Source organism: Cupriavidus sp. IDO, from assembly GCF_000812465.1.
In the GTDB taxonomy this organism is placed as follows: domain Bacteria; phylum Pseudomonadota; class Gammaproteobacteria; order Burkholderiales; family Burkholderiaceae; genus Cupriavidus.
Genome location: NZ_JWMA01000079.1, coordinates 1 through 56469, shown reverse-complemented (window position 1 = coordinate 56469; position 56469 = coordinate 1). Strand labels below are relative to the sequence as shown.

The following is a 56469-nucleotide window of genomic DNA, read 5'->3' as shown; positions in this document are numbered from 1 at the left end:
CGGCAATCAGGTCTTCCGAGGCGGCGATGAAATGGCCGGGACGCAGCGCCAGCAGGCCGTAGCCGCGGGTGGCGAAATCGGCGGGCACGGGATCGGGGCCGAAGACGATCTCCATCACCTGTTCGCTACGGGCGATCGACATCGGCACGGCCAGCGTCCAGGCCACCAGCCGGCGCACCCAGGGGCGCGCGATGGTCAGCGCCTTGAACACCGATGGAATTCCGCCGGGCGGATGCGTCAGCGGTGCCACCAGCGCCAGTCCGCCGACGCGGCCGGGGTGGCCGATCGCCAGCGCCAGCGCGATCGCGCCGCCCAGCGAGTGGCCCACCACCAGCGGCCGGTCCAGCCCGAGCTTGTCGATCAGCGCCGCCAGAACGTCGGCTTGCGCCGGCAGGTCCGCGCCGGCGCCGGGCGAGCGCGTGGAATAGCCCGCGCCCGGTCGGTCCACCGCCACCACATGGAAGTCCCGCGCCAGCGGCTCGATCATGCCGTAGCTGAAGTTGCCGAGCTGCCCGGACAGGCCATGCAGCAACAGCAGCGTCGGGCCCTGGCCGCGCTCGACTACGTGCAGGCGTGCGCCGGGCACGTCGACGAAGCGGCCCGCGGGCGGCAACGCGGCTTCGACACGCCGTGCCGTGCGCCGGGTGAAGAGGAAGAGGAGGGCGGCGAGCGCGAGCAGCAGGGCTGCAATTGCAAGCACCAGTGCGAGCAGGACGTTCATGGTCGCACCTCGCCGCCGACCAGGTCTGGTTGCCCCGCGTGCCGCATCTGTGCGGCGCGAGGCGCGTCGAATTGCAGCACGCCGTCGGCGATGCGGCCATGGCGGATGGTCAGCATATCCATGATGTAGTTCTGGTACACGCGCCACGGCCTGCGGTCACCCTGCCTGGGCAGCACGCCGGCCGCGCGCTGCACATAGCCCGAGGTGAAGCTCAGGAAGGGCACGGCCCGCAGTGCCGGGTCGCTCCGCGGTACCGCGATGCGGTGCCGGTGGCGATCCATGTATCGCAACAGCCGGCACACATACTCGGCGGTGAGGTCCGCCTTCAGGGTCCACGAGGCATTGGTGTAGCCGAAGGCCAGCACCATATTGGGCACGTCGTTGAGCATCATGCCCTTGTATGCCATCGATTCGGCCGGAAGGCGCCGCTGGCCGTCCACGGTGAGGGCGATGTCGCCAAGCATGTTCAGCTTCAGCCCGGTGGCCATCACCACGATGTCGGCCGGCAGAGCCTTGCCGGAGGCCAGCAGGATACCGTCCTCGGTGAAGCGTTCGATCGTATCGGTGACGACCGTGGCGCGGCCGTCGCGAATCTCGCGGAACAGGTCACCGTCAGGCACCAGGCAGACGCGCTGGTCCCAGGGTTTGTAGCGCGGCGTAAAGTGCGTGTCGACGTCGAAACCGGGGCCGAGCTGGCCGGCCGCCATGGCGACCAGGCGTTGCCTGGTCTGCTCGGGCTTGCGGCGCGCCAGTTGGTAGAAGAACATGCCCAGCAGCACATTTTTCCAGCGCGTCAGTCCATAGGCCAGGCCATCAGGCAGCAGGCGGCGCAGCTTGCGCGCGATGGCATCCTCGCCGGGGCGGGCGACGATGTAGGTCGGCGAACGCTGCAGCATGGTCACGTGAGCGGCACTGCGCGCCATGGCGGGCACCAGCGTGACCGCGGTGGCGCCGCTGCCGATCACCACTACGCGCTTGCCGGCGTAGTCCAGCGATTCGTCCCAGAACTGCGGATGCACGATGCGGCCGCGAAAGGCCTCCTCGCCGGCGAAGGCCGGGCGATGGCCCTCGGCATAGCTGTAGTAGCCGGCGCATACGTAGAGGAAGCGTGCGCGCAGGCGCAACCGGCAGCCGTCCGCGCTCCGCTCGGCTTCGACCGTCCAGCAGGCCTCGCTGCTATCCCACGCCGCGCTGACGACCTTGTGGCCAAAGCGGATATGCGGGGTGATGCCGGCTTCCTCGGCCGTTTCGCGGATATAGGCCAGGATGGACGGACCGTCGGCAATGGCCTTTGCGCCCTTCCATGGCTTGAAGCGGTAGCCCAGCGTGTACATGTCCGAATCCGAGCGGATGCCTGGATAGCGAAACAGGTCCCAGGTGCCGCCCATGGCCTCCCGGGCCTCAAGGATGGCGTACCGTTTGCCGGGACAGCGCTGCTGCAGTTGCCGGGCGGCGCCGATCCCGGACAGGCCGGCGCCTACGATCAGGACATCGAGCAGTGCGTCGTCGGGGGGAGTGGCAGTCATGGTGGCAACCCGGATGAGATACGCTTCTGACACCATAGGTTGTCAGATGCCATCTGACAATAGGGAATGTCATAATGGCGCCATGACGACCGAGCCTTCCCCCGCGCGTCGCTATCGCGGCGCAGCAGCCGACGAGCGGCGCACCCAGCGCCGTTGCCAGCTTGTCACCGCGGCCATCCAGGTCTACGGCGAGCGCGGCTACCAGAACTCCACCGTGAAGGCGGTGTGCGAGGCGGCCGGCCTGACCGAGCGCTACTTCTACGAATCCTTCCCCAACAGCGAAGCCTTGCTGGCGGCCTCCTTCGAGGCCGCCACCGACGCGCTGTTGCAGACCATCGCGCGTGCGGCCGAGGATGCCGGCGGCGGCGGTCGGCGGCGCGCGCTGGCCATGTTGCAGGCCTATTTCGGCGCGCTCCAGTGCGAGCCGCGCTCGGCCCGGGTCTTCCTGGTGGAGATCCAGGGCGTCAGCAAGCTGGTCGATGAGGCGCTGGATGCCTCGCTGCACGCACTGGGCGGCTTGCTGGCGAAGGTGCTGCTGCCGTCCGGGCAGGAACCGGATCCGTTGCTGCTGGCTGGCGTCGCGGGCGGAATCATGCATGTCGCGCTGCGCTGGATACGCGAAGGCTATACGCCCCCGATCGACGCCGTTTCCGGCACCGCGCTGCAGCTTGCGCTGGTGCTGACCCGCAAGCCAGTGGCTTGACCGGCGGGCTGCCGCCGCACGTGCGTGGGCAGCCTGGTGCCGGATGATGCACAGGATCGGCGCTATCTCAGCTCGGTCTTCAACGCCGTCGACCGGATCCAGCCCGCGAAGGCGTCAATGGACGCCTGCCTCGGATGACCAGCGGTTGCCACCAGGTAGAAGCCATAGCCCGGCAACGAAAGCGGATGCGCCTTGATCAGTGTTCCCGCGCTCAGTTCGTTGCCGACCACGACATCGCTGCATATCGCGATCCCCTGTCCGGCAACCACGGCGTCGATCGCATGCAGTTCCTCGCGGAATCTCAGGCAGCACGGGTTGGAGAGGCCCATCAGGGTGGGATCGATCATTCCCGCCGTAGCCATCCAGTTGCGCCATGTGGGGGCGTCCGGATCCCGGTTCATCCAGTCGAAATGGATCAGGGGAAAGCGCAGAAGATCCGCGGCGCGCTGGACGGGCCGGCCATCCATGGCGAGCAGTTCCGGCCGGCAAACGGGGAAGAAGGCGTCCCGGCAGATTTCCTGCACGACAAGGTCGGCCGGCGAGGTTCGCGCATAGCGGATTGCAATATCGGAGTCGCCGGCGCGCAGGTCCAGGACCGCATCGGTACCAATGATCTCTAGCGGGATTCCAGGGTGCAATGCACGCCACTCGGGTAGCCGGGGGACCAGCCACCGGCTTGCAAACGCGTTCGGGCTCGACACGCGCAGCGGAAGTTCATGGCCGCTCGCCGCAATCGACGCCACCGCGCTCGCCAGTGCATCGAAGCCATTGCGCAGTGCCGGAAACAGCTGCGCGCCTGCGCTCGTCAGGGCCAGCGGGCGGGGGCGCCGCTGGAACAGCGTCTGGCCGCAGGTTTCCTCCAGCAGCCGGATCTGATGGCTGATGGCTGTCGGCGTCACACCGAGCTCCGCCGCAGCAGCCTTGAAGCTCCTGTGCCGGGCCGCGGCCTCGAAAGCGCGCAGCGAGCGTAGCGGTGGCAGTTTGCGCATGCTCCGAGTGTAGGTGAGCAAAGCTCATCTGCCAGCTGAGTTCTTCGAGCTTGCTTCGTTTCCGGCTTGCGTCAAGCTTGTAAGCGGAGACCGCGCGCACGGGGGCGCCAGGCCGGACATGGAAAGGGACAGCATGGATACGCATCTCATCTCGGGGAGTGCCGGAAGCGGGCCGGAGCATGCCGGCCCTGGCGTGGACCGATTCCGCCAAAGCCTGAACGGCGAAGCGATCCTGCGCGGTGAAGACGGCTATGACACGGCACGCAAGGTCTGGAACGGCGCCGTCGACAAGCGACCGGCATTGATCGTCTATTGCGCCGATGCCGCCGATGTCAGCCGTGCCGTGGCGTTTGCGCGGTCGGGCGGCTATCTGATGGCGGTACGCAGCGGCGGCCACAATGTCGCCGGCTTGTCCGTCTGTGACGACGGCATCGTGATCGATTTGTCGCGCATGAAGCGGATCGAAGTCGATCCGGTGCGCCGCATTGCGCGTGCGGATGCCGGCCTGAGCCTCGGCGAATTCGACAGCGCGACCCAGGCGCACGGGCTGGCGACGACGATGGGGGTCAACAGCGATACCGGCATCGCGGGGCTCACGCTCGGCGGCGGCTTCGGCAGGCTGGGCCGCAAGCATGGCCTGGCATGCGATAACCTCATCGCGGCCGAGATCGTGCTGGCCGACGGTCGCATGCTGCGAGCCAGCGCCACCGAGAACGCGGAACTGTTATGGGGCCTTCGGGGTGGCGGCGGGAACTTCGGCATCGTGACGGCGTTCGAGTACCGGCTTCATCCCGTCGGGCCGACGCTCCTGGCCGGATCCGCGCTGCATCGGTACGAGCAGGCGCGGGACGCCTTGCGCTTCTACCATGCATTTGCCAGCCGGGCGCCGGACGAACTCAGCGTCGACGCTGCCCTGGTGACCACGCCGTCCGGCGAGCGTTTCCTGAGCCTCTCGGCATGCTATGCCGGGCCGGTCGCGGAAGGCGAGCGGGCGCTCGCGCCGCTGCGCGACTATGGAACCCCGGCAGAGTGCCGGTTTGCGGAAACCCCTTACCTGCAGATCCAGCGCGCCGGCGACGCGATCTTTCCGCGCGGGCGCCGCTACTACTGGAAGGCGCAGTTCGTGCGCGAGCTTACCGATGCAGCCATCGATACGCTGCTCGATGCCTACGCGAACGCGCCCGGCGCCATGCCGCTGCTGGTTCTGCAACAGGTTGGCGGCGCGATTGCCCGGGTTCCCAGGACGGAAACGCCCTACGTGAACCGCGATGCGCGCTACGACTGCTTCCCCATCTCGATCTGGGACGATCCGGCAGACGATGAAGCGAATATACGGTGGGCGCGTGATGCGTGGAACGCCATGCGGCCGTTCTCGACGGGCGGGGTGTATGTGAACAACCTGGGCGAGGAGGGGGACGACAGGGTGCGGGCCGCATATGGCGAGAACTATCAAAGGCTTGTCGAGATCAAGAACAAGTACGACCCGGCCAACTTCTTTCGCCTGAACCAGAATATCCACCCTGGCTCCGGGCCGGCAGCTTCAGAGAATCGCTGATCCTCACGGCGGCGGTGGCCACCTGGCGCGTCCCCGGTCCCGGTGGCCACGGGAGCGCAATCGAGCTGGTTCGGGACACGTGCGAGCGCCGCGCTACGGCATAATCCGGGATGGTCAGGCAAGATTCTGACTTGCAACGCCTCGGAGGTTTCACCGGGCGTTGCCGGCATCCATCCAGCAAGGAGCTTTTCGCATGGCACGCAAGCCAGTCGCGTCCGGCCAGGCGGCCGCCCATGTCCCCGACGCGCAGGCCGCGACGACGGCGACGAGTTTGTCGCGGGCCGCAGGGACCAATATCGTGTCATCGTCCCATCTGGTATCGGTCCGCAGCCCCGAGTTGTCCGAGTTTGAGTTCGGCCTGAACACGGCCTACAACGCCTACAGCCGATGGGTGGTCCGCTGCATGGGCGCGGCTGGCGTGCGCGACCTGACCTTCCTCGATGTCCTGGTGCTTCACCACGTGAACCACCGTGGCCGCGCCAAGCGGCTGGCCGACATCTGCTTCGTGCTCAATGTGGAAGACACCCACCTGGTGACCTATGCACTGAAGAAGCTGCAGGCCCTGGGGCTTGTGGTAGGAGAGCGGGTGGGCAAGGAGGCGACTTACACCACCACGCCGGAAGGCACCGAGGCCTGCGCCCGCTACCGCGAGATCCGCGAAAAGTGCCTGACCAGCAATTTCACGGAAGGCAGCAGCGAGAATGAGGAGATTGGCGAACTGGCGCGCCTGATGCGCGTATTGACAGGCCTGTACGAGCAGGCAGCGCGATCAGCCACGTCGCTATAGCCGGCAGTTCATCGAATGTGATGCATAAGCATTATCACGGCGGCGCGTCACACGGCATCGCCATGATGGCGCAGTGCAAAATCCGGGGCCCGGCAAGGTACAATAGCGGTTTCCCGCCGGCCGGCACCCCACGCAGCGGTGCCGGCAAGCTGCAGCCCCTACCTCCCTACGCCTCCCGACCGCAACGATCATGGCGCATTTCTCGTGCTTCCCCGGCGCTTTGGCGCTTTCCGCCTTCCGCCAGCAACGCCTGCTCACCGCTCTCAGGCAAATCGACACCGATATTGAATCGGTGCACGGCCAGTTCCTGCATTTTGTCGATTCCGACACGCCGCTGTCGTCCGAAGAGCAGGCGCGCATTGCCGCGCTGCTGACCTACGGCGCGCCGTTTGCCGCCCAGCCCGAGGGCGACCGCTTCGTCGTGATCCCGCGGTTTGGCACGATTTCGCCGTGGGCAAGCAAGGCCACCGACATCGCCCACAACTGCGGCCTGACCCATATCCACCGCATCGAGCGCGGCATGGAAATCACCGTGGTCTGCAAGAAGGGCCTGTTGCGCGGGCGCAAGACGCTGGATGCGGACACCCGCGCCGCCGTCGCCGCGTTGCTGTTCGACCGCATGACCGAGACCGTGATCGCCACGCGCGAAGACGCCGCCGGCCTGTTCCAGGAACTGCCGGCCAAGCCGCTGCGCTTCATCGACATCTCGGCCGGCCGCAGCGCGCTGGCCGAAGCCAACGTGGCGATGGGGCTGGCGCTCTCGGAAGATGAGATCGACTACCTGGTCGACGCCTACGCGAAGCTGGAGCGCAATCCGACCGACGTCGAGCTGATGATGTTCGCGCAGGCCAACAGCGAGCACTGCCGCCACAAGATCTTCAACGCAACCTGGACCATCGACGGCGTCGAGCAGGACAAGTCCCTGTTCGCCATGATCCGCAATACGCACCAGCTCAACCCGCAGGGTTCGATCGTGGCGTATTCGGACAACTCGGCGGTGATGGAAGGCGGCATGGCAGAGCGCTGGTTCCCGCGCGGCGATGCCCACAAGTACGGCCGTCACGAGGCGCTGACCCACACGCTGATGAAGGTGGAGACGCACAACCACCCGACCGCGATCTCGCCGTTCCCGGGCGCCTCCACGGGCGCCGGCGGTGAAATCCGCGACGAAGGTGCCACTGGCCGCGGCGCCAAGCCCAAGGCGGGCCTGACCGGCTTCACGGTGTCGAACCTGATGCTGCCGGAGGCCGTCGAGCCGTGGGAAAACGACCGCGACGCCGGCCAGCCGCTGGCGCATCGCAATCCGGCCGACAAGCCCGGCGTGACCGGCAAGCCGGACCGCATCGCCTCGCCGCTGCAGATCATGATCGACGGCCCGCTCGGTGGCGCCGCCTTCAACAACGAATTCGGCCGTGCCAACCTCGGCGGCTACTTCCGCGTCTACGAACAGAACGTCGGCGGCACCGTGCGCGGCTACCACAAGCCGATCATGATCGCGGGCGGCATCGGCAATATCGATGCCTCGCACACGCACAAGGACCCGCTGCCGGCCGGCACGCTGCTGATCCAGCTGGGCGGCCCGGGCATGCGCATCGGCATGGGCGGCGGCGCCGCCAGCTCGATGGCGACCGGTACCAACACCGCCGACCTGGACTTCGATTCGGTCCAGCGCGGCAACCCCGAGATGGAACGCCGCGCGCAGGAAGTGATCAACGCCTGCTGGCAACTCGGCGACGAGAACCCGATCCTGTCGATCCACGATGTGGGCGCCGGCGGTATCTCCAATGCCTTCCCCGAGCTGGTGGACGGCGCCGGCCGCGGCGCGCGCTTCGACCTGCGGCAGGTGCACCTGGAAGAGTCCGGCCTGTCGCCGGCCGAGATCTGGTGCAACGAGTCGCAGGAGCGCTATGTGCTGGCCATTGCGCCGGACAGCTTCCCGCAATTCCAGGCCATGTGCCAGCGCGAGCGCGCACCGTTCGCCGTGGTGGGCGTGGCAACGGAAGAGAAGCAGCTGGAGCTGGTCGATGCGCATGTCGATGCATCGCTCAAGGAACACCATGCGGTGAACATGCCGATGGACGTGCTGCTCGGCAAGCCGCCGCGCATGCACCGCGACGTGAAGCGCGTGGAGCAGCCGCTGCCCGCCGTGGACGTGACCGGCCTCAACCTGGAGCAGGCCGTGCGCGACGTGCTGCGCCATCCGACCGTGGCCAGCAAGTCGTTCCTGATTACCATCGGCGACCGCACCGTGGGCGGCATGAACGCGCGCGACCAGATGGTCGGCCCGTGGCAGGTGCCGGTGGCCGACGTGGCCGTGACCACGCTGGACTACAAGGGCAACGCCGGCGAAGCCATGACGATGGGCGAGCGCACCCCGCTGGCCGTGATCGACGCGCCGGCATCCGGCCGCATGGCGATCGGCGAGGCGCTGACCAACCTGGCCGCCGCGCCGGTGATGGATCTCGGCAAGGTCAAGCTGTCGGCCAACTGGATGGCCGCCTGCGGCGTGGAAGGCGAGGACGCCAAGTTGTATGACACCGTCCATGCCGTCGGCATGGAGCTGTGCCCGGCACTGGGCATCAGCATCCCGGTGGGCAAGGATTCGCTGTCGATGCGCACCAAGTGGCAGGACGGCGAGGCGAACAAGGAAGTGGTGGCGCCGGTGTCGCTGATCATCTCGGCGTTTGCCGCGGTGGACGACGTCAAGCGCACGCTCACCCCGCAACTGCGCACCGACGCAGGCGACACGGTCCTGATCGGCATCGACCTTGGCCGCGGCAAGAACCGCCTGGGCGGCAGTATCCTGGCCCAGGTGACGCAGCAGGTCGGCGACAGCGCACCCGACGTGGACAGCGCCGAAGACCTGAAGAACTTCTTCAATGTGATCCAGCGCCTGAATCGCGAGGGCAAGCTGCTGGCCTATCACGACCGCTCGGACGGCGGCTTCATGGCCGCGCTGGCAGAAATGGCGTTTGCCGGCCATTGCGGCATCTCGCTCAACGTCGACATGCTCGCGCTCGATCCGCAGCAGGAGCAGGACTACGGCGATGCCAAGAACTGGGCGCAGCAGATCGCCGAGCGGCGCAGTGACCAGACCCTGCGCGCGCTGTTCTCCGAAGAGTTGGGCGCGGTGGTGCAGGTCCGCCTGCAGGATCGCGACGCGGTTTTCGCCGTGCTGCGCGAAGCCGGCCTGTCGGCCTGTAGCCATGTGGTCGGCAAGCCCAACGCCAGCGACGAGATCGAGATCTACCGCGATGCGAAGAAGGTGTTCGGCGCCTCGCGTGCCGACCTGCAGCGCAACTGGAGCGAAGTCAGCTGGCGCATTGCCCGCCTGCGCGACAACCCCGCCTGCGCCGACAGCGAATACGACCGCCTGCTCGACGCCGCCGACCCCGGCATCAGCCCGGTCCTGACCTTCGATCCGGCCGAGGACATCGCCGCCCCGTTCATCGCGACCGGTGCCCGTCCGCGCGTGGCGATCCTGCGCGAGCAGGGCGTCAACTCGCAGATCGAAATGGCGTACAGCATGGACCGCGCCGGCTTCGATACGCACGACGTGCACATGAGCGACCTGATTGCCGGCCGCGCCAACCTGGCGGACTTCTCCGGCTTCGTGGCGTGCGGCGGCTTCAGCTACGGCGACGTGCTGGGTGCCGGCGAAGGCTGGGCCAAGACCATCCTGTTCAATGCGCAGATGGCCGAGCAGTTCGCGGCCTTCTTCAACCGCCAGGACACCTTTGCGCTGGGCGTGTGCAACGGCTGCCAGATGATGAGCAACCTCGCCCCGATCATCCCGGGTGCCGGCGCCTGGCCGCAGTTCACCCGCAACCAGTCGGAGCAGTACGAGGCACGCTACGTCACGGTGGAAGTGCAGTCGTCGCCGTCGATCTTCTTCGCCGGCATGGAAGGCAGCCGCATCCCCATCGTCGTGGCCCACGGCGAAGGCTTTGCCGACTTCTCGCAGCAAGGCGATATCGGCCAGGCCAGGGTGGCGCTGCGCTTTGTCGATAACCACGGCGCGCCGACGCAGACCTATCCGCTCAATCCGAACGGCTCGCCGGAAGGCATCACTTCGGTGACCACGGTCGACGGCCGCTTCACCGTGCTGATGCCGCATCCGGAGCGCGTGTTCCGCACGGCCACCATGAGCTGGGCGCCCGACGCCTGGAAGCAGGTGGCCGATGGCGGCAGCCCGTGGATGCGGATGTTCCGCAACGCGCGCAAGTGGGTGGGTTGAGGATGTTGTGAGGCTGGGCGCCAGCCGGCGCCTTTGCCGCCGCCTGCCTTCGTCGCGAAGGCAGCAGGAAGGCAGTGTTCCGTGGTCCGGGAAACGGACGGCGGGCGCTGCCTTTTCTTTTGGTTCTTCGCCGATTTGTGGGGCTGGGGTCTTGGGGGGCGCTACTGGTGCGCCTGAGGTTAGTGGCTGCGGTTGGGAGCTGTCGAAGGTCGACGGTCCCGTTTCGCCCTGCCGGGCGACTTCCTTTTTGACGGCGCCAAAAAGGAGGTCGCCGGCTACGCCGGCGAAACAGCCACGCCCCCAAGAACCAAAGCCCGCGATCCGGCGAAGAATCCTTCTTCTGGGCGCGGCGTGCTGCCTGCGTGCTCAGGAATAGATCGGAGCCATCATCCGCGAACTCCACGACGCATACGCGAAATGAAGCAGCCGCCTGGGGTCGCAGCCGGGTGTCGGCACGATCTCACCGCGAGCCTCCTTGAACGCCACGACGGCGCGCAGGATCTTCTCGGGAGCGTAGCGGTCACGCAGGGGGAGGTGGGGGTGCAACTGGCGCCACCCGGGGGCGGCGCCGTCAAGCGAGGCCGAGGCAAGCGCGCAGTAGCACATGCCGCGGGAAGTGAGATACCAGAGTTGCCAGTAACCTTCGGTGGGCTCCACGCTGCCGCATCCTTCTCGATTTGCAGGCCGGCGGGGGCAACCGGTCGCTGCTTACTTGATGTTGGCCTTGTCCTTGAGGGACTTCATCATGGCCTGGAACTGTTCGCGCTGCCAGTTCTGGTCGCCCATCATCATCTGCATCAGCTGCGGCTTGACCTCTTCGAACGACGGGATCTTGGCGTCGCGCGTATCGACCAGTTCAATGATGTGCCAGCCAAACTGCGTCTTGACCGGGGTATCGGTCATCTGGCCCTTCTTCAGGCCGGTCATGGCTGCCGAGAACTCAGGCACGTAGCTGCTGCTGTTGGCCCAGTCCAGGTCGCCGCCGTTGGCTGCCGAGCCCGGATCCTTGGACGAGGCCTTGGCCATGTCTTCGAACTTGGCGCCGGCCTTGATCTTGGCGATGATGGCCTTGGCGTCGGCTTCCTTCTCCACCAGGATATGGCGGGCGTGGTATTCCTTGCCATTGCCGAACTGCGACTTGATCTTGTCGTACTGCTTGCGCAGCTCTGCGTCGCTGGCGCCGTGCGTCTTCACGTAGTCTTCGAACACCGCGCCGGCCAGCACGTTCAGCTTGGCCTGCTCCAGTTGTTCCTGCACGTCGTCGCGCTGGGTCAGGCCGCGCTTGTTGGCTTCCTGCAGCAGCAGTTCGCGGTCGATCAGCATATTGCGCGCCCGGTCCCGCAGCTCGGGATTGTCGGGCTGGCCGGTGCCGGCGATCAACTTGTCCAGCTTTGCCGAGGGAATGGACTTGCCATTCACGACGGCGGCATTCTGGGCGACGGCCGGCAGGCTGCCGGCTGCAAGCACAGCCGCCAGGCTGAACGAGAGGACGGTGGTCTTCATGGAGTCAGGTCTGAGAGTTGCGGGAAGAATCGCGTGAAAGTTCGCGGGATTGATATTCTTGATCGGTGAACGCGGTCACGGCCAGTGCGTGGATCTGCGCGGGGAACAGACCGCGCAGCGCATCATACACCATGCGGTGTCGCGCAACGCGGGTGTGACCTGCGAATCGCTCGCTGACAATCGTGACATCGTAATGTCCCCCGCCGGATGCCGCGCCGGCATGTCCGGCGTGCAGGGCGCTGTCGTCGCGCACGCTCAGGTGGGTCGGGGCGAGCGCGTCACGCAGCATCGCCTCGATGGTGGCGGGATCGGCTGCCATTTGCGTTTTCCTTCAGTGTGGTTCGGTTCAGAGCGGGCGCGCAGGCTCAGTCCTGCGTATTTTCCTGCATGTGGCGGGACAGCCAGATGCTCTGGGCGACGATGAAGACCAGCATCAGCCCCATGCTGCCGAACAGCTTGAAGTTGACCCAGGCGTCGGTGGAGAACTGAAACGCCACGTACAGGTTCAGCACGCCCATGGCGCCGAAGAACGCGGCCCAGGCCGCGTTGAGCCGGCCCCAGACCGGGTCGGGCAGGGTGACCTGCTTTTCCATCATGGCCCGGATCAGGTTCTTGCGCCATCCGACCACGGAGCCGATCAGCGCGGCGGCAAAGAGCCAGTACAGCACGGTCGGCTTCCACTTGATGAAGGTCTCGTTGTGCAACACCAGCGTGGCGCCGCCGAACACCCCGATGATCAGCAGGCTGACCCATTGCATCGGCTCCACCTTGCGGTGGCGCAGCCATACCCAACCGATCTGCAGCACCGTGGCGCCGATGGCCACGGCGGTGGCGGTGTAGATGTCCGCCACCTTGAAGGCGGCGAAGAACAGGATGACCGGGAACAGGTCGAACAGGAATTTCATGCGGGCTTGTCTTGGTTGGCAACTGTGGCGCAGGGGGCGCTCAGCGTTGCGGATCGGGATCGCGGGGCGCGTGGGACGCATCCGCCGCACGCTCTGCCGGGTCGCGATCATCGAATTTTAGCGCAGCCGAGTTAATGCAATAGCGCAACCCGGTCGGCGCGGGTCCGTCCTCGAAGACGTGGCCCAGATGGCTGCCGCATTCCTTGCAGCGGACTTCCACCCGCACCATGCCGTGGCTGCGGTCGGTGTGCTCGGCAATCACCTCGCCGTTGATCGGCCGGAAATAGCTCGGCCAGCCGCAGCCGGCATCGAACTTGGTGGCCGATTCGAACAGCGGCGTGCCGCAGCCGACGCAGTGGTAGATGCCGTTATCCCAGTGATCCCAGTAGCGGCCGGTGAACGGGCGCTCGGTGGCGGCTTCACGGGTCACGCGATATTCGATGTCGGAGAGTTGTTCGCGCCACTCGGCATCGGTCTTCTTCGTGGTCATGCTCAGTCCTGTCGGGTTGGGGGCTCGTATTGGTCGTGGCGGCAGCTTGAACCTTACACCAGCTGGCGCCCGCTCGCCGTCGGCCGGATCACGACGAGCAGCTCACCTCGAGCCCCGACGCCCAGTCGGGCGGCAGCGCCGCATAGCTTTCCGCCTCGGGCTGCTCGTCGAACGGTCGGGAGAGCACGGCGAGCAGGCGCTGCACCTCGCTGAAATCCTTCTCGCGGGCGGCCCGGATGGCGGTCTCGGCAAGGTGGTTGCGCAGCACATACTTCGGGTTGACCGCCAGCATTGCCGCCCGGCGGCTCGCATCGTCCGATTGTTCTGCCTGCAGGCGGGTGCGATAGCCAGCCGCCCAGGCGTCCCAGGCCGCGCGATCGAGGAACAGGTCTCGCACCGGCGCGTCCTGCGAACCGTCTGCCGAGGAGATGCGGGCGAGGTTGCGCCAGAACAAGGTGTAGTCGACGCGCTGTTCGTGCAGCAGCTGGAACAGCCCGGTCAGCAGGGGCTCGTCTTCCTTGTCGCCGCCCGCGGGCGCGTGCAGCCCGAGCTTGCCGCGATAGTGGCGGAAGAACTCCGACGCATAGCGGTCGCGGAACGGATCGAGCGCCTCGCGGGCGGAGGCCACGGCCGCTTCACGCGCCGCTTCGCTGTCCGTGGCATTCCGGTCCAGCCAGAGCGGCAGCAGGGCCTGGGCCAGGCAATGCAGGTTCCAGAACGCAACCTGCGGCTGCTGGCTGTAGGCGTAGCGGCCCTGGGTGTCGGAGTGGTTGCAGATGTGGTTGGCGTCGAAGGCGTCGAGGAATCCGAAGGGGCCGTAGTCGATGGTCAGCCCGAGGATCGACATATTGTCGGTGTTCATGACGCCATGGCAGAAGCCCACGGCCTGCCAGTGCGCGACCAGGTCGGCCGTACGCAGCGAGGCCTCGCGCAGCAGCGCGAGATAGGGCTGCGGCGTCTCGCGGCAGGCCGGCATGAAGTTGTCGATGACGAAGTCGGCCAGTTGCCGCAGCGAGGCCACGTCGTCGTGCGCGGCGAAGTGTTCGAAGTGCCCGAAGCGGATAAAGGTAGGCGACAGCCGCGTGACCACCGCCGAGGTCTCGATGGTTTCGCGCCGCACCGGCGCATCGGAACCGACGATGCTGAGCGCGCGCGTGGTCGGCACGCCCAGCGCCGCCATCGCCTCCGAGCAGAGGTACTCGCGGATCGACGAACGCAGCACCGCCCGTCCGTCCGCCATGCGCGAATAGGGTGTCAGCCCGGCGCCCTTGAGCTGGATTTCCCACGGGCCGGCGGGCGTGCTTGCCTGCGCGAGCCGGATTGCGCGCCCGTCCCCAAGTTGGCCCGCCCAGACGCCGAACTGATGGCCGGAATAGACCGAAGCCAGCGGATCTGCCCAGTCGGGGACGGCATTGCCGACGAATGTTTCGATGAACTCTTGTCGCGTCGCCACATCCGTATCCCAACCCAGCAGTGCAGCCGCCGCCGGCGCAATGTCGACCAGGTAGGGCGACGGCAGCGGGGTCGGGCGCAGGCGGGTGTAGAACTGCGCGCCGAGCGCGGCAAAGCCTGGCTCCGTGGCGAACGGCACGATGAAGGGCTGGGAGGGCGTATCAGTCTGGTTATCGGGCATCGAAGTTGGGGGCGGGCTGCGGTGCAGCGTGATTCCTGGCGCGGTGATCTGAGGCCGTTGGTGAATGCTGATCGCGAACGTGCATGGCTAGTCGAAAGCCGCGATGGTGGCAGTGCAGCGCCGGTTCGTCTCGCGGCCCGCAAGTGCGCTTGCGGGCTAGGGAAAACGACATGTTGAGGTGCAACATGGCACGCAGTATTGTACTTGCACATCGGATTCCCCTAGTCAGACCGCCACACACGGCGCAATGTTTCTCCTCACTAATTGCGCGCATGAATCCGATGCATGGCGCTCCGCAGAATTGCGGCCTCGAATATGGCAGTGCACAACGGATTCACGTTGACGTTGATTCGATGCATGGGAACAATCGCCAAAAAATAGAACGATTGTTCGTTTTTACACGGAACTCACCACATTCAGGAGACTATTTCATGGCATTGATGGGTCAAATGATGAGCGCGCCGCTGCTCATTTCCACCATCATCAAGCACGCTGCGCGCTATTACGGCAGCACCGAAATCGTCTCGCGACGTACCGAGGGCGACCTCCACCGCTATACCTACCGCGACTGCGAACTGCGCGCGCGCAAGCTGGCCCAGGCGCTGGGCGCGCTGGGCGTGAAGCAGGGCGACCGCGTCGGCACCCTGGCCTGGAATGGCTACCGGCACCTGGAAATCTATTACGGCGTGTCGGGCATGGGTGCCGTCTGCCATACCGTCAACCCGCGTCTGTTCCCGGAGCAGATCGCCTACATCGTCAACCACGCCGAAGACGGCTATGTGTTCTTCGACCTGACCTTCCTGCCGCTGGTGGAAGGCGTGGCGCCGCATTGCCCCAATGTGAAGGGCTGGGTGCTGATGTCCGACCGTGCCCATATTCCGGCCGAGTCCAAGGTGCCGCTGCTCTGCTATGAAGACCTGATCGATGCGCAGGACGGCAACTACGAGTGGCCGCAGTTCGACGAGAACCTGGCGTCGAGCCTGTGCTACACCTCGGGCACGACCGGCAATCCGAAGGGCGCGCTGTACTCGCATCGCTCCACCGTGCTGCATTCCTATGCCTCGGCGTTGCCCGATGCGCTGGGCTGCTCGGCCCAGGACGTGATCCTGCCCGTGGTGCCGATGTTCCATGTCAATGCCTGGGGCCTGCCGTACTCGGTGCCGCTGGTGGGCGCCAAGCTGGTGTTCCCGGGGCCCAAGCTGGATGGCGCCTCGCTGTACGAACTGTTCGAGCAGGAAAAGGTGAGCTTCTCCGCCGGCGTGCCGACGGTGTGGCTCGGCCTGCTGCAGTACGTGCAGTCGAACAAGCTGAAGTTCTCCACGTTCCGCCGTACCGTGATCGGCGGTTCCGCTGCGCCGCCCGCGATGATCCGTGCGCTCGAAGCACTGGACGTCGAGGTGATCCATGCCTGGGGCATGACCGAGATGTCGCCGCTGGGCACGTCTTGCAAGCTGCTTGCCAAGCACCAGGAGTTGTCGGACGCCGACCGCCACAAGATCCAGGAAAAGCAGGGCCGCGTGATCTTCGGCGTCGACATGAAGATCGTCGACGGCGACGGCAAGGAACTGCCTTGGGACGGCAAGGCCTTCGGCGACCTGATGGTGCGCGGCCCCTGGATCATCGCGCAGTACTACCGCAACGGCACCAGCCCCCTGACCGACGGCTGGTTCCCGACCGGCGACGTGGCCACCATCGACGCCGATGGCTATATGCAGATCACCGACCGCAGCAAGGACGTGATCAAGTCCGGCGGCGAATGGATTTCCTCGATCGATATCGAGAACGTCGCCGCAGCGCACCCGGCCGTGCACATGGCTGCCTGCATCTCGGCGTATCACCCCAAATGGGATGAGCGGCCGCTGCTGGTGGTGGTCAAAAAGCCTGGCGCGGAAGTCTCCCGCGAAGAGATGCTGCAGTTCTTCGAAGGCAAGGTCGCCAAGTGGTGGATTCCCGATGACGTGGCATTTGTCACCGAGATCCCGCTGACCGCCACCGGGAAGATGCAGAAGCTCAAGCTGCGCGAACAGTTCAAGGACTATCGCCTGCCAACTGCCTGAGGCATACAGGGTAGCAGCCGGTGCGCCGTGCCAGCTTGCAGCACGGCGCACCGGTGGCGGGCTGGCGCGCGACTGGAGGGCGCGTCCGGCATGCCGCAATCGACGACAAGCCAACGACAAGAGTGAAGGAGACAGGTATGACCAAAATGCGTCCGCTGGTGGCCGGTGTTGCCATGTTCGCGGCACTGGGTTCTGCGCTGGTATCGGGCACGGCAGCTGCCGATACGGTGAAGATTGCCTTCATCGATCCGCTTTCGGGGCTGATGGCGCCGGTTGGCCAGAACCAGCTCAAGAGCTGGCAGTATGTTGCCGACGTGGCGAACCAGAAGGGCTGGGGCGGTCCGCACAAGTTCGAGGTGGTCGGTTTCGACAACAAGCTGTCGCCGCAGGAGAGCCTGACCATCCTCAAGCAGGCGGTCGACCAGGGCATCCGCTACATCGTGCAGGGCAACGGCTCGTCGGTCGGGCTGGCGCTGGAGGATGCGGTGGCCAAGCACAATGAGCGCAATCCGGGCAAGGAAATCGTCTACCTGAACTATGCGGCGGTAGACCCGGACATGACCAACGGCAAGTGCAACTACTGGCATTTCCGGCTCGACGCCAACTCCGACATGAAGATGGAGGCGCTGACCACCTTCCTGGCCAAGGATCCGAACGTCAAGAAGGTCTACCTGATCAACCAGAACTATTCGTTCGGCCACCAGGTTGCCAAGGCCGCCAAGGACTATCTCAAGCGCAAGCGTCCGGACATCCAGATCGTCGGTGAAGACCTGCACCCGCTGGCGCAGGTCAAGGACTTTGCGCCGTATGCCGCCAAGATCAAGGCCTCCGGCGCCGATACCGTGATCACCGGCAACTGGGGCAGCGACCTCGCACTGCTGATCAAGGCCGGCAAGGACGCGGGCCTGACCACCAACTACTACACCTACTACGCCGCCACCACCGGCGTACCCACCGCCATGGGCGCGGCCGGTGCCGAGCACGTCAAGTACGTCGGCTACTACAACCCCAACAACAAGGGCTTCAAGGGCTCCGACGTGATCGAGGGCTTCAAGAAGAAGTACAACGACGACTTCTACGTGATGGCTGCCTACACCGGTATTGCGATGCTGGCCAAGGCCGTCAAGGACAGCGGTTCCACCGATCCGGTCAAGGTTGCCAAGGCGCTCGAGGGCGCCAAGGTGGAAAGCATGAACGGCACGGTGGAAATGCGTAACACCGACCACCAGGCCCAGCAGTCGCTGGTGGTGGCCACCTGGACCAAGGTGGACGGCAAGGACATCAAGTACGACCAGGAGAACACCGGCTACGGCTGGAAGACCAATGCGCTGATGGACCAGTACGTCGCGGCGCAGCCGACTTCCTGCCAGATGAAGCGGCCGGGCTGATCCTGTCGTCGGCGGGCGGCCCGGGGGTATGTCGTGGCCGCCCGATCCTGCATACGTTCGGTCGAAACCGGGGAGCATCCGGGCGCAGTCTGCCCCGGCAGGGTGGCGTTCACCCTTTTTCCAACCGGACGGAAGCCGGCTCGCAACACGCGTGGCGGCGCCAGAATGAAGGATAAGCTGTGGAATTCTTCGTCATCTCCTTGCTGAACGGCATCAGCTACGGGCTGCTGCTGTTCATGCTGTCATCGGGCCTCACCCTGATCTTCAGCATGATGGGCGTGCTCAATTTCGCGCACGCCAGCTTCTACATGCTGGGTGCCTATTTCGCTTACACCATCGCCTCCAAGGTCGGCTTCTGGCCGGCGCTGATCTTCGCGCCCTTGCTGGTCGCCGGCGCTGGAGCGCTGGTCGAACGCTTCGGCCTGCGCACGGTGCACAAGTTCGGGCATGTTGCCGAGCTGCTGTTCACCTTCGGGCTGGCCTACCTGATCGAGGAGGGCGTCAAGCTGGTCTGGGGCCTGGCCGCGGTGCCGTATCGGATCCCGGCCGAGCTGGACGGGCCGCTCTTCACGGTCTTCACGTCCTCGTTCCCCAAGTACCGCGCCTTCATGATGCTGGTGTCGTTCGGCATGCTGGTGGCGATCTACCTGGTGCTGACCCGCACGCGCATCGGCCTGGTGATCCAGGCCGCGCTGACACACCCCGAGATGGTCGAGGCCCTCGGCCACAACGTGCCGCGCGTATTCATGATGGTGTTTGGCGGCGGCGCCGCGCTGGCCGGGCTGGCGGGGGTGATCGGCGGCAATGCGTTCGTCACCGAGCCATCGATGGCGGCGGCGGTGGGATCGATCGTCTTCGTGGTGGCGGTGGTGGGAGGCATGGGGTCGCTGGTGGGCGCGTTCATCGCGTCGATCCTGATCGGCGTGCTGCAGACCTTTGCGGTGACCATCGATTCGTCGCTGGCCGGACTGTTCAACAGCATCGGCCTGGCCGTCAGCGACGCCACGCCGTTCTATTCATTGTGGAAGCTCACGGTGGCCCAGGTGGCGCCGGTGCTGCCCTACCTGTTGCTGGTGGTGATGCTGATCTTCCGCCCGCGCGGCCTGATGGGAACCCGGGAGAGCTGAGACCATGGAGCAGACAATGCAACAAAGCCGCGAGCCGGTCGTGACCGGCCGCACCATGCGCTACCGCCCGATGAACCTGGCGCGCTGGGTGATCTGGAGCCTGACGATCCTGCTGATGCTGGTCCTGCCGCTGATCTTCACCGGTGGGTTTGCCATCACGCTGATGTCGCAGATGGGCATCATGATCATCTTTGCGCTGTCGTACAACATGCTGCTCGGCCAGACCGGCATGCTGTCCTTCGGCCACGCCGTGTATGCCGGCCTGGGTGCCTTCATTGCCGTGCACGTGCTCAATATGGTGGGCGCCGGCAAGATCTGGCTGCCGGTGTCGATGCTGCCGGTGGTGGGCGGGCTGGCCGGCGCGTTCTTCGGCGTGCTGTTCGGCTACGTCACCACCAAGAAGTCGGGCACGACCTTCGCCATGATCACCATGGGCATCGGCGAAATGGTGTTCGCCAGCTCGCTGATGTTCCCCGAATTCTTCGGCGGCGAAGGCGGTATCTCCACCAACCGCGTGGTCGGCGACCCGTTCCTTGGCATCACCTTCGGGCCCGGCCGTCAGGTGTACTACCTGATCGCGGTCTGGTGCCTGCTGTCGATGATCGCGATGTACGCGTGGACGCAGACGCCGCTGGGCCGGATCGCCAACGCCGTGCGCGACAACCCTGAGCGCGTTGAGTTCATCGGCTACAACACGCAGCGCGTGCGCTACCTGGTGCTGATCCTGTCCGCATTCTTCGCAGGCATCGCCGGGGCGCTGTCGGCCATCAACTTCGAAATCGTCTCCGCCGAGAACGTCAGCGCGGTCCGCTCGGGCGGCGTGCTGCTGGCGGCCTTCATTGGCGGCGCCGGCGTGTTCTTCGGGCCGATCCTGGGCGCCGTGGTGTTCGTGCTGTTCGCGGTGGCGCTCTCGGACCTGACCAAGGCGTGGCTGCTGTACCTTGGCCTGTTCTTCGTGCTGATGGTGATGTTCGTCCCGGGCGGCCTGGCCAGCCTGCTGATGATGCAGATGCCGCTGCTGGCGAAGCGCAAGCTGGGCCAGATGCTGCCGGCCTACGCACGCGCGGCAGGCGCCGGCGTGGTGCTGCTGGTTGCCATGATCCTGACGGTGGAGCTGGTCTACAAGGTCCAGGTCGACAGTGCAAACGGCACGGCCATGTCGCTGTTCGGCATCGGCTTCGACGCAGGCACGATCGCTCCCTGGCTGGTGGCGGCCGCGTTGTGGGCGGGCGGCCTGTTCGCGTGGCGCTTGGCTGCGGCGCGCGTGCGCAGCGCATGGGACAAGGTACAGATGGAAATCGCAGGAGGCAGGGCATGACAGCGGCACTGGAACTGACCGATGTGCGCAAAAAGTTCGGCCAGACGGAGATCATCCGCGGCGTGAACCTGACGATTCCAAAGGGCGAGCGCCACGCGCTGATCGGGCCCAACGGGGCGGGGAAGTCGACCACCTTCAACCTGATCTCGGGCCGGTTTGCACCCACCAGCGGGTCGGTGCGGCTCAACGGCGAAGACATCGGCGGGCTGCAGCCGTTCGCCATCAACCGCATGGGGCTGTCGCGCAGCTTCCAGATCACCAACATCTTCCACCGGCTGTCAGTGTTCGAGAACCTGCGCTGCGCGGTGCTCTGGTCGCTTGGGTACAAATACTCGTTCTGGCACCGCCTCTCGGCCCTGCGCGATGCGCGCGAGCGTGCCGACGAAGTGCTTGAGCTGATCGGCATGCACCATCGGCGCGATAGCCAGGCGGGCCTGCTGACCTATGCCGAGCAACGCGCGCTGGAGATCGGCATCACCATCGCCGGCGGCGCCGAGGTGATCCTGCTCGACGAACCCACGGCCGGCATGAGCCGTTCCGAGTCCGATCACGCGGTGGAACTGATCCGCAAGGTCACAGTCGGCAAAACGCTGGTGATGGTGGAGCACGACATGAGTGTGGTGTTCGGACTGGCCGACCGCATCTCCGTGCTGGTCTACGGCGAAGTGATCGCCACGGACACCCCGCAAGCCATCCGCAACAACCGCAAGGTCAAGGAAGCCTACCTGGGCACCACCCTCGACGAGGAAGCCATCGAAGGAGCGCACTGATGGGCAAGCGCATGCTGGACGTCACGGGCCTGCACGCCTACTACGGCAAGAGCCACATTCTCCACGGCGTGGACGCGCATATCGACGAGGGCGAGATCGTCGCGCTGCTGGGCCGCAACGGGGTGGGGCGCTCGACCATGGCCAAGGCCATCCTCGGCATGGTCAAGGCGGAAGGATCGGTGCGCTTCCGCGACGAAGAAATCCTCGGTCGGCGCACCTTTGAGATCGCACATCTCGGTATCGGCTACGTGCCCGAAAACCGCGACATCTTCCCGACCCTGACCGTACGGCAGAACCTGCTGCTGGGCGAGAAACGCAACCCGCGCCAGGCCAGGCCGCGCTGGACCATCGAGGACATGTTCAACATGTTCCCGCGCCTGAAGGAACGCGAAAACACCTCCGCGGGCGTGCTGTCAGGCGGCGAGCAGCAGATGCTCACGCTGTGCCGCACGCTGATGGGCGACCCGGACCTGGTGCTGATCGACGAACCGACCGAAGGCCTCGCGCCGATGATCGTGGCACTGGTCGGCGATTACCTGAAGACGCTGAAGGAACGTGGCATTTCCGTGCTGCTGATCGAGCAGAAGCTCGCCATCGCGCTGGATATTTCGCAGCGGGTGTATGTGATGGGGCACGGGCACATCGTGTTCGAGGGGACGCCGACGGAGCTGAAGGCGAATGCGCAGGTGAGGAAGGAGTGGCTGGAGGTCTGAGCTCGACCCAATGTGTTCTCCCTCTCCCGCTTGCAGGAGAGGGGAGCAAACCGGCAGTGTTCAGGCCGCTTGCTTAGCGTCGGCGGCGGCCGCCGCCGGCTTCGGCAACTCAAACGGCATATCCTCGTAGTCGATCAAGCGCGTCTTCTTCACCAGCCGATACCCCAGCCACAGCGCCAGGAAAGCCGGCACGCCAATGTAAGTCGCAACGATTTCCTGCCAGCGGTTCGGAATGTCCGTAAACGCCTGGTAGTTCTGCCCCGCGACAATCACAAGGCACAGCACGCCGGCAAAGATCGGCCCGAACGGATAGAGCGGGGAGCGATAGGCCAGCGCGTTCAGGTCGTATCCCTGGTAAATCAGCCCGCGGCGGAAGCGGTAGTGGCTGACGGCGATGCCCAGCCAGGCAAAGAACCCTGTCATGGCCGAGGTATTCAGCAACCACAGGTACACCGCCTTGTCGCCGAACAGCGAGCTGAAGAAGCACAGCGCGCCCACGCCGGTGGTGATCAGCAGCGCATTGAACGGCACGCCGCTGGCCGTGAGCTTGCCCAGTGCGCGCGGGGCACGGCCGCTGACGGCCAGGCCGTAGAGGATTCGGGTCGAGACATACATGCTCGAGGTGCCGGCCGACAGCAGCGCGGTCAGCACCACCGCGTTCATCAGCCCGGCCGCGAAGGCCAGGCCGGCGTGGCGGAAGACCAGCGCGAACGGGCTGACGCCGACGTCGGTCACGTCGTTGCGCAGCAGGCTCGGATCGGTGTAGGGAATCAAAACGCCGATGATCAGGATGGCGATCACGTAGAACAGCAGGATGCGCCAGAAGGTCTGGCGGATGGCGCGGGGAATGGTCCTGGCAGGATTCTCCGCTTCGCCGGCGGCCACGCCTACGGTTTCGGTCCCTTGGAACGAGAACCCCGCGATCATCGCCACCCCGAACATGGCCGGGATACCGCCCACGAAGGGCGCATCGCCGATTGTAAAGTTGTGCCAGCCCGATTGCGGGCCGCCCTTCATGACGCCGAAGATCATCAGCAGGCCGACGCCCAGGAAGATGATCACGGTGACTACCTTGATCAGCGCGAACCAGTATTCCGCCTCGCCAAAGCCGCGGACGGAAATCGCGTTGAGCGCAAACATCAGCGCCAGGAACGCCGCGCTCCATACCACGCCCGGCACCTCGGGGAACCAGTACTGCATGACGAGCTGCGCGGCGGTGAGTTCGACCGCAATCGTCACGGCCAGGCTGAACCAGTAGTTCCAGCCGAGCGCGAAGCCGAAGCCTTCGTCGACGTACAGCGCACTATAGGTAACGAAGGAGCCGGCCACGGGCATATGGACGGCAAGTTCGCCCAGGCTGGTCATCAGGCAGTAGACCATCATGCCGAGCAGCGCGTACATCAGCAGCGCGCCACCGGGACCTGCTTGCGCGATGGACGCACCCGACGCCACGAACAGGCCCGTGCCCACCGCGCCGCCGATGGCGATCATGGTGAGGTGGCGTGCCTTTAACTTGCGCTTGAGGTCGTCGTGCTCGACAACCGGATGCTGGTGCGGATGAGGGTGGGAATGGGAAGACATCAGGGTCACTGGAACTTCGTGTGCGCCCCGGCGCCTTGTGGATGCCCGGGCGTAAAAACGAAAAGTCGCGAGTCTACCTTGTCTTGCCTTGCCGATTCGCCGCATCGGTCAAATTCAGTCGCATACTGGTTTAGAGCCGGTACTCGGTCGAATCGGAAAGTGGCGTAAGCGGCATTGCGGCGGGCAATTTTGCACCGGATTCGAGATCGCCATGCACGCGGGTGAGACTGGGCATGAACCGGGCTTATGCAGGTCGTAAATCGCCGAAAATTAAAATTGAACGACCGTGCTATTTTGTGTATGCTTGTTTCGCCCAAACGCCGAAAGGCATATGGGGAGCGGGAATGCGGAGGGTTTACCCTTTTACGGCAATGATCCCGTAGCTGGCAGGAAGCGACCGCGACAGGTCGCGCAGTGCAGTAATAAAAAATTCGAGAATTCGAATCCCGAGACAACTTTGACACCAAAGGAACCAGCATGACAGCGCAGTATCAGGTTCAGGACGGCGTAGCCGTCATCACGCTCGACAATCCCCCTGTCAACGGCCTGGGTCACAGCACCCGGCTTGGCATCGTCGATGGCATGACCCGTGCGCTGGACGATACGGCCGTCAAGGCCATCGTCATTACCGGCGCCGGCAAGGCATTCTCGGGCGGTGCCGATATCCGTGAATTCAATACGCCGAAGGCCACGCAGGAGCCGACGCTGCACTCGGTGATCCGCGTGATCGAAGGCTCGTCCAAGCCGGTCGTCGCGGCAGTGCACTCGGTCGCCATGGGTGGCGGCCTGGAACTGGCGCTGGGCTGCAACTACCGTGTCGCCTCGAAGGGCGCCCAGATCGCGCTGCCGGAAGTGAAACTCGGCCTGCTGCCGGGCGCCGGCGGCACGCAGCGCCTGCCGCGCGTGATTGGCCTGGAAGCCGCCCTGAACATGATCGTGACGGGCACCCCTGTGCTGTCCGAGAAGTTTGCCGGCACCAAGCTGTTCGACGAGATCGTCGACGGCGACGTGCTGCCTGCAGCCGTCAAGTTCGCCCAGAGCGTTGCCGCAGCCCCCGGCCCTTACCCGAAGGTGCGCGACCTGAAGGTCCGCCACGAGAACGCCGAAGGCTTCCTCGGCTTTGCCCGCAACACCGTGGCCGCCATGGCCAAGAACTTCCCGGCGCCGCTGAAGTGCCTGGAAGCCGTGGCTGGCTCGCTCAAGCCCTTCGAGCAAGGCCTGAAGGAAGAGCGCGATGGCTTCCTGTACCTGGTCACCACCCCGGAATCGCGCGCGCTGCGCCATGCCTTCTTCGGCGAGCGTGCCGCTAGCAAGATCCCCGACGTGCCCGAAGGCACGCCGACCCGCAAGATCGAGAAGGTCGCCGTGATCGGCGCCGGCACCATGGGTGGCGGCATCAGCATGAACTTCCTCAACGCGGGTATCCCGGTCACCATGCTGGAAACCAAGCAGGAAGCGCTGGACCGCGGCGTGGCGACGATCCGCAAGAACTACGAGAACAGCGCCAAGAAGGGCAAGCTGACCCAGGAGAAGGTCGAGCAGCGCATGGGCCTGCTGAGCACCACGCTGTCCTATGACGACCTCAAGGACGCCGACCTCATCATCGAGGCCGTGTTCGAGGAAATGGGCGTCAAGGAAACCGTCTTCAAGAAGCTGGATGAAGTCGCCAAGCAGGGCGCGATCCTGGCCTCGAACACCTCCACGCTGGACGTGAACAAGATTGCTTCCTTCACCAAGCGTCCGCAGGACGTGGTCGGCATGCATTTCTTCAGCCCGGCCAACGTGATGAAGCTGCTGGAAGTGGTGCGTGGCGAGAAGACCGGCAAGGACGTGCTCGCCACCGTCATGCAGATCGGCAAGAAGATCAAGAAGACCGCCGTGGTGTCGGGCGTGTGCGACGGCTTTATTGGCAACCGCATGATCGAACAGTACAGCCGCCAGGCCGGCTACCTGCTGGACGAAGGCGCGCTGCCGGAACAGGTGGACAAGGCCATCGAGAAGTTCGGTTTTGCCATGGGCCCGTTCCGCATGGGCGACCTGGCCGGCAACGACATCGGCTGGGCCATCCGCAAGCGCCGCGCGGTGGACAAGCCGGACATCCAGTACTCCAAGACCGCCGACCTGCTGTGCGAGATGGGCCGCTTCGGCCAGAAGACCGGTGCGGGCTGGTACGACTACAAGGCGGGCGACCGCAAGCCGTACCCGAACCAGCAGGTCAACGACATGATCGTGCAGCACTCGAAGGACCTGGGCATCACGCGCCGCAAGATTTCCGACGAAGAGATCGTCGAGCGCCTGGTGTTCGCACTGGTCAACGAGGGCGCCAAGATCCTGGAAGAGGGCATTGCTTCCAAGGCCTCGGATATCGATATGGTCTACCTGACCGGCTACGGCTTCCCGCTGTTCCGCGGCGGGCCGATGCTGTACGCAGACCAGGTCGGCCTGTACAACGTGGCGTTGTCGATGAAGCGCTACGCCAAGGGCTACCACGGTGAAGCCTGGCAGGTCGCGCCGCTGCTGCAGAAGCTGGCGGACGAAGGCAAGGGCTTTAACGGTTAAGCAGCTAATCGGGTTCAGCCTGGAGCGGACATGAACACGACCATCGGACCGGACGATTGCCTGCTGGTGATCGACGTGCAGAACGACTTCATGCCGGGCGGCGCGCTTGCCGTGCCCAACGGCGATGAGGTGGTGCCCGTCATCAACCGGCTGGCGCGCGCGTTCGGGCACGTGGTGCTGACGCAGGACTGGCATCCGGCCGCGCACGTCTCGTTCGCGGCCAACCATGCCGGCACGCAGCCGTTCCAGTCGCTCACGCTGCCGTACGGGCCGCAGGTGCTGTGGCCGGTGCATTGCGTGCAGGACACGCCGGGCGCCGCGTTGCATGCGGGGCTCAACGTGCCGCACGCGCGGCTGGTGATCCGCAAGGGCCATCACGCCGACGTGGACAGCTACTCCGCCTTCCTGGAGGCGGACCGCACCACGCGCACCGGGCTGGCCGGCTACCTGCGCGAGCATGGCGTGAAGCGCGTGTTCTGCGCTGGGCTGGCGACGGACTATTGCGTGGCATGGAGCGCGCTCGATGCGCGCGCCGCGGGCTTCGAGGCGGCGGTGATCGAGGATGCCTGCCGCGCCATCGACCTGGAAGGGTCGCTGGCCAAGGCCTGGCAAGACCTCCGCGCCGCCGGCGTTGCACGCGTCGTGTCCGCCGACCTGCTGCAAGGCAAGGGCTGAACCGAACCACCGAACTGAAAGACACCAAGAGATTCCGAGGAGCAAGACATGAACGAAGCAGTCATCGTATCCACCGCACGGACCGCTCTGGCCAAGAGCTGGAAGGGCGCCTTCAACATGACCCACGGCGCCACCCTGGGCGGCCACGCCGTCCAGCACGCGATTGCCCGCGCCAAGATCGAAGCCGGCGAAGTGGAAGACGTGCTGATGGGCTGTGCCAACCCAGAAGGCGCCACCGGCGCCAACATCGCGCGCCAGATCGCACTGCGCGCCGGCTGCCCGGTCACCGTGCCCGGTGCCACCGTCAACCGTTTCTGCTCGTCCGGCCTGCAGACTATCGCCATGGCCGCGCAGCGCGTGATTGCCGATGAAGGCGACATCTTTGTGGCCGGCGGCGTGGAAAGCATCTCCTGCGTGCAGCAGGAAATGAACCGCCACATGATGGCCGACAGCTGGCTGGTGAAGAACAAGCCGGAAATCTACTGGAACATGCTCCAGACCGCCGAGAACGTGGCCAAGCGCTACAACATCTCGAAGGAGCGCCAGGACGAGTACGGCGTGCGCAGCCAGCAACGCGCCGCCGCCGCGCAGGAAGCCGGCAAGTTCAAGGACGAGATCGTCCCGATGACGGTGCTGGCAGGCGTGGCCGACAAGTCCACCGGCCAGCTGGTGACGAAGGAAGTCACCATCTCCGCCGACGAAGGCATCCGCGCCGACACCACTCTCGAAGCCGTGGCAAAGATCCGCAGCGCCGTGCCCGGTGGCGTGATCACTGCCGGCAACGCCTCGCAGTTCTCGGACGGCGCTTCGGCTGCCGTGGTGATGAACGCCCGGGTGGCGGCCGCCAAGGGCCTGCAGCCGCTGGGCGTGTTCCGCGGCTTCGCCGTGGCCGGTTGCGAGCCGGATGAAATGGGCATCGGCCCGGTGTTCGCCGTGCCCAAGCTGCTGAAGAAGGCTGGCCTGAAGGTGGACGACATCGGCCTGTGGGAGCTGAACGAGGCTTTCGCCGTGCAGGTGCTGTACTGCGCCGACAAGCTGGGCATCCCGATGGACCGCCTGAACGTCAACGGCGGCGCCATCGCGGTGGGCCACCCGTACGGCGTATCGGGCGCCCGCCTGGTTGGCCACGCGCTGATCGAAGGCAAGCGCCGCGGCGTCAAGTACGTGGTGGTGACCATGTGCATCGGCGGCGGCCAGGGCGCGGCCGGGCTGTTCGAAGTGCTGTAATCGCCGACAAAGCCGGCGCGCTGCCGGTTTGCTGCCCTCTCCCGCTTGCGGGAGAGGGCAGGGGGTGAGGGCAGGCGGTGGCATACCACTGGCCTGTACTTCGTAGTACCGCCCGGCCCTCACCCCAACCCTCTCCTGCAAGCGGGAGAGGGAGCACCCACACGGTGATTCAAAGCCCCGGCGGTTTGCACAAGAAGGCAAGACAAAATCGCGGCACGCCACGCAGTGCGCCGCCTGGAGACACCATGTCGATGATCCTTTCCCGTCGCGACCTGAACTTCGTCCTTTACGAATGGCTCAAGGTCGACGAGCTGACCCGCATTCCCCGCTACGCCGATCATTCGCGCGAAACCTTCGATGCCGCGCTGGACACCTGCGAGAAGATCGCCACCGACCTGTTCGCGCCGCACAACAAGAAGAACGACCAGGAAGAGCCGCATTTCGACGGCGAGACCGTCAGCATCATTCCGGAAGTCAGCACCGCGCTGAAAGCCTTCTGCGAGGCCGGCCTGATGGCCGCGGGCCAGGACTACGAACTGGGCGGCATGCAGCTGCCGGTGGTGGTCGAGAAGGCGGGCTTTGCCTACTTCAAGGGCGCCAACGTCGGCACCAGCTCCTATCCGTTCCTGACCATCGGCAACGCCAATCTGCTGCTCGCACATGGCACGCCGGCGCAAGTGGAAACCTTCGTCAAGCCGGAGATGGAAGGGCGCTTTTTCGGCACGATGTGCCTGTCGGAGCCGCAGGCCGGTTCGTCGCTGTCGGACATCACCACGCGCGCCGAGTACGAAGGCGAATCGCCGCTGGGCGCGCAATATCGGCTGCGCGGCAACAAGATGTGGATTTCCGCCGGCGAGCACGAGCTGTCGGACAATATCGTCCACCTGGTGCTGGCCAAGATTCCTGGCCCGGATGGCAAGCTCATCCCCGGCGTGAAGGGCATTTCGCTGTTCATCGTGCCCAAGTACGTGGTCAACGAGGACGGCTCGCTGGGTGAGCACAACGACGTGGTGCTGGCCGGCCTCAACCACAAGATGGGCTACCGCGGCACCACCAACTGCCTGCTGAATTTCGGCGAAGGCATGAAGTACAGGCCGGGTGGCAAGGCGGGTGCGATCGGCTACCTGGTAGGCGAGCCGCACAAGGGCCTGGCCTGCATGTTCCACATGATGAACGAGGCGCGCATCGGCGTCGGCCTCGGTGCGGTGATGCTGGGCTATACCGGCTACCTGCACGCGCTGGACTATGCGCGCAACCGTCCGCAGGGCCGCCCGGTCGGCCCCGGTGGCAAGGACGCAGCCAGCCCGCAGGTCAGGCTGGTCGAGCACGCCGATATCCGCCGCATGCTGCTGGCGCAGAAGAGCTACGTGGAAGGCGGGCTCGCACTGAACCTGTACTGCGCGCAACTGGTGGATGAAGAGCGCGCCGCGGCGGCAGCCGGCGACGAAGCCGCGCATGCGCGCCTGGCGCTGCTGCTGGACATCCTGACGCCGATCGCCAAGAGCTGGCCGTCGCAATGGTGCCTGGAAGCGAACAACCTGGCGATCCAGGTGCACGGCGGCTACGGCTACACGCGCGAGTACAACGTCGAGCAGTTCTATCGCGACAACCGTCTCAATCCGATCCACGAGGGCACGCACGGCATCCAGGGCCTGGACCTGCTGGGCCGCAAGGTGGTGATGAAGGACGGCGCGGCCTTCAAATTGCTGGGCGAGCGCGTGCAGGACACATGCAAGCGCGCGCTGGCAGCGGACAACGCGGAACTGGCCGGACAGGCGCGCGCACTGGGCGCGGCCGTGGCAAGGCTGGCCGAGGTCACGCAAGTGCTGTGGGGCGCCGGCGACGCCAATGTCACGCTCGCCAATGCCAGCATCTATCTGGAGGCCTTCGGCCACGTGGTGGTGGCATGGATCTGGCTCGAGCAGGCGCTGGTCGCGCAAGCCGCACTGACGGGTGCCGTCACCAAGGAAGACGAGGATTTCTATCGCGGCAAGCTGGCCGCCGCGGCGTACTTCTTCCGCTGGGAGTTGCCCAAGGTCGGTCCGCAGCTCGACCTGCTGGCGACCCTCGATCGCACCACGCTCGACATGCAGGACGCCTGGTTCTGAACGGACCACGCTGCCTTCACGAACACCAAGACAAAGGAACACACATGCGCACCATCCAGCAACTGTTTGACCTGAAGGGCAAGACCGCCCTGATCACCGGCGGCTCGCGCGGGCTTGGCCTGCAAATCGCGGAAGCGCTTGGCGAGCAGGGCGCGCGCGTGGTGCTGTCGGCACGCAAGGCCGACGAACTGCAGGCCGCGCAGGCCCACCTGAAGGCACTTGGCATCGAAGCCGACTGGATCGCGGCCGACGGCTCGCAGGAATCGGAAATCAATCGCCTGGCGGACGAAGCGCTGGCGAAGCTGGGCCATGTCGACATCCTCGTCAACAACGCCGGCGCCACCTGGGGCGCGCCCGCCGAAGACCATCCGGTCGAGGCCTGGGACAAGGTGATGAACCTGAACATCCGCGGCCTGTTCCTGCTGAGCCAGCGCATCGGCAAGCTCTCGATGATCCCGCGCCGCTACGGCCGCATCATCAACGTGGCGTCGATCGCCGGCCTGGCCGGCAATCCGCCGGGCACGATGGAGACCATTGCCTACAACACGTCTAAGGGCGCCGTGGTCAACTTCACCCGCACGCTGGCCGCCGAGTGGGGCGAGCACAACATCACCGTCAATGCGCTGGCGCCGGGCTTCTTCCCGTCGAAGATGACCAAGGGCTCGCTGGAGCGCCTGGGCGTGGAGGCGATGTGCGCCGGCGTGCCGCTGCACCGCCTTGGCGACGATGAAGACCTGAAGGGCGCCGCGCTGCTGTTTGCCAGCGATGCCGGCAAGCACATCACAGGCCAGATCCTGGCGGTGGACGGCGGCGTCAGCGCGGTCTGAGGCGGGCGGATACGTTCAGGGTTGGCGTGAATCCGGAAACGTATCAATATTGCGGCAATCGCGCGGCGGGTTCACTGCCTGCCGCGATCCTGTACCAGCCACCTTTCGGACCCGCATTGCCATGAACCAGTACACCGGCTCCCTGAGCCATATTCCGTTTCTTGCCGACCTGGGCGTGACCTGCACCTTCGCCGAAGACGGACGCAGCGAGATTGCGCTGCCCATTGAGAAGCGCCATCAGAACAGCTGGGACATGGCGCACGGCGGCGTGATCATGACCCTGCTCGACGTGGCCATGGCCATCGCCGGGCGCAGCGCCGATGCCGATGGCCGGGGCGTGGTCACCATCGAGATGAAGACGAGCTTCATGGCACCGGGCCGCGGCAAGCTGACGGCGCGCGGCACCTGCGTGCATCGCACCACGACCATGGTGTTCTGCGAAGGCGAGATCGTCGATGCCGATGGCAAGATCGTCTCGCGCGGTTCGGGCACCTTCAAGTACATCCGGCGCATGCCGCCGCAGCGCCCGGGTGAGACGGATACCGGTGCCGACGGCTGACCGCCGCGCGGCACCGACAGCGGGAGCCGTCCCGGAGAAGAAGAGGCGGCCGGCAAGCTCCCATGACCCCTCGCGCGTTTCGCGTGAGGGAGCAGGACCTGATGAAGTAACCGGAGCTGCCAGAAGCGGCTTCCCTCCCATTACAAGGATCTACCATGTCCAATACCTTCAAGCGCATCGTCCTGGCGTCTCGTCCCGAAGGCGCGGTAACGCCCGCCAACTTCCGCCTGGAAGAGGTTCCCGTTCCCACCATCGCCGACGGCCAGGTGCTGGTGCGCAATCACTATCTGTCGCTCGATCCGTACATGCGCGGCCGCATGAACGAGAGCAAGTCCTACGCCGTGCCGCAGCCGCTCAACGAGGTGATGATCGGCGGCACCGTGGGTGAAGTAGTGGAAAGCAAGAACAGCAAGTTCAAGGCCGGCGACAAGGTGGTCGGCATGTTCGGCTGGCAGGAAATGGGCGTGAGCGACGGCACCGGCCTGCAGCTGGTGGATACCACGCACATCCCGCTGTCGGCCTACCTGGGTTCGGTCGGCATGCCCGGTGTGACGGCGTGGTACGGCCTGAACAAGATCATCGCGCCCAAGGCCGGGCAGACCGTGGTGGTCAGCGCCGCATCGGGCGCGGTCGGCAGCGTGGTCGGCCAGCTCGCCAAGTTGGCAGGCTGCCGCGCCGTGGGTTTTGCCGGTGGCAAGGACAAGTGCGACTACGTGGTCAAGGAACTGGGCTTCGACGCCTGCATCGATTACAAGGCCGCGAAGGACGCCAAGGAGCTCTACACCATGTTCAAGGAAGCCACGCCCGACGGCGTGGATGGCTACTTCGAGAACGTGGGCGGCGATATCCTCGACACCGTGATGCTGCGCATGAACGCCTTTGGGCGCATTGCGATGTGCGGCATGATCGCCGGCTATGACGGCCAGCCGCTGCCGATGAAGAACCCGCAACTGATCCTGGTGTCGCGCCTGACGGTGGAAGGCTTTATCGTGTCCGAGCATATGGAGGTCTGGCCGCAGGCGCTCAAGGAGCTCGGCACCGCCGTCGCGCAGGGCAAGATCAAGTTCCGCGAAAGCATTGCCGAGGGCCTGGCCAGCGCGCCGGATGCCTTTATTGGCCTGCTCAAGGGCAAGAACTTCGGCAAGCAGCTGGTCAAGCTGGTGTAAGCGAATCAGGCAGGGCCGGCGCCCGTTGCACTGGGGCGTGGCCCGTCATTTCCATCGACAAGAATGACAGGAGACGCCCCATGAATGCCCCGCAAGTGCAACCGGCAGACGCCGATGAAATCGGTGCCGGCCTCCCGGAAGAGGTCAAGGCCCGCTATCGCAACCTGCCGCGTCCGCCACAGTTCGATACGCCGGCGCAGGAGCGGCTGCACCGCAAGCAGCGGCTGGCAGCGGCATTCCGGCTGTTCTCGAAGTTCGGCTTCGACGAAGGCGTTGCCGGCCACATCACCGCACGCGATCCTGAGTTCACCGATACCTTCTGGGTCAATCCGTTCGGCGTGCATTTCAGCCAGGTGAACGTGTCGAACCTGATCCGCTGCGATCACCACGGCAATGTGGTGGAGGGCGACTATCCGGTCAACGCCGCCGCCTTCGCCATCCATTCTCGCGTGCACCAGACCCGCAGCGACGCTGTGGCGGCGGCGCATTCGCACAGCACCTACGGCCGTGCCTGGTCGACGCTGGGACGTCCGCTGGATCCGATCACGCAGGACGTCTGCGCCTTCTACAACGACCACGCGCTCTACGACGATTTCGGCGGCGTGGTGGTCGAGCTCGACGAAGGCCAGCGCATCGCCAACGCGCTCGGCGCCAACAAGGCCGCCATCCTGCAGAACCACGGCCTGCTGACTGTCGGCAAGACTGTCGACGAGGCGGCCTGGTGGTTCATCACGATGGAGCGCTCCTGCCAGGTGCAGCTGCTGGCCGAAGCGGCTGCCGCGCGTACCAATGCACCGCTGAAGGTGATTTCCGACGCGGCGGCGCGCCAGGCGTATTCGATCGTCGGCACCGCGCAGGCAGGCTGGTTCCAGTTTCAGCCGCTGTACGCCCGCATCGTCAAGGAACAGCCGGACCTGCTGGACTGAGGCATGGCTCAGTTCACGCTTTGAGACAAGGCGGCCGCTGCCGCGTGCGCCGCTAACCCGTGGACGTGGTCTGCAATCAGGAGATTGCTCGCATGGCTGACATCATCCTTCACCAGTACGCCACTTCGCCGTTCTCGGAGAAGGTCCGGCTGCTGCTCGGGGCCAAGGGCCTGGCGTGGAGCGCCGTGGAAATCCCCGCGATCCTGCCCAAGCCCGATCTGCTCTCGCTGACCGGTGGTTACCGCCGTACGCCGGTCATGCAGATCGGCGCTGACATTTACTGCGATACGGCACTGATTTGCGAGGTGATCGACCAGCTCTCGCCGCAGCCGCCGCTTTACCCGCCCGCGCAGGACGCCAGCGCGCGCACATGCGCCGCGTGGTTCGACAGCGCACTGTTCACGGCATCGGTCACCTACGTGTTCCAGCCGGCAGGCGCGGCGAACATGCTGGGCCATCTGTCGCCCGCGCAGATCCAGGCTTTCGTGGCCGACCGCAAGGCCATGCGCGGCGACACCAATGCGCTGCGCATGCCGCTGCCGGAGGCGATCGCGCTGCTGCGCGAGACCTTCGGCCGGCTCGAACGGCAGTTTGCCGCCGGTGTCCGCTGGGCGGCGGGGCCCGAACTGTCGGTGGCCGATTTCTCGCTGTATCACAACCTGTGGTTCATCCGGCGTGCCACCGGGCTCGCCCGCATGCTCGATGCCTACCCCTTGCTGCAGGATTGGTATGCGCGCATGCGAGCGTTCGGCCACGGTAAATCGCGCGTCATCGACGGCGCCGACGCCATCGCTGCCGCATTGGCGTCCGATCCGTTGCCGCTGGACGGCGAAGGACGCACCGGTGCGGCTGAGGAAACCGGTGGTGGCCTCGAGCCCGGCGATGCGGTCACGGTTACCCCGACCGACTATGCACGCGATCCGGTTGCCGGCGTGCTGCTTGGCTTGTCTGAACATCGCGTCACGCTGCGTCGGCAGGATCCGCGTGCCGGGGCGTTGAATGTGCATTTCCCGCGCCAGCTCTACCAGGTGCAGCGCGCGGGCTGACCCGTTTCGCAATCGAACACGAACAAACAGACCAGGACAGACAGAATGAAGCAATTCGAAAACAGGGTGGCCGTGATTACCGGCGGTGCGTCGGGCTTTGGCAAGGAGTTCGCCCGTAGCGGTGCCGCGCTCGGCATGAAGCTGGTGCTGGCCGATGTGCAGCAGGACGCGCTCGACGCGGCCGTGGCCGAACTGAAGGCGCAGGGCGCCGATGTCATCGGCCTGCGCGCCGACGTTTCGCGCGCCGATCAGGTTCAGGCGCTGGCGGACGCCGCCATCAAGACCTTCGGGCAGGTCAACCTGCTGTTCAACAATGCCGGCGTCGGGGCCGGCGGCCTGGTGTGGGAGAACTCGGAGAAGGACTGGGAGTGGGTGCTCGGCGTCAACCTGTACGGCGTGATCCACGGCATCCGCATCTTCACGCCGCTGATGCTGGAAGCCGCCGCAAAGGACCCGTCCTACGAGGCGCACATTGTCAACACCGCATCGATGGCGGGCCTGCTCAATCCCCCGGCGATGGGCGTCTACAACGTCTCCAAGCACGCCGTGGTGTCGCTGTCGGAAACGCTCTATCAGGATCTGGGCCTGATGACCGAGCAGGTTCGCTGCTCGGTCCTGTGCCCCTATTTCGTGCCGACCGGCATCAGCCAGTCGCAGCGCAACCGCCCGGCGGATTTGGCCAACCAGGCGCCGCCGACGCGCTCGCAACTGGTCTCGCAGGCCTTGTCGGACAAGGCGGTCAGCTCGGGCAAGGTCACTGCCGCTGACGTGGCAAAGCTCACGTTCGATGCCATCCGGGAAGAAAGCTTCTATATTTATTCCCACCCGCAGGCACTGGCGCCGGTGCAGCAGCGCTTCGAGGACATCATCTCGCAGCGCAACCCCGGCGATCCGTTCGGCGACAAGCCCGAAGTGCGCGCCGGCCTGGTGGCCGCGTTGCGCGGCTGACGCAGTGCAACAACAACCGGACCGAGGCCTGCGCATGGAGAACGCCATGACCGCCCCCGCCGTGATTCATCATCTGCAGTTTGCCCACCTGCCCAACGGCACCCGGCTGCACTACGCCAGCGCCGGCGAGCGCGGCAAACCGCTGATGTTGTTCGTGCACGGCTTTCCAGAGTTCTGGTTCGAATGGGAGAACCAGCTGGCCGAATTCGGCCGCACCCACTTTGCCGTTGCGCCCGACCTGCGTGGCTTCAACCTGTCGAGCAAGCCCGCAGCAGTCGACGCGTATCGCCCGCGCCATATCGTCGAAGACCTGGTGCAGTTCGTGCAGGCGCTGGGCTACGAGCGCTGCATCGTGGTTGCCCACGACTGGGGCGGCGCGATCTGCTGGAACCTGGCCATCCAGTTCCCGCAGCTGGTCGATCAACTGGTGATCATCAACTCGCCGCACCCGTACGTGTTCGCGAAGGCGCTGGCGACCGATCCGCAGCAGCAGGCCGCCTCCGCCTACATGAACTGGCTGCGGCGACCGGGCTGCGAGGAAGTGCTGGCCGCCAACAGCTTCGCCATGCTCGAAAGCATGCTCACCGCCAGCGGCGAGCAGCCTGCGCCGTGGTTCGCCGGCGATACGCGCGAGAAGTACCACGCCGCATGGTCGCAACCGGGCGAAGACGGCTCGCACCCGCTGAGCGGCGGCGTCAACTACTACCGCGCCTCGCCCATGCATCCGCCTGGCCCGGGCGAGCCGCCACCCGACATCTCAAGACTCGATCCGGCCGCATTCGTCGTGCGAGTGCCGACCTTCGTGATCTGGGGCGAACGCGACCGGGCATTGCCGAAATCCCTGCTCGACGGTCTCGACAAGTTCATTCCCGACATGCGCCTGGAGCGGATTCCGGACGGCACCCACTGGGTGATTCACGAGCAGCCGGAGCATATCAACCTGCTGATCCGGAGCGCGGTGCGGTAAGGGGATTCCTGACGATCCGGCCCGCCAGCCATGACTGGCCGGGCCGGTTTCCGTGGAACTGTCCCTGTGCGCCACCGGGCCGGCCCTGCTAGATTCCGGCGATGGCATCTCGGCGACAAGGGGGCGGGGCAATGAAGACAATCGGGCTGATCGGCGGCATGAGCTGGGAATCGTCGGCGGAGTACTACCGGCTGATCAACCAGGGGATGAAGGCGCGGCTGGGCGGGCATCGCAATGCGCGCAGCATCATGGCGACGGTGTGCTTCGAGGAGATCAAGGCGCTGCAGCACGACGGGCGCTGGGACGAGCTTGGCGTGCTGATGCAGCAGGCAGCGCGGCAAGTGCAGGCAGGTGGCGCCGATTTCGTGCTGCTCTGTACCAACACGATGCACAGGGTGGCGCCGGCGATCGAGGCGGTGCTGTCGGTGCCGTTCGTGCATATCGTCGATCCGACCGCCCATGCCCTGAGGCAGGCGGGCGTCAGCCGCGTCGGCCTGCTGGGCACGCGCTTCACGATGGAGCAGGAGTTCTATCGCGGCCGGATGCTGGAGCGGCACGGCATCGAGGTACTGACGCCGGACGAACCCGACCGCGCCGTCGTGCATGACATCATCTACAACGAGCTGTGCCATGGACTGGTGCACGATGCCGCGCGCGCCGAATACCAGCGCATCATCGGCGCGCTGCAGGCGCAGGGCGCGCAGGCCGTGATCCTCGGCTGCACCGAGATCACGCTGCTGATCGGGCAGCAGGACAGTGCGCTGCCCGTGTTCGACACCACCGCGCTGCATGCGCAGGCGGCGGTGGCGATGGCGGACACGCGGGAAGCGCTGTCAGGCTAGTCGTTCGCGATACAGCCGGTAGTTCTCGTCATCGAAACAGACAAAGGTCACCTGTTCAATGCCGGGTGCCTTGGCCAGCGCCTCGCGAACGGCGCCAATGGCGATGTCGACCGCGCGTTCGCGCGGGAAACCATAGATGCCGGTGCTGATATTGGGAAAGGCGACGGTGCGCAGGTGTTTCTCCGCCGCGAGCCTGATGCTGTTGCGGTAGGCGCTGGCGAGCAGCGCGTCTTCGTCCTTGCCGCCGCCGTGCCAGACCGGGCCGACCGCATGGATGACATAGGGTGCGGCCAGGCGTCCGCCGGTGGTGATGACTGCTTCACCGGTAGGGCAGCCGCCCTGCGCGTCACGGATCGCGCGGCACGCTTCCATGATGGCGGGGCCGCCGGCCCCGTGGATGGCCCCGTCGACGCCGCCACCGCCCAGCAGGCCGCTATTGGCCGCATTGACGATGGCGTCGACTTCCATCCGCGTGATGTCGCCGTGCACAACCTGCAAATGTTCACCTGTCATCTACTGTCTCCCGCGCTGTGGATTGTGGGTCCAGGTGAGCTGCCCGTTACGGTCGCTTGGCAGGCGGCTTACATGGACGCCTCAAGCATACGCCGATAATCCGCCGCGCTGGCCTCTTTTGGATTGGTCTTGTGGCAGTGGTCGAGCAGCGCGCCGGCAATCACCTTGTCGAACATGTCCTCGGTAACGCCCATCTGGCGCAGTCCCGTGGGCAGCCCGAGGCGGGCGGTCATGTCGTGCACGGCCTGCGCGATGTCAGCGTTCTCCGGCAGGTGCATGGCGCGGCGCAGGCGGGCATAGCGGTCGTCGCGCACCACGGTGGGGGCGTCGGCATTGAAGCGCAGCACCGCCGGCATGACCACCGCATTCAGCGTGCCGTGATGCAGGCCGGTCTTGCCGTCGATTTTCAGGCCGCCCAGCGGATGCGACAGCGAATGCACGCAGCCCAGGCCCTTCTGGAAGGCCATGGCGCCCTGCATCGAGGCACTCATCATGTTCAGCCGTGCATCCCGGTCCTGGCCGTCGCGGGTGGCGCGTTCGATATGGGCCCAGCCGCGTTCCAGACCGTCCAGCGCGATGCCGTCGGCAGGCGGATTGAAAGCCGGGGCCAGGAACGTCTCGATGCAGTGCGCAATGGCATCCATGCCGGTGGCCGCGGTCAGGCCGGCAGGCAGGCCCAGGGTCAGTTCCGGGTCGCAGATGGCGGACTTGGGCAGCAGGTGCCAGGAATGGAAGCCCAGCTTGCGGCCGTCGTCGAGGATGATGATGGCGCCGCGCGCGACTTCACTGCCGGTGCCGGAAGTGGTCGGGACCGCGATCAGCGGCGCGGCGCGGTCGGTGATCTTGCCGCTGCCGCCTTCGATGGTGGCATAGGTGGTCAGTTCACCGGGGTGCGTGGCGAGAATGGCGATGCCCTTGGCCAGGTCGATCGACGAGCCGCCGCCCACAGCCACCAGCCCGTCGCAGCCGCTGTCCCGATACTGCTGCGCCGCCTTGCGCACCATCGCCTCGGTCGGATTGGACGGCGTTTCGTCGAACACCGCCACCGGCAGCCCCTGCATGGCATCGATGGCGCGCTGCGCGACGCCAGCCGCCACCACGCCCTTGTCTGTCACCAGCAGCGGACGGCGGATGCCAATGCGCTCGCATTCCGACTTGAGCAGGCTGACCGCGCCGAAATCGAGGTGGATATTGGTCAGATAGTAGATAAAGGCCATGGGATGCTTGTCTCCTGCAGCGATCTGCCGCGAACTCTCATTGTTGACGCAAACTGGCCAAACCGGCCGGACAGGGCGATCATCGCGCAAAAACCTGCGAAGCGGGCTGTCGTCGGGGTTATCTCGTAATGCCTGCGCCTTGAAACACTGGCATCATACTAAAATCGAACGATCGTTCACAATTCGAACTTCTCCGGATTCCAGGGGAAGGATCGTTCACTGGCGTGGCCGCTTTCCGAGGCCGGTCCGCGCCGGGTTGCCGTCTTAACGTTTGCCATGTCTGCCGTGCCTTCTCCGTCCGTCGTCCCCAAACCTGAAGCCGCTGCCGAGCCCGGCCGGCCATCGACCCCCATCGATCCGCAAGTGGCGGCGCTGCTTGAGCTGATCGCGCGCGCCAAGCGCCCGCCGATCCATGCGATGGCGCCGGAAGACGCCAAGATCGCCTACGAAAAAAGCGCGCCGATCCTCGACATCAATCCGCCGCCGGTCCATGCGGTGGAAGACCTGCATGTCTGCGCACGCGACGGACACGCCATTCCGGTGCGCCTGTATTCGCCACGCGAGGTCAGCTGGGCCGAGCCGTTGCCATTGCTGGTGTACTTCCACGGCGGCGGATTCACGGTGGGGAGCGTCAATTCGCACGATCCGCTATGCCGGCTGCTTTGCTCGCGGGCGGACTGCATGGTGCTGTCGGTGGACTACCGGCTCGGGCCGCAATGGCGCTTCCCGACTGCGGCCAACGATGCATTCGACGTATTGCACTGGGTCTTCGAGGCAGCCTCCCGGCTGGGTGCCGATCCTGAGCGCATCGCGCTGGGCGGCGACAGCGCCGGCGGCACCCTGGCCACGACCTGTGCGATCGAGGCCCGTCGGTCCGGGCTGGCGCCGGTGCTGCAACTGCTGATCTACCCGGGCACCTGCGCGCGCCAGGACACGCCGTCGCACCGCGCGCTGGCCGATGGCTACCTGCTGACGGCGGACATGATCCAGTGGTTCTTCGCGCAGTACCTCGACCAGGAATCCAGCCGCGACGACTGGCGCTTTGCGCCGCTCGATGGTGGCGGCACGGGTGCGGATGTGCACGGCAGCTGCCCGGCATGGATTGCCGTGGCCGGCTACGACCCCTTGCATGACGAGGGCGTGGCCTATGCGGAAAAGCTGCGGGCCGCCGGCGTGCCGGTCACGCTGGCCGACTATCCCGGCATGATTCACGATTTCTTCAAGCTCGGCCGCTTCGTGCCGGCGGTGGCGCAGGCGCATGCCGATGCCGTCGCCGCCTTGCGGGCGGCCTTTGGCAGCGGCACAGAAAACTAGAACCGCGCCATCCCTGAATCCATTTTCCAGCAGTGACTTGCAGCACAAGGAGACATAGTCAAATGCAACGCCGCCATTTCATCGCCCGCGCGGGCATGCTCGCCGCCACCGCTTCGCTCGGTTTCGCCGCCATGCCGGCACAAGCGCAGGCAGAGAAGTTCCCGCAACGCCCGATCCGCCTGGTGATCGGCTACACGGCCGGCGGCTCCACCGACCTGCCGTTCCGCGTGCTGGCGGAGAACGCTTCGAAGATTCTCGGCCAGCCCGTGATCGTCGAGAACAAGCCCGGCGCGGGCGGCGTGCTGCCGGCGCAGATGATGCAGTCGACCCAGCCCGACGGCTACACGCTGGCGCAGGTCGCCATGCCGGTCTATCGCCTGCCGTACACCACCAAGATCAACTGGGACCCGGTCAAGGACCTGACCTACATCATCAACCTGGCCGGCTATTCGTTCGGCCTGGTGGTACCGGCCGATTCGCCGATCAAGACGATGCAGGAGTACATCGCCTACGCCAAGGCGAACCCGGGCAAGCTGACCTACGGTTCGCCGGGCACCATGACCACGCTGCACCTGACCATGGAAGAGCTGGCGTTGAAGCAGGGCGTCCAGTTCTCGCACATCCCGTACAAGGGCAATTCCGAGTCGATGCAGGCGCTGCTGGGCGGCCACGTAATGTCGGTGGCCGACACGCCGGCCTGGGCGCCGTATGTCGAATCGGGCAAGCTGCGCCTGCTGTCCACGTGGGGCGAAAAGCGCTCGGCGCGCTTCCCCAACGTGCCGACGCTGAAGGAACTGGGCATGGGCATCGTGCAAACCTCGCCGTTCGGCCTGGTGGCGCCCAAGGGCACCGACCCGAAGATCGTGCAGAAGCTGCATGACGCCTTCAAGAAGGCCATGGAAATGCCGAACTACCGCGAATCGCTGGCCAAGTTCGACATGGAGCCGTACTACATGAACAGCCAGCAGTACGCCGCCTTTGCGGCGGAGACCGTGAAGAAGGAAAAAGCGATCATCGACAAGCTGGGGCTTGCCAAGGCGCAGTAATCCGGCCGCATCATCCGTTCACCAGGCCGCCGCGCCTGCCGGCCTTGCCGGCGAGCCGGCGGCCTGATGCTATGGCAAGCCACGACGAATCAACAAGGAGACCACGCCAATGGCCAAAGAGGAGTTCCGCCACAGTATGCCGCTGCGCGTGCGCTGGGCCGAAGTCGATCCGCAGTCGATCGTCTTCAACGCACACTACCTGACGTACTGCGATATCTGCGTCACCGAATACTGGCGCACGATCGGCGTTCGCTATCCCGAAGACGTGCTGCACGCGCACGGCGTGGATATCTTCGTGGTCAAGTCCACGCTGGAGTACCACGCCTCCGCGCGTTTTGACGATGTACTGGATATCCGCGGCCGCATGGCGCGGCTGGGCCGGTCAAGCATGCTGTTCCGGGTGGAGATGTATCGGGGCGACGAGCACCTGATTACGGGGGAGATCGTCTATGTTTGCGCGGATCCGGCTACGCAGAAATCGGCGTCGATTCCGGGGGCGGTGCGGGAGGTGATTGAGGGGTATGAGGTGGTGAAGCCAGTGGACTGATGCCGGAAGTTGGCTGATGTCATCCATCAATCCCACCTCGAACTGCACAGTCAGCGAAAACAGCCGTAAGCAAGGAGCCCGAGGGCGTCGAAGTCTTGCCCGCCTTTGGTCCTGGCTTATGGCCTTTCCTGACGATCATTCCCGTTGGTGGCCAGGCTCACGGCAGACAATTGCTTGAGCAACGCCGACAGGGCCGTTTGCACGGTGTCCCACACCAGATCGAGGTTAATGTCGAAATAGCCGTGCGCAATGCGGTTGCGCATCCGCCAGGCGGCCCTCGCTCATACCGGCTGTGCCTCCTCGAGCACCTTGGCCCGGAACTTCGGGGGCAGGTCGGCCGGGGTCAGCAGATCGACGTGGACACCGAGCAGCGATTCCAGCTCGTCTTGCAGGCCACCCAGGTCGAACAGGGTCGCGCCGGGCAGTGCATCGACCAGCAGATCAAGGTCGCTTCCGTCCTGGTCGGTGCCGTGCAGGACCGACCCAAAGATGCGCGGGTTCACCGCGCGGAAGCGGCTTGTCGCTTCGCGCACTGCGCTTCGCTTCATCTCGAGCACTACGGACGGTCGCACAGGCATCCTTTCCTGTTGAAACTCGTCCAGATGGTAAGCGGTTGACTATTGAGTTTCAAGGGCCGCCAAGATCGCCTGGTGGGCTTCTCCGCCTACCACGACGATCCCTTGGCGGCTATCTGGCTACATCGCTCCGATCTACTTCGCCAACCCCGCATCCTCCATATACCCCCGAATCACCTCATCAAAGCTCGCATCCCCCTGGAACCCAAGCGACACCGCACGCTCCGCATTCCACGCCGCCGGCCAGGTGCCGACGATCTTCTCGATGCGCTCTTCGTGCTGCCAGGTCACGCGGTCGGCCACGGCATCGCCGGCCACGCGGCGCAGCGCTTCCACCATGCCCGCGGCAGTGACCGACAGGCCCGGCAGGTTGACCACCCGGCGGTTGCCAAAACGTTCTCCGGCAAGCTCGATGCCATTGACCAGCGCGGCCACGGCCGCACGCGGCGACAGCAGCCACAGCGGCGTGTCCGGCGCAACCGGGCAATTGGCCTCAATCCCGGCGAGCGGTTCGCGGATGATGCCGCTGGCGAACGACGAGGCCGCCGCGTTGGGCTTGCCCGGCCGCACGCTGATGGTCGGCAGGCGCAGCACGCGTCCGTCGACAAAGCCGCGGCGGCTGTAGTCGGACAGCAGCAGCTCGCCGATGGCCTTCTGCACGCCGTATGAGGACTGCGGGTTCAATGCCGTATCGTCCTGCACGACCGGCGGCAGCTCGCCACCGTAGACCGCCACCGAGCTGGTGAACAGCACGCGCGGCTTGTGGCCTAGCTGGCGGCACGTTTCCAGCAGCGCGCGGGAGGCATCGAGATTCACGCGCATGCCAAGTTCGAAATCGGCTTCGGCCTGGCCGCTGACGACGGCGGCGAGGTGGAAGACCGCGCCGGTGTCCGCATCGATGGCTTGCGCCAGCACGGCCGGATCGGACAGGTCGCCGGTCAAGACGCGCACGCGCGCATCGTCGAGCCCTTGCGGTGCCACCACGTCCAGCAGGGTCAGGTGGTCAATGGCGACCGGCTGGCCGTCGAGATTCAGGGTGCCGCGTTGCAGCAGCAGGCGGGCGAGTTGCAGGCCGAGGAAGCCGGCGCCGCCGGTAATCAGTACGTTCATGGCAGGTATGGTCGGGTTCGGGAGGTCTTCGCCGTATCAGCGGTTCTGGTAAAGCTTGAGCCAGCCGAGCCCGGCCGAGGTGCCCGCGCGCGGACGATACTCGCAGCCGATCCAGCCGTCGTAGCCGAGACCATCGATGACGTCGAACAGATAGGGATAGTTCAGTTCGCCCAGGTCCGGCTCGTGGCGGTCCGGCACGCCCGCGATCTGGATGTGGCCGATGCCGGCCATGTCGCGCTTGAGCTTGACGGCGAGGTCGCCCTCGACGATCTGGCAATGGTAGCAGTCGAACTGGACCTTCAGGTTGCTGGCGCCGACTTCCTTGCAGATTGCCTGGCCGTCGTCCTGGCGGTTCAGGAAGTAGCCGGGCATGTCGCGCGTGTTGATCGGCTCGATCAGCACCGTCACGCCCTGTGCGGCGGCAGCACTGGCTGCGAAAGCAAGGTTCTCAAGGTAGGTGGCGCGGCAGCGGGCGCGGTCGGCACCGGCGGGAATCAGCCCGGCCATCACGTGAACCTTCTCGTTGCCGATCACGCCGGCATATTCCAGCGCGCGCCCGAAGGCGTCGCGGAAGTCCGCTTCGCGGCCAGGCAGGGCGGCCACGCCGCGCTCGCCGGCGGCCCAGTCGCCCGGCGGCGCATTGAACAGCGCCTGCGTCAGCCCGTTGGCGTCGAGCCGCGCACGGATCTCGGAGGCCGGATGCTCGTACGGGAACAGGTACTCCACCGCCCGGAAGCCGTCCGCCGCGGCGGCGGCGAAGCGGTCCAGGAAAGCGTGCTCGTTGTACATCATCGAGAGGTTTGCGGCGAAGCGCGGCATGGATACTCCTAATGCAGTAGCGGGTTGCCGGCCCGGTCAGGCCGGGCCGGCCGGAATCAACGGTTGACCAGCCTGGCGGGCGTGAGCCACACCAGCGCCGCGCCCACCACCAGGATGGCCGCCAGCACGTACATGCTGAGCTGGGTGCTGTGCGTCAGGTCCGTCAGGTAGCCGACCATGTATGGCGCCACGAAGCCGGCCAGATTGCCCACCGAGTTGACCACGGCAATGCCCGATGCGGCGGCGAAGCCCGACAGGAACGCAGTCGGCAGCGACCAGAACAGCGGTGCGCAGGTCAGCACACCAGCGGCGGCCAGCGACAGCGCGGCGATCGCCACCACGGTATTGTGGGTGAACGACGCGGCAATGGCAAAGCCCACCGCACCCATCAGCGCCGGCACGATCAGGTGCCAGCGGCGCTCGCGGCGCGCGTCGGCGCTGTGGCCCAGGCAGTTCATCACGATCACCGCGCAGATAAACGGAATCGCCGACAGCAGACCGATCTTGAGGTTGCCGGTGACACCGCTGGACTTGACCAGCGTCGGCATCCAGAACGTCAGTGCATACTGGCCGGTGACGAAGCAGAAGTAGATCAGGCACATCCACCACACACGGCGGTCGCTGAACACGGCACCCAGCGAATGACCGTGCGCCTTGCCGGCGGCGGCGCCGGCGTGACGCTGGTCTTCCTCGATATTGCGCTTGAGCACGCGCTTTTCATCGGCATCCAGCCACGGCGCCTTGTCGATGCCGTCGCGCAGCACAAACACCGTCACCACGCCGATCAGCAGGGCGGGCAGGGCTTCGAGCACAAACATCCATTGCCAGCCGCGCATGCCGTGGCTGCCGTTGAAGGCGTCCATGATCCAGCCCGACAGCGGGTTGCCGAACATGCCGGCGATGGGAATGCCCGACATGAACAGCGCAATCATCTTGGCGCGCCGGTTGGCCGGGTACCAGTAGGTCAGGTAGAGGATCACGCCCGGATAGAAGCCCGCTTCGGCCAGGCCGAGCAGGAAGCGCATGGCGTAGAAGGTGGCCGGCGTCTTCACGAAGACGAAGAGCGCCGAGACGATCCCCCAGGTGATCATGATCCGCGCAATCCAGATGCGCGCGCCGATCTTGTGCATCAGCAGGTTGCTGGGCACTTCGAACAGGAAGTAGCCAATAAAGAACAGCCCCGCGCCGAGCCCGAACACGGTTTCCGAGAAGGCCAGGTCCTGCGCCATCTGCAGCTTGGCAAAGCCGACGTTGACGCGATCGAGGTAGGCGACCACGTAGCACAGCATCAGGAACGGCATGATGCGCCAGAACACCTTGTTGTAGGCGCGCTTTTCGATATGGGTTTCGGTGTCCAGCCGGGCATTTCCGCCGAGGCTGTCGAGGGCAGGCACGCTGGCCGCCGGTTGGGATGGATTCACGTTGGTCTCCGTTTCTGGTTTTGCAGGCGCGAACGCTCTCCGCACGGTTGCCGGGAGGCAACCGCACCAGGGTGTCGCTGTCGTTTCGAGGGTAAGGTCTACCAGCGCGCCTTGAAGGCGTCGCGCAGTTCAGCCAGTGCGCTTTCGTCGAGCGCAGCGCGGGCGGGGAAGCCCGGGGTGTCCTTCATCATCATCCATAGCTTGGCGGTCTCCTCCAGTTCTTCCAGCGCGAACGCGGCGCGCGAGACGCTGGCTTCCCAAACCACGGGCCCGAGCCGTTCCAGCAGCACGCCGCGCACTTGCGCGGCAAGCGTGGCCACGCGCGCGGCCACAGCCGGATCGCCGGGTCGATGATAGGGAATCAGCGGGATATGGCCGACCTTCATCACGTAGTAGGGCGTGAGGGGCGGCAGTACGTCGTCCGGTTGCCAGACACCAGCCAGCGTCAGGGCCACGAGGTGCGTCGAGTGCGTGTGCACCACGGCGTGCGCCCCGGGGTTGTTGTCGTAGATGGCCCGGTGCAGCGTCAGCGTCTTGGATGGCTTGTCGCCCGAGACCCAGGTCCCGTCGCTGCCGACCTTGGCGACCGCCGCCGGGTCCATCATGCCGAGGCAGGCATCGGTCGGCGTGATCAGCCAGCCGTCATCGAGCCGCGCGCTGATATTGCCGGCCGAGCCGACCGTGTAGCCGCGCTGGTAGAGGCTGGCGCCGATGCGGCAGATCTCTTCGCGCAGCTTGCTTTCCGTGCTCATCACTGGCCTCCGAGCTGGTCCAGGGCTTCGGTGAAGAAATCCTGCCCGCCGAAATTACCGGACTTCAGCGCCAGCGCCAGCGGCTGCGCATCCAGCGTGACGGTGGCCGGCACGCCCGGCGCGATCTGTGCGCCGATGCGCAGTGCGCGCACGCCCAGTGCCTGTACGACGGCGCCCGAGGTCTCGCCGCCGGCCACCACGAAGCGCCGCGTGCCGCGTGCAAGCAGCCCGGCGGCAACCGCCGCCAGCGCCTGCTCGACCAGATGGCCGGCACGCTCCACGCCGAGCTCGGCCTGCACGGCCTTGACCTGTTCCGGGCTGGTGGTGGCATAGACCAACACTGGCTCGGCATGGTCGGCCGCGAAGGCCAGGGCGGCTTCCACCACGGCTTCGCCGCGCGCCAGCGCGAGCGGATCGATGCGCAGGGCGGGGCGGCCCTGTTCCAGCCAGCGCGCCACCTGTCCGTTGGTCGCGCGCGAGGCGCTGCCGGCCAGTACCACGCCCGGGCCTTCAACGGGCGGCACGGCAGCGGCATCGCCACGCTGCGGCAGCAGGCCGGCACGGCGGAAGTTCTCAGGCAGGCCCAGTGCGATGCCCGAGCCGCCCGTGATCAGCGGGAGCCCGGCGCAGGCCTCGCCCAGCGTGAAAAGATCGACGTCGGAGACGGCATCGGCAATTGCCAGGCGCACGCAGTCGGCGCGCAGCGCCTGGATGCGCTCGCCCGTTGCCGCCGCGCCGCGGGCTACCGCGTCATGGCGCAGCAGGCCGACCTTGCCGGCGCTCTGCCGCTGCAGCACGCGCACCAGGTTGGCATCCTGCATCGGCGTGAGCGGGTGGTGCTCCATGCCCGATTCGTTCAGCAGCACATCGCCCACGAACAGGTGGCCGCGGAAGATGGTGCGGCCGTTCTCGGGGAAGGCCGGACAGGCGATGGTGAAGTCGCTGTCCAGCGCGGCCAGCAGGGCCTCGGCCACCGGGCCGATATTGCCGGCATCGGTGGAATCGAAGGTCGAGCAATACTTGAAGACGAACTGCCGGCAGCCCTGCGCGCGCAGCCATTGCAGCGCGGCCAGCGACTGCGCCACGGCCTCGCCGGCGGGAATAGTGCGCGACTTCAGCGCCACCACCAGGGCATCGGCCTGGCCAATATCCTGCACGGCATTCGCCTCGGGCACGCCAATGGTCTGCACGGTGCGCATGCCATTGCGCACCAGCGTGTTGGCGAGATCGGTGGCGCCGGTGAAATCGTCGGCGATGCAGCCCAGCAGCGGGCGGTTGGCGAAGGTGCCTGCGGTCATGTTCAGTGCCTCCGGCTTTACGATGCCTTGCCCGGCAGTTCGATGCCCGGGAAGATCTTGATCACGGCCGAGTCGTCCTCGCCGCCGTGGCCGGCCGTGGAGGCCATCATGAACATCTGGTGCGCGGCTGCCGACAGCGGCAGCGGGAATTTGCTGGTGCGGGCGGTGTCGAGCACCATGCCCAGGTCCTTGACGAAGATGTCCACGGCCGACAGCGGCGTGTAGTCGCCGGACAGGATGTGGGGCACGCGGTTTTCAAACATCCACGAATTGCCGGCGCTGTGCGTGATCACGTCATAGAGCGCGTCGGGATCGACGCCCTCGCGCAGGCCCAGCGCCATCGCCTCGGCTGCCGCGGCGATATGCACGCCGGCCAGCAGCTGGTTGATGATCTTGACCTTGGAGCCGGCGCCGTGCGCCGCGCCCAGGCGGTACACCTTGCCGGCCATGGCGGCCAGCACGTCCTCGGCCAGCGCGTAGGCTTCGGCGGGGCCGGAGGTCATCATGGTCATCTCGCCACTGGCGGCGCGCGCGGCACCGCCCGAGACCGGTGCATCCAGCAGCAGCAGGCCATTCTCCGCCAGACGGCGGCCCAGGGCTTCGGCAAAGGCGGGCGGCACGGTTGCGCTGGCGATCACCAGGGTGCCTGGGCGCATCGCGCTGGCAGCACCGTCGGCGCCGAACAGCACGGCTTCGGTCTGCTGCGCATTGACGACCAGCGTGATCACCACATCGCAGCGGCTGCCCAGTTCGGCAGGGCTGGCGCACGGCACGCCGCCGGCATCGGCAAAGCGCTGCAGCACTTCCGGCCGCAGGTCGCAGGCATGCACCTTGAAGCCGGCGCGCAGCAGGGACTGCGCGACACCGTTGCCCATGGCGCCAAGGCCGATCACGCCGATATTCCGGGACATAGAGAACTCCTGATACTGGTGAATCGAATAAATCCGAGGGACTGACGATCAGTTCGACACGCCGCGCGGGCCGTCCGCCTGATCGTCGGCGCCGGCCTCATCCTGGTCGAGCTGCGACAGGCGGCGGGCGGCGTTGTACATATGGTTCTGGGCGGCGTTGCGGGCCGCGAGCGCATCGCCGGCGCGGATCGCCGCCACGATCGCCTGGTGTTCCTCGCGAACCTGGCGCGAGAAGTCGGCCCGGCGTGCCTCGTTGGTACGGGTCACGCGCGTGGCGGCTTCCAGGTACTGGCTCAGGAAGGCGAGGGTCTTGAGGAAATAGGGGTTGCCGGTCGCCTCGGCGATGGCGCGATGGAAAGCCACGTCGGCTTCCACGCCGTCGCCGCCAGCGGCCACTTCGGCATCGATGCGGGCGAGCGCGGCGTCGATGGCGACCATGGCGGCGTCCGTGCGGCGGCGCGCGGCCTGTGCGGCCACTTCCGCTTCGATCGAGCGGCGCAGCTCCACGATCTGCAGCACCGATTCCAGCGTGCCGGTGTCCGTGTAGTCGATGCGCAGCGGGCGGATGCCGGCCTGCTTGGTCACGAACACGCCGCTGCCCTGGCGGGACTCCACCACGCCTTCGTACTTCAGCCGGGAAATGGCTTCGCGGATCACCGTGCGGCTGACGCCAAACTCCTCCGACAGCACGGCTTCGGTAGGCAGCTTGTCGCCGCGGGCGAAAGCGCCGTTCTGGATCTTGTCCAACAGTTGTTCGGCAACGCTGTCGGTCAGGGCGCGGGCTGGGACTTTCTGGAACATGGGTGAATCCAGTGATGCGGTAATAAGGTCATCATACAAATTTGCTAGATGCATGCCGACCCGGGCAAACCCTAGTTTGGTGCTGTATGCTGCATATTGGTGCTCGCGAGGGCGGAAGCCATGCGGGCGGCACTGGCGTATGATGTCGGCCGCCCGGCATCGTAATGCACTGACGCCCGGTGCATTCAACGCAACCTGATTTCCATTGCCATGCCAGCCACCGTCCTGATCTGCCCCTGGTCCGAAGCCCGCGAACGTGCCCGTGCCATCCGCTATACCGTCTTTGTCGAAGAGCAGGGCGTGCCGGTGGAACTGGAATGGGACGAGTGGGATGAACCCAGCTGGCACGCGCTGGCGTTTGCGGAGGACGGCACGCCCGTCGCCACGGGCCGCCTGCTGCCGGACGGCCACATCGGACGCATGGCCGTGCTGAAATCGGCGCGCGGCACCGGTGTCGGCGCGCTTGTGCTCGATGCACTGATGAATAAGGCGGAAGAACTCGGCTATCCGGAACTGGTGCTCAATGCGCAATCACACGCCGCGCCGTTCTACGCGCGCGTCGGATTTACCCAGGCTGGCGAGGAATTCGAGGAGGCCGGCATCCCGCACATCGAAATGCGCAAGCGGTTGGCCGGCTGAAACGGCGCCCTTAGCGCGGCGCTGGCACGATGCCCGTGTCGCGCGCCAGGTTCAGCTTACCGCGATACGAGACATCGCCGGTCTTGCCGCTGGCATCGAAGCTGCGTTCGCTCAGGTCGAAGCGGCCATCGTGGCGCACCCGCAGCACTGTGCTGGCGCGGGTGCCGTAGTTGGGCGAGCGGATGAATGCCGACGACAGCAGCTTTTCCCACTCAGGGGCGACGCCGGTCGACGGCAGTTCGAAATCGGCCGCCTGGCGATTGTCCGCCAGCATCTGGAGATAGGGTTCGGCGCTGGCCGTGGGCTGTCCGCTGTCTGCCGCCAGCACCTCGGCCAGCGCGCCTACACGGCTGCGCACCTTGGGCCAGGGTGTGTCGAGCAAGGCATTGGAGAGTCCATACAGCCCCGGCCGCAGGCGCTGCGGCTGGCGCGAGGGCGAGCGGTTGCTGTACCACCAGAGTTCACGCAGGTCGCTGGCGAGCAGGTTGAAGCCGTTGTAGCAGCCGTCGTCGCCTGACAATCCATCCAGGTAATTGGCAGGACTCGTGTGCCCCCGCAAGAAGCCGGACACGAGCTCGCCGCGCGAGCGCGCGTCAGTGCGTTTTTCCGAGGGGGCGCGATAGTTGGTCAGCGCGGCGAATCGGCCTTCGCCGTTGACGCCCATCCAGGTGCCAGATTCGCCGATGACTTCTGCCAGGTCGCGACCGGCCAGCACCTGCGGGGCATCCTGCCACCAGTGCACGGCCGCCGCGGGGCGGGCATAGAATTCATCGCGATTGCCGGCAACCACCAGGGCATAGTCCGGGTGTGATTGCCAGGCAACCAGGATCAGGCACATTTGCTTGCTTCCTTGACTACAAGACTGCAGGGACGGCGCGGCGCGCTACAGCATGTCCAGGTCGACGAAATGCTCGACCTGCCGCTCGCCGTCCACCCATTGCTCCAGCCCGCTTTGCCGCCACAGTCCAGCCAGTGTTGCATCGAAGGCGGGCGGCACGTCGGCGTAGCATTCCATCCAGGTCTGCAGACCGGCGCGCGTTTCGGGCCTGCGCATCAGCGTACCACCAATTCCGGTCGCTTCGGCAACCGTCTCCATCCATCGATGCCAGTGCGGCAGCGCTTCGGCGGCCCGGTCCTCCGGCACGCGGAAATACACGTAGAGATGGTCGCTCATGGCAGGTTCCGCATCACTCAGCTGGCAGCCTGGGTTGCTTCCGGCAGCGGTACTTCGTATGGCAGCGAGCCCACTGTCAGCGGCGCGCCTTCGGCGCTACCCAGCCGCAGTGCGCCGCCGGCTGCGTCGATCTTCAGTTCCGCCAGTGCCACCCACCCGCCTTGCGAGGCCGGCGCGGCATTGACGATCATGCCGCATGGTTGGCCCGGATCTTCCGGCCGGAAAATCTCGGCCGCCGGGGCCGGCATTTCGCCTTCGCCCTGCACCAGCCACATGCGGCGCTTGAGCGTGCCGCGATACTGGCTGCGCGCGACGATCTCCTGCCCGGGGTAACAGCCCTTGCGGAAATTCACGCCGCCGATCAGCTCGAAATTGATCATCTGCGGCACGAACTGCTCTTGCGTGGCCGCCACGATGCGCGGCACGCCGGACTGCACGTCGAGCGAGTCCCAGATGGCAGGATCCGCAGCGGCAAGATGGCCGGCGAGGGCGGCGCGGGCGGCTTCGGCATTTTCCGTCGACAGTACCAGCTGCCAGCGCGGCAGGCCGGCGCTGTCCGGCAGGCGGATCACCGTGGCGCCCGGGGCACCGGCGACGGCAAAGGCGCCGTCCGGTGCCGGCAGTCCGGCTTGTGCCAGCGCAGCGGCGGCATTGGCGCCCGCCACGCCGAGAATGACGTGACCCGGCGTGATATCGCTCAGCTTCGCCTTCAAGCGCAGCACGAACATGCTCAGGCGCTTCTGAATCGCGGGCCGGATCTCCGCGGACAGTTGCAGCACGATGCCATCGGCATCGCGCCACATCAGGAAGCTGGCCTGCAGGCGCCCCTTGGGCGAGCAGTAGCCGGCCAGGCGGGCTGCATCGGCGGTCAGGTCTTCGACCGCGTTGGTCAACTGGCTGTGCAGGAAGCTGGCGGCATCATCGCCTGCAACCCGGATCAGTCCGAGCCCCGCCGGGGCGCAGACGATGCCGCCGCGGGCAAGGGCGTCGAAGCTGGCGAGTTCCGGGGCTGTGGCATTCATCAGAGGCATTGCAATTGGGCAATCGTCGGGGCAATCGTAGAGGCTCTGCACCTTCCCGCGCGTGGCGCGCATTGACGATGGGCGGCGCCGGCGGGTCGTGGCGGTGCGAGGCTGCCGGTTATTATATGGGGCTACGAGATTTTCGGCCGGCGCCGGCGGCACGCGGTGAGTGCAAAAGCACTCCCATGGATCCAATCAGCCGCCCCAATTCCTGATACATGAAACGTCTTTTTCTTCGCCTGGGACTGGTCGTCCTGGTCTTCGCGCTGGCGGCTGCCGGCGCCTTTGCGTGGTGGGCCAGGCAACCGCTCGCGCTCTCTTCGTCGCCACTGGAAGTGGTGATCAAGCCGAATTCCAGCGTAGCGAGCGTGGGCCGCCAGATCCAGCGCGGGGGCGTCGCCATGGATCCGCGCCTGTTCGCGCTGCTGGTCCGCCTGAGCGGCCACGGCCCCGATCTCAAGGCGGGCGGCTATACCTTCGAAGCCGGTGCCACGCCGCTGTCGGTGATCGGCAAGTTGGCCCGGGGCGAGGTCACGCACTATGTGGTGACGGTGATCGAGGGCTGGGAATTCCGCAAGATGCGCGCCGCCGTGGACGCCAGCCCGGCGCTGCGGCACGACACGAGCGGCATGTCCGACGCCGACCTGATGAAGGCCATCGGCGCGGCGGAACCGTCGCCGGAAGGACTGTTCTTCCCCGATACCTACCTGTTCGCCCGCGGCAGCAGCGACATCGAGCTCTATAAACATGCGTACCGTGCCATGCAGCGCAAGCTGAATGACGCCTGGAACGCACGTGCCGCCGACCTGCCATACAAGACCCCGTACGAGGCGCTGGTAATGGCATCGATCGTCGAGAAGGAAACCGGCCAGGCTGCCGAGCGCCCGATGATTGCGGCGGTGTTCGTCAACCGGCTCAAGAAGAACATGATGCTCCAGACCGACCCGACCGTGATCTACGGCATCGGCGAGAGCTTTGACGGCGACTTGCGCAAGCGCGACCTGCAGACCGACACCCCGTACAATACCTACACCCGTACCGGCCTGCCGCCGACGCCGATCGCGCTGCCTGGGCTGGCCTCACTGGCGGCGGCAACCGCGCCGGCGCCGTCCGATGCGCTGTATTTCGTGGCGCGCGGCGACGGCAGTAGCCATTTCTCCAACTCGCTTCCCGAACACAACCGTGCGGTCGACAAGTACCAGCGCGGCAAATAAGCATTCCATGCGCGGAAAATTCATCACCTTCGAAGGCATCGACGGCGCCGGCAAGAGCACCCATATCGACTGGGTGGCCGGCCGGCTGCGCGCACGTACGGACATCGGCGCCGTGGTCACGACCCGCGAGCCGGGCGGCACGCCGCTGGGCGAAGACCTGCGGCAGATCCTGCTGCACCGGAAGATGCACCTGGAAACCGAAGCGTTGCTGATGTTCGCCGCGCGCCGCGAGCACATTGCCGAGGTCATCGAGCCGGCGCTGGCGCGTGGCGACTGGGTGATTTCCGATCGCTTCACCGATGCCACCTTCGCCTACCAGGGCGGGGGCAGGGGCCTCGCGACTACGCGGCTCGAAGTGCTGGAAGACTGGGTGCAGGATGGCCTGCAACCCGACCTCACGCTGCTGTTCGACGTGCCGCTGGAAACCGCGAGCGAACGGCTGGCCGGTGCGCGCTCACCCGACAAGTTCGAGGCCGAGTCCCGCGCCTTTTTCGAGCGCACGCGTGCCGAGTACCTGCGGCGGGCGGCGCAGTCGCCGCAACGGTTCCGGGTGATCGACGCCACGCGCAGCATTGAAGAGATTCGTGTGGAGCTTGAGAAAATCGTCTCAAGCCTTTGATTTTTAGTTGTTATACGTTTTTGCTGATAAGCTCGGCTGCTGCACTGTTGTGGAATCGGATGTGGTCGCTCCTACCGAAAATCCTCAGCAAGCACCCCAGCTTTCACCGCTAACTGACTGATCCGCATGCTCTATCCCTGGCAGAAGGAAGACTGGCAACGACTTGGCGCGCTGCGCGAGCGGCTGCCTCATGCATTGCTGATCCATGGCCAGCAGGGCATCGGCAAGCGCGACCTCGCGCTGCACTTTGCCCAGGGGCTGCTGTGCGAGACACCGCTCGCCGACGGCCAGCCCTGCGGCACCTGCGCAGCCTGCCACTGGTTCAGCCAGGGCAACCATCCCGATTTCACGGTAGTCCGGCCCGAGGCGCTCGAGGCGTCGGGCGAGACTGAAACCGACGAGGGCGGCAAGAAGAAGGCGCCGAGCAAGATCATCCGCATGGAGCAGGTCCGCGCGCTGATCGAGGCCGTGGGCGTCGGCACCCATCGGGCCGGCCTGCGCATGGTGGTGGTCTATCCGCTTGACGCCTTGCAGACCGAAGGCGCCAACGCACTGCTGAAGACGCTGGAAGAGCCGCCGCCGTCGACGGTGTTCCTGCTGGTGACCGACCGGCTGGACCGCGTGCTGCCGACCATCCTGTCGCGCTGCCGCCAGTTTTCCGCCCAGCGGCCGACCGCTGCCGCCGCGCTGGACTGGCTGCGCAGCCAGGGCGTAGCCGATGCCGAGGCGCAGCTCGCGCTGGCCGGCGGCTCGCCGCTGACCGCACTGCATGCGGCCGAGGCCGAGGAGCAGCCCCTGCAACGCTGGCTGGTCGGCCAGCTTGGCGCGGGCGCTGCCTTCGACGCCTCTGGTGCGGCAGAACAACTACAAAAGCTTCCGGTGCCGGCCGTGCTTGGCATCCTGCAGCGCTGGACGTACGATCTGCTGAAGCTGCGCCTGGATGGCGAAGGCGCCACCGCGCGCTATTTCCCGAAAGAGCAGGCAGCGCTGGCCCGTTGTGCGAGTGCGACCGATGCACACCGCCTGCAGGCCTTTGCGTCGAGGCTGACAGGGCATCGCCGCAGCGAGAACCATCCGCTGGCGGCAAGATTGGTGATGGAAGCGGTGTTTCTGGAGTACCGGCAGCTGTTCCGCTGAGGGATGGCGCCGGCGGGGTTGCAGTAACAAAAAAATAAATAGCAACAGCGCGTCGAAATCGACGAATTTGGGACAATTCAGGGGTCAATCATGAGCATAGATGTCGCAACGGCACCAATGAATGTAACAAGGCCAGGGGAAAATACGGCTGGCGCAGCATCACGTCCCAACGTGTTGTCCTTGTCGATCAAGGACCAGGCCGGACTGTACGCTGCCTACATGCCGTTCCTGGCGCGCGGCGGTATCTTCGTGCCGTCCAACCGGCCGTTTCGGCTGGGCGAGCAGGTGTTCCTGGTGCTCTCCCTGCTGGATCGCCCGCAGAAATACCAGATCGCAGGCCATGTCGCCTGGATCACGCCGGCGGGGACGCCGATGAAGACGCCCGGGGGGGGCGTGCATCTCCCGGATGACGACAACGGGCGCAACCTGCGCCGCGCGGTGGAGGAAATCCTGGGCAAGATGCTGGAGTCGTCCCGCCCCACCCAGA

The 56469-nt window shown here is 65.8% G+C and carries 54 protein-coding genes (1 of these 54 only partly in view); 30 read left to right on the top strand and 24 right to left on the bottom strand.

What is annotated here, in order from left to right; genetic code table 11:
• Both RM96_RS22385 and RM96_RS22380 read right to left on the bottom strand, forming a co-directional pair.
• Nucleotides 1-721, bottom strand: partial view of an alpha/beta fold hydrolase gene (locus RM96_RS22385; protein ID WP_039013779.1) — the 5' portion only. Its footprint begins 254 nt before the window's first position; 721 of the gene's 975 nt are visible here — the first part of the coding sequence; the start codon lies at nt 719-721; the stop codon falls past the left edge of the window.
• Nucleotides 718-2247, bottom strand: a complete 1530-nt coding sequence (locus RM96_RS22380) for a flavin-containing monooxygenase (RefSeq protein WP_039013810.1) — start codon at nt 2245-2247, stop codon at nt 718-720. The genes RM96_RS22385 and RM96_RS22380 overlap by 4 nt, the downstream gene beginning before the upstream one ends.
• Nucleotides 2248-2329: 82 nt before the next feature.
• Here RM96_RS22380 and RM96_RS22375 point away from each other — a divergent pair, with 82 nt between their 5' ends.
• Nucleotides 2330-2950: a TetR/AcrR family transcriptional regulator gene (locus tag RM96_RS22375; RefSeq protein ID WP_039013777.1), complete on the top strand. Its 621-nt coding sequence runs from the start codon at nt 2330-2332 to the stop codon at nt 2948-2950.
• Nucleotides 2951-3012: 62 nt separating this feature from the next.
• Here the strand turns inward: RM96_RS22375 and RM96_RS22370 are convergent, their stop codons facing one another.
• Nucleotides 3013-3939, bottom strand: a complete 927-nt coding sequence (locus RM96_RS22370) for a LysR substrate-binding domain-containing protein (RefSeq protein WP_039013776.1) — start codon at nt 3937-3939, stop codon at nt 3013-3015.
• 133 nt (nt 3940-4072) lie between these two features.
• Here RM96_RS22370 and RM96_RS22365 point away from each other — a divergent pair, with 133 nt between their 5' ends.
• The 3 genes from RM96_RS22365 (at nt 4073) to purL (ending at nt 10518) form a co-directional block, all read left to right on the top strand.
• The gene (locus RM96_RS22365; RefSeq protein ID WP_039013775.1) at nt 4073-5494 is read left to right on the top strand and encodes an FAD-binding oxidoreductase; all 1422 of its coding nucleotides are present in this window, start codon (nt 4073-4075) and stop codon (nt 5492-5494) included.
• A gap of 193 nt (nt 5495-5687) precedes the next feature.
• On the top strand, nt 5688-6281 hold the full coding sequence (locus RM96_RS22360) for a winged helix DNA-binding protein (protein WP_039013773.1): 594 nt from the start codon (nt 5688-5690) through the stop codon (nt 6279-6281).
• A gap of 190 nt (nt 6282-6471) precedes the next feature.
• Entirely contained in the window at nt 6472-10518 is a 4047-nt protein-coding gene (gene purL / locus RM96_RS22355) for a phosphoribosylformylglycinamidine synthase (RefSeq protein WP_039013772.1), read from the top strand.
• Between the two features lie 366 nt (nt 10519-10884).
• Here purL and RM96_RS22350 read toward each other — a convergent pair whose 3' ends face one another.
• The 6 genes from RM96_RS22350 to RM96_RS22325 form a co-directional block, all read right to left on the bottom strand.
• Nucleotides 10885-11175 (bottom strand): hypothetical protein, encoded by a 291-nt coding sequence (locus RM96_RS22350; RefSeq protein ID WP_039013771.1) that lies wholly within the window; start codon nt 11173-11175, stop codon nt 10885-10887.
• A 51-nt stretch (nt 11176-11226) separates the two neighbouring features.
• Nucleotides 11227-12021 (bottom strand): peptidylprolyl isomerase, encoded by a 795-nt coding sequence (locus RM96_RS22345; RefSeq protein WP_039013769.1) that lies wholly within the window; start codon nt 12019-12021, stop codon nt 11227-11229.
• A gap of 4 nt (nt 12022-12025) precedes the next feature.
• A complete protein-coding gene (locus tag RM96_RS22340) occupies nt 12026-12340 on the bottom strand; it encodes a BolA family protein (protein WP_039013768.1) in 315 nt (104 codons plus the stop codon).
• Nucleotides 12341-12386: 46 nt separating this feature from the next.
• Nucleotides 12387-12926, bottom strand: a complete 540-nt coding sequence (locus tag RM96_RS22335; RefSeq protein ID WP_039013766.1) for a septation protein A — start codon at nt 12924-12926, stop codon at nt 12387-12389.
• 40 nt (nt 12927-12966) lie between these two features.
• Nucleotides 12967-13416, bottom strand: a complete 450-nt coding sequence (msrB, locus tag RM96_RS22330) for a peptide-methionine (R)-S-oxide reductase MsrB (RefSeq protein ID WP_039013760.1) — start codon at nt 13414-13416, stop codon at nt 12967-12969.
• 88 nt (nt 13417-13504) lie between these two features.
• On the bottom strand, nt 13505-15049 hold the full coding sequence (locus tag RM96_RS22325) for a protein adenylyltransferase SelO (protein WP_039013759.1): 1545 nt from the start codon (nt 15047-15049) through the stop codon (nt 13505-13507).
• 431 nt (nt 15050-15480) lie between these two features.
• Here RM96_RS22325 and RM96_RS22320 point away from each other — a divergent pair, with 431 nt between their 5' ends.
• From RM96_RS22320 to RM96_RS22295, 6 genes are all read left to right on the top strand, one after another.
• Complete coding sequence (locus RM96_RS22320) at nt 15481-17106, top strand: 3-(methylthio)propionyl-CoA ligase (protein WP_039013758.1); 1626 nt, start codon at nt 15481-15483, stop codon at nt 17104-17106.
• Between the two features lie 137 nt (nt 17107-17243).
• Nucleotides 17244-18494, top strand: coding sequence for a branched-chain amino acid ABC transporter substrate-binding protein (locus RM96_RS22315; protein ID WP_039013757.1), 1251 nt, complete (start codon nt 17244-17246; stop codon nt 18492-18494).
• A gap of 179 nt (nt 18495-18673) precedes the next feature.
• Nucleotides 18674-19621 (top strand): branched-chain amino acid ABC transporter permease, encoded by a 948-nt coding sequence (locus tag RM96_RS22310; protein WP_039013756.1) that lies wholly within the window; start codon nt 18674-18676, stop codon nt 19619-19621.
• Nucleotides 19622-19625: 4 nt separating this feature from the next.
• Nucleotides 19626-20939, top strand: coding sequence for a branched-chain amino acid ABC transporter permease (locus RM96_RS22305; RefSeq protein ID WP_039013754.1), 1314 nt, complete (start codon nt 19626-19628; stop codon nt 20937-20939).
• Nucleotides 20936-21709 carry an ABC transporter ATP-binding protein gene (locus RM96_RS22300; RefSeq protein WP_039013752.1) on the top strand — a complete coding sequence of 258 codons (774 nt, stop codon included), beginning with the start codon at nt 20936-20938 and terminating at the stop codon, nt 21707-21709. The genes RM96_RS22305 and RM96_RS22300 overlap by 4 nt, the downstream gene beginning before the upstream one ends.
• Nucleotides 21709-22422, top strand: coding sequence for an ABC transporter ATP-binding protein (locus tag RM96_RS22295; protein WP_039013751.1), 714 nt, complete (start codon nt 21709-21711; stop codon nt 22420-22422). The genes RM96_RS22300 and RM96_RS22295 overlap by 1 nt, the downstream gene beginning before the upstream one ends.
• Nucleotides 22423-22482: 60 nt before the next feature.
• Here the strand turns inward: RM96_RS22295 and RM96_RS22290 are convergent, their stop codons facing one another.
• The gene (locus tag RM96_RS22290; protein WP_039013750.1) at nt 22483-24003 is read right to left on the bottom strand and encodes an amino acid permease; all 1521 of its coding nucleotides are present in this window, start codon (nt 24001-24003) and stop codon (nt 22483-22485) included.
• Nucleotides 24004-24480: 477 nt separating this feature from the next.
• On the opposite strand from RM96_RS22290, the gene RM96_RS22285 reads away from it, so the two are divergent.
• The 12 genes from RM96_RS22285 to RM96_RS22230 all read left to right on the top strand — a co-directional run bounded on the left by RM96_RS22285 (nt 24481) and on the right by RM96_RS22230 (nt 37853).
• On the top strand, nt 24481-26562 hold the full coding sequence (locus RM96_RS22285) for a 3-hydroxyacyl-CoA dehydrogenase NAD-binding domain-containing protein (protein ID WP_039013746.1): 2082 nt from the start codon (nt 24481-24483) through the stop codon (nt 26560-26562).
• A 30-nt stretch (nt 26563-26592) separates the two neighbouring features.
• Entirely contained in the window at nt 26593-27237 is a 645-nt protein-coding gene (gene pncA / locus RM96_RS22280; RefSeq protein WP_039013745.1) for a bifunctional nicotinamidase/pyrazinamidase, read from the top strand.
• A 48-nt stretch (nt 27238-27285) separates the two neighbouring features.
• Nucleotides 27286-28464, top strand: coding sequence for an acetyl-CoA C-acyltransferase (locus RM96_RS22275; protein ID WP_039013744.1), 1179 nt, complete (start codon nt 27286-27288; stop codon nt 28462-28464).
• Between the two features lie 245 nt (nt 28465-28709).
• Nucleotides 28710-30572 carry an acyl-CoA dehydrogenase gene (locus RM96_RS22270; RefSeq protein WP_039013742.1) on the top strand — a complete coding sequence of 621 codons (1863 nt, stop codon included), beginning with the start codon at nt 28710-28712 and terminating at the stop codon, nt 30570-30572.
• Nucleotides 30573-30616: 44 nt separating this feature from the next.
• Entirely contained in the window at nt 30617-31399 is a 783-nt protein-coding gene (locus RM96_RS22265; protein WP_039013741.1) for an SDR family oxidoreductase, read from the top strand.
• A gap of 121 nt (nt 31400-31520) precedes the next feature.
• Nucleotides 31521-31958 (top strand): PaaI family thioesterase, encoded by a 438-nt coding sequence (locus RM96_RS22260; protein WP_039013809.1) that lies wholly within the window; start codon nt 31521-31523, stop codon nt 31956-31958.
• 155 nt (nt 31959-32113) lie between these two features.
• Nucleotides 32114-33124 carry an NADP-dependent oxidoreductase gene (locus tag RM96_RS22255; RefSeq protein ID WP_039013740.1) on the top strand — a complete coding sequence of 337 codons (1011 nt, stop codon included), beginning with the start codon at nt 32114-32116 and terminating at the stop codon, nt 33122-33124.
• Nucleotides 33125-33204: 80 nt separating this feature from the next.
• The gene (locus RM96_RS22250; RefSeq protein WP_039013739.1) at nt 33205-34050 is read left to right on the top strand and encodes a class II aldolase/adducin family protein; all 846 of its coding nucleotides are present in this window, start codon (nt 33205-33207) and stop codon (nt 34048-34050) included.
• 92 nt (nt 34051-34142) lie between these two features.
• Nucleotides 34143-35096, top strand: coding sequence for a glutathione S-transferase family protein (locus tag RM96_RS22245; RefSeq protein ID WP_039013738.1), 954 nt, complete (start codon nt 34143-34145; stop codon nt 35094-35096).
• A gap of 45 nt (nt 35097-35141) precedes the next feature.
• A complete protein-coding gene (locus RM96_RS22240) occupies nt 35142-36044 on the top strand; it encodes an SDR family oxidoreductase (protein WP_039013735.1) in 903 nt (300 codons plus the stop codon).
• Nucleotides 36045-36078: 34 nt separating this feature from the next.
• On the top strand, nt 36079-37011 hold the full coding sequence (locus RM96_RS22235) for an alpha/beta fold hydrolase (RefSeq protein WP_039013734.1): 933 nt from the start codon (nt 36079-36081) through the stop codon (nt 37009-37011).
• A 131-nt stretch (nt 37012-37142) separates the two neighbouring features.
• Entirely contained in the window at nt 37143-37853 is a 711-nt protein-coding gene (locus RM96_RS22230) for an aspartate/glutamate racemase family protein (protein ID WP_039013733.1), read from the top strand.
• On the opposite strand, the gene RM96_RS22225 is transcribed toward RM96_RS22230, so the two are convergent.
• Together RM96_RS22225 and RM96_RS22220 are read right to left on the bottom strand one after the other, a co-directional pair.
• The gene (locus tag RM96_RS22225) at nt 37845-38366 is read right to left on the bottom strand and encodes an O-acetyl-ADP-ribose deacetylase (RefSeq protein ID WP_039013732.1); all 522 of its coding nucleotides are present in this window, start codon (nt 38364-38366) and stop codon (nt 37845-37847) included. The two genes, RM96_RS22230 and RM96_RS22225, sit on opposite strands and share 9 nt — an antisense overlap.
• A 68-nt stretch (nt 38367-38434) precedes the next feature.
• Entirely contained in the window at nt 38435-39583 is a 1149-nt protein-coding gene (locus RM96_RS22220; protein WP_039013731.1) for an iron-containing alcohol dehydrogenase, read from the bottom strand.
• A 276-nt stretch (nt 39584-39859) separates the two neighbouring features.
• Between RM96_RS22220 and RM96_RS22215 the strand changes: the two genes are divergently transcribed.
• The 3 genes from RM96_RS22215 (at nt 39860) to RM96_RS22205 (ending at nt 42490) form a co-directional block, all read left to right on the top strand.
• The gene (locus RM96_RS22215; RefSeq protein WP_082016664.1) at nt 39860-40897 is read left to right on the top strand and encodes an alpha/beta hydrolase; all 1038 of its coding nucleotides are present in this window, start codon (nt 39860-39862) and stop codon (nt 40895-40897) included.
• Between the two features lie 62 nt (nt 40898-40959).
• On the top strand, nt 40960-41943 hold the full coding sequence (locus RM96_RS22210) for a tripartite tricarboxylate transporter substrate binding protein (protein ID WP_039013730.1): 984 nt from the start codon (nt 40960-40962) through the stop codon (nt 41941-41943).
• Between the two features lie 109 nt (nt 41944-42052).
• A complete protein-coding gene (locus RM96_RS22205) occupies nt 42053-42490 on the top strand; it encodes a YbgC/FadM family acyl-CoA thioesterase (protein WP_039013729.1) in 438 nt (145 codons plus the stop codon).
• Between the two features lie 116 nt (nt 42491-42606).
• Here RM96_RS22205 and RM96_RS37480 read toward each other — a convergent pair whose 3' ends face one another.
• The 9 genes from RM96_RS37480 to RM96_RS22165 form a co-directional block, all read right to left on the bottom strand.
• Nucleotides 42607-42753, bottom strand: a complete 147-nt coding sequence (locus tag RM96_RS37480; protein WP_202966755.1) for a HepT-like ribonuclease domain-containing protein — start codon at nt 42751-42753, stop codon at nt 42607-42609.
• Between the two features lie 18 nt (nt 42754-42771).
• Nucleotides 42772-43062 carry a nucleotidyltransferase family protein gene (locus RM96_RS22200; protein WP_039013806.1) on the bottom strand — a complete coding sequence of 97 codons (291 nt, stop codon included), beginning with the start codon at nt 43060-43062 and terminating at the stop codon, nt 42772-42774.
• A gap of 138 nt (nt 43063-43200) precedes the next feature.
• Complete coding sequence (gene denD / locus RM96_RS22195) at nt 43201-44175, bottom strand: D-erythronate dehydrogenase (RefSeq protein WP_039013725.1); 975 nt, start codon at nt 44173-44175, stop codon at nt 43201-43203.
• A gap of 36 nt (nt 44176-44211) precedes the next feature.
• On the bottom strand, nt 44212-44994 hold the full coding sequence (gene otnI, locus RM96_RS22190; RefSeq protein WP_039013724.1) for a 2-oxo-tetronate isomerase: 783 nt from the start codon (nt 44992-44994) through the stop codon (nt 44212-44214).
• Nucleotides 44995-45050: 56 nt separating this feature from the next.
• Nucleotides 45051-46415, bottom strand: coding sequence for an MFS transporter (locus RM96_RS22185; protein WP_152624191.1), 1365 nt, complete (start codon nt 46413-46415; stop codon nt 45051-45053).
• Nucleotides 46416-46513: 98 nt separating this feature from the next.
• Nucleotides 46514-47167 carry a 3-oxo-tetronate 4-phosphate decarboxylase gene (gene otnC, locus RM96_RS22180; RefSeq protein ID WP_039013722.1) on the bottom strand — a complete coding sequence of 218 codons (654 nt, stop codon included), beginning with the start codon at nt 47165-47167 and terminating at the stop codon, nt 46514-46516.
• Nucleotides 47167-48465 (bottom strand): 3-oxo-tetronate kinase, encoded by a 1299-nt coding sequence (otnK, locus tag RM96_RS22175; RefSeq protein ID WP_039013721.1) that lies wholly within the window; start codon nt 48463-48465, stop codon nt 47167-47169. Before otnK ends, otnC begins: the two co-directional genes overlap by 1 nt.
• Before the next feature lie 17 nt (nt 48466-48482).
• On the bottom strand, nt 48483-49376 hold the full coding sequence (gene ltnD, locus RM96_RS22170) for an L-threonate dehydrogenase (protein ID WP_039013719.1): 894 nt from the start codon (nt 49374-49376) through the stop codon (nt 48483-48485).
• A gap of 48 nt (nt 49377-49424) precedes the next feature.
• Nucleotides 49425-50177, bottom strand: a complete 753-nt coding sequence (locus RM96_RS22165; RefSeq protein ID WP_039013718.1) for a FadR/GntR family transcriptional regulator — start codon at nt 50175-50177, stop codon at nt 49425-49427.
• Between the two features lie 210 nt (nt 50178-50387).
• On the opposite strand from RM96_RS22165, the gene RM96_RS22160 reads away from it, so the two are divergent.
• The gene (locus tag RM96_RS22160) at nt 50388-50816 is read left to right on the top strand and encodes a GNAT family N-acetyltransferase (RefSeq protein ID WP_193752504.1); all 429 of its coding nucleotides are present in this window, start codon (nt 50388-50390) and stop codon (nt 50814-50816) included.
• 10 nt (nt 50817-50826) lie between these two features.
• Here RM96_RS22160 and RM96_RS22155 read toward each other — a convergent pair whose 3' ends face one another.
• The 3 genes from RM96_RS22155 to ygfZ are packed head-to-tail and all read right to left on the bottom strand — an operon-like array spanning nt 50827 to nt 53012.
• Nucleotides 50827-51654, bottom strand: coding sequence for an NRDE family protein (locus tag RM96_RS22155; RefSeq protein ID WP_039013716.1), 828 nt, complete (start codon nt 51652-51654; stop codon nt 50827-50829).
• Nucleotides 51655-51699: 45 nt separating this feature from the next.
• A complete protein-coding gene (locus RM96_RS22150; RefSeq protein ID WP_039013714.1) occupies nt 51700-51990 on the bottom strand; it encodes a DUF4936 family protein in 291 nt (96 codons plus the stop codon).
• A gap of 17 nt (nt 51991-52007) precedes the next feature.
• Nucleotides 52008-53012 (bottom strand): CAF17-like 4Fe-4S cluster assembly/insertion protein YgfZ, encoded by a 1005-nt coding sequence (ygfZ, locus tag RM96_RS22145; protein WP_039013711.1) that lies wholly within the window; start codon nt 53010-53012, stop codon nt 52008-52010.
• 218 nt (nt 53013-53230) lie between these two features.
• Between ygfZ and mltG the strand changes: the two genes are divergently transcribed.
• The 4 genes from mltG to RM96_RS22125 all read left to right on the top strand — a co-directional run.
• Complete coding sequence (mltG, locus tag RM96_RS22140) at nt 53231-54226, top strand: endolytic transglycosylase MltG (RefSeq protein ID WP_039013710.1); 996 nt, start codon at nt 53231-53233, stop codon at nt 54224-54226.
• Nucleotides 54227-54233: 7 nt separating this feature from the next.
• On the top strand, nt 54234-54845 hold the full coding sequence (gene tmk, locus RM96_RS22135; RefSeq protein WP_039013709.1) for a dTMP kinase: 612 nt from the start codon (nt 54234-54236) through the stop codon (nt 54843-54845).
• A 126-nt stretch (nt 54846-54971) separates the two neighbouring features.
• The gene (locus RM96_RS22130) at nt 54972-55982 is read left to right on the top strand and encodes a DNA polymerase III subunit delta' (protein WP_039013708.1); all 1011 of its coding nucleotides are present in this window, start codon (nt 54972-54974) and stop codon (nt 55980-55982) included.
• 90 nt (nt 55983-56072) lie between these two features.
• On the top strand, nt 56073-56469 hold a 397-nt coding region (locus RM96_RS22125; protein ID WP_039013804.1), incomplete at its 3' end, for a PilZ domain-containing protein.

Bases quoted from the DNA above. Each gene is read 5' to 3' on its own strand.
- RM96_RS22380 (WP_039013810.1), bottom strand. From the start codon at position 2,247: ATGACTGCCACTCCCCCCGACGACGCACTGCTCGATGTCCTGATCGTA.
- RM96_RS22375 (WP_039013777.1), top strand. From the start codon at position 2,330: ATGACGACCGAGCCTTCCCCCGCGCGTCGCTATCGCGGCGCAGCAGCC.
- RM96_RS22370 (WP_039013776.1), bottom strand. From the start codon at position 3,939: ATGCGCAAACTGCCACCGCTACGCTCGCTGCGCGCTTTCGAGGCCGCG.
- RM96_RS22365 (WP_039013775.1), top strand. From the start codon at position 4,073: ATGGATACGCATCTCATCTCGGGGAGTGCCGGAAGCGGGCCGGAGCAT.
- RM96_RS22360 (WP_039013773.1), top strand. From the start codon at position 5,688: ATGGCACGCAAGCCAGTCGCGTCCGGCCAGGCGGCCGCCCATGTCCCC.
- purL (WP_039013772.1), top strand. From the start codon at position 6,472: ATGGCGCATTTCTCGTGCTTCCCCGGCGCTTTGGCGCTTTCCGCCTTC.
- RM96_RS22345 (WP_039013769.1), bottom strand. From the start codon at position 12,021: ATGAAGACCACCGTCCTCTCGTTCAGCCTGGCGGCTGTGCTTGCAGCC.
- RM96_RS22340 (WP_039013768.1), bottom strand. From the start codon at position 12,340: ATGGCAGCCGATCCCGCCACCATCGAGGCGATGCTGCGTGACGCGCTC.
- RM96_RS22335 (WP_039013766.1), bottom strand. From the start codon at position 12,926: ATGAAATTCCTGTTCGACCTGTTCCCGGTCATCCTGTTCTTCGCCGCC.
- msrB (WP_039013760.1), bottom strand. From the start codon at position 13,416: ATGACCACGAAGAAGACCGATGCCGAGTGGCGCGAACAACTCTCCGAC.
- RM96_RS22325 (WP_039013759.1), bottom strand. From the start codon at position 15,049: ATGCCCGATAACCAGACTGATACGCCCTCCCAGCCCTTCATCGTGCCG.
- RM96_RS22320 (WP_039013758.1), top strand. From the start codon at position 15,481: ATGGCATTGATGGGTCAAATGATGAGCGCGCCGCTGCTCATTTCCACC.
- RM96_RS22315 (WP_039013757.1), top strand. From the start codon at position 17,244: ATGACCAAAATGCGTCCGCTGGTGGCCGGTGTTGCCATGTTCGCGGCA.
- RM96_RS22305 (WP_039013754.1), top strand. From the start codon at position 19,626: ATGGAGCAGACAATGCAACAAAGCCGCGAGCCGGTCGTGACCGGCCGC.
- RM96_RS22300 (WP_039013752.1), top strand. From the start codon at position 20,936: ATGACAGCGGCACTGGAACTGACCGATGTGCGCAAAAAGTTCGGCCAG.
- RM96_RS22295 (WP_039013751.1), top strand. From the start codon at position 21,709: ATGGGCAAGCGCATGCTGGACGTCACGGGCCTGCACGCCTACTACGGC.
- RM96_RS22290 (WP_039013750.1), bottom strand. From the start codon at position 24,003: ATGTCTTCCCATTCCCACCCTCATCCGCACCAGCATCCGGTTGTCGAG.
- RM96_RS22285 (WP_039013746.1), top strand. From the start codon at position 24,481: ATGACAGCGCAGTATCAGGTTCAGGACGGCGTAGCCGTCATCACGCTC.
- pncA (WP_039013745.1), top strand. From the start codon at position 26,593: ATGAACACGACCATCGGACCGGACGATTGCCTGCTGGTGATCGACGTG.
- RM96_RS22275 (WP_039013744.1), top strand. From the start codon at position 27,286: ATGAACGAAGCAGTCATCGTATCCACCGCACGGACCGCTCTGGCCAAG.
- RM96_RS22270 (WP_039013742.1), top strand. From the start codon at position 28,710: ATGTCGATGATCCTTTCCCGTCGCGACCTGAACTTCGTCCTTTACGAA.
- RM96_RS22265 (WP_039013741.1), top strand. From the start codon at position 30,617: ATGCGCACCATCCAGCAACTGTTTGACCTGAAGGGCAAGACCGCCCTG.
- RM96_RS22260 (WP_039013809.1), top strand. From the start codon at position 31,521: ATGAACCAGTACACCGGCTCCCTGAGCCATATTCCGTTTCTTGCCGAC.
- RM96_RS22255 (WP_039013740.1), top strand. From the start codon at position 32,114: ATGTCCAATACCTTCAAGCGCATCGTCCTGGCGTCTCGTCCCGAAGGC.
- RM96_RS22250 (WP_039013739.1), top strand. From the start codon at position 33,205: ATGAATGCCCCGCAAGTGCAACCGGCAGACGCCGATGAAATCGGTGCC.
- RM96_RS22245 (WP_039013738.1), top strand. From the start codon at position 34,143: ATGGCTGACATCATCCTTCACCAGTACGCCACTTCGCCGTTCTCGGAG.
- RM96_RS22240 (WP_039013735.1), top strand. From the start codon at position 35,142: ATGAAGCAATTCGAAAACAGGGTGGCCGTGATTACCGGCGGTGCGTCG.
- RM96_RS22235 (WP_039013734.1), top strand. From the start codon at position 36,079: ATGGAGAACGCCATGACCGCCCCCGCCGTGATTCATCATCTGCAGTTT.
- RM96_RS22230 (WP_039013733.1), top strand. From the start codon at position 37,143: ATGAAGACAATCGGGCTGATCGGCGGCATGAGCTGGGAATCGTCGGCG.
- RM96_RS22225 (WP_039013732.1), bottom strand. From the start codon at position 38,366: ATGACAGGTGAACATTTGCAGGTTGTGCACGGCGACATCACGCGGATG.
- RM96_RS22220 (WP_039013731.1), bottom strand. From the start codon at position 39,583: ATGGCCTTTATCTACTATCTGACCAATATCCACCTCGATTTCGGCGCG.
- RM96_RS22215 (WP_082016664.1), top strand. From the start codon at position 39,860: ATGTCTGCCGTGCCTTCTCCGTCCGTCGTCCCCAAACCTGAAGCCGCT.
- RM96_RS22210 (WP_039013730.1), top strand. From the start codon at position 40,960: ATGCAACGCCGCCATTTCATCGCCCGCGCGGGCATGCTCGCCGCCACC.
- RM96_RS22205 (WP_039013729.1), top strand. From the start codon at position 42,053: ATGGCCAAAGAGGAGTTCCGCCACAGTATGCCGCTGCGCGTGCGCTGG.
- RM96_RS37480 (WP_202966755.1), bottom strand. From the start codon at position 42,753: ATGCGCAACCGCATTGCGCACGGCTATTTCGACATTAACCTCGATCTG.
- denD (WP_039013725.1), bottom strand. From the start codon at position 44,175: ATGAACGTACTGATTACCGGCGGCGCCGGCTTCCTCGGCCTGCAACTC.
- otnI (WP_039013724.1), bottom strand. From the start codon at position 44,994: ATGCCGCGCTTCGCCGCAAACCTCTCGATGATGTACAACGAGCACGCT.
- otnC (WP_039013722.1), bottom strand. From the start codon at position 47,167: ATGAGCACGGAAAGCAAGCTGCGCGAAGAGATCTGCCGCATCGGCGCC.
- otnK (WP_039013721.1), bottom strand. From the start codon at position 48,465: ATGACCGCAGGCACCTTCGCCAACCGCCCGCTGCTGGGCTGCATCGCC.
- ltnD (WP_039013719.1), bottom strand. From the start codon at position 49,376: ATGTCCCGGAATATCGGCGTGATCGGCCTTGGCGCCATGGGCAACGGT.
- RM96_RS22165 (WP_039013718.1), bottom strand. From the start codon at position 50,177: ATGTTCCAGAAAGTCCCAGCCCGCGCCCTGACCGACAGCGTTGCCGAA.
- RM96_RS22160 (WP_193752504.1), top strand. From the start codon at position 50,388: ATGCCAGCCACCGTCCTGATCTGCCCCTGGTCCGAAGCCCGCGAACGT.
- RM96_RS22155 (WP_039013716.1), bottom strand. From the start codon at position 51,654: ATGTGCCTGATCCTGGTTGCCTGGCAATCACACCCGGACTATGCCCTG.
- RM96_RS22150 (WP_039013714.1), bottom strand. From the start codon at position 51,990: ATGAGCGACCATCTCTACGTGTATTTCCGCGTGCCGGAGGACCGGGCC.
- ygfZ (WP_039013711.1), bottom strand. From the start codon at position 53,012: ATGAATGCCACAGCCCCGGAACTCGCCAGCTTCGACGCCCTTGCCCGC.
- mltG (WP_039013710.1), top strand. From the start codon at position 53,231: ATGAAACGTCTTTTTCTTCGCCTGGGACTGGTCGTCCTGGTCTTCGCG.
- tmk (WP_039013709.1), top strand. From the start codon at position 54,234: ATGCGCGGAAAATTCATCACCTTCGAAGGCATCGACGGCGCCGGCAAG.
- RM96_RS22130 (WP_039013708.1), top strand. From the start codon at position 54,972: ATGCTCTATCCCTGGCAGAAGGAAGACTGGCAACGACTTGGCGCGCTG.